Consider the following 56,017-nt stretch of genomic DNA (forward strand, 5'->3'; position numbering starts at 1 on the left):
GCCCGCCGTCGCGGGGTTCGGGACCTTCCCGGTGCGGGCGTTCGCGGAGGTGCGCGCCTGACGCGGGGTCGCCTGTCGATCGGACCATAGGCTGAGCGCATGGTTCAGAGCAGCGTCGCTCCACAGGATCCTGCCGCGGCACGCGGCATCTCGCGCCGTGCGCAGTCCGAGATCTACCGCGCCGGCATCAGCGGCACGAAACCGCGCGTGCCGGTCGATGCGGACGCCCTCGAGCGTGCCGCACGCAAGGCCCTGAGCGCCGAGGCGTTCGCGTACATCGCGGGCGGCGCCGGCGCCGAACGGACAGTCGTGGCGAACCGGGCCGCGTTCGACCGGTGGCAGGTCTGGCCGCGGCCGCTGCGCGACGTGTCGACGCGCGACCTGTCCATCGACTTCCTCGGCCGTCAGCGGCCGACACCCTTCCTGCTCGCACCGCTCGGCGTCATGGAGATGGCGCACGCCGACGCCGACCTCGCCGTCGCACGGGCCGCGGCATCCATCGGCATCCCGTACACGCTCAGCAACCAGGCATCCGTCGCGATGGAGCAGGTGCGGGATGCCGCACCCGGCGGATCCCGGCTGTTCCAGCTCTACTGGTCGGCGTCGGACGAGCTCAACGCGTCGCTGCTCGGCCGGGCCGAGGCATCCGGCTGCGAAGCCGTCGTCGTGACGCTCGACACGCACCTCCTCGGCTGGCGCACGCGCGACCTCGACCTGGCCTATCTGCCGTTCACGCGCGGCATGGGCATCGCGCAGTACACGAGCGACCCGGTCTTCGCGGAACTCGTGCGCGAGCGGGTGAGCGGCCTGTCGACGGACGCACGGCTGGTCGAGTCCGCGCCGCCGGTCAGGCTCACGCCGAAGGCCGTCGCCGCGGGCATCACGATCGCGCGCAAGGGGGCCGCACTCACCGGCGCGGGAGTGCGCGAGAGCCTGCGCTCGCCGCTGCCGCGTGCGGCCGTCGAGACGTTCCTCGACGTGTTCTCCACTCCGGCGCTCACGTGGGGCGATCTGGCCAAGGCCCGGGAGTGGACGAGTCTCCCGATCATCCTCAAGGGCATCGTGCATCCCGACGACGCGTCTCGCGCGCTCGACGCCGGAGCGGACGGGGTATGGGTCTCGAATCACGGCGGCCGGCAGATAGACCAGTCGGTCCCGACGCTGGCGGTGCTGCCCGAGATCGTCGACCGCGTCGGCGGGCGGGTGCCGGTCGTGTTCGACTCGGGGGTGCGGCAGGGGGTGGATGCCGCCATCGCCCTGGCACTCGGGGCCACCGCCGTCGCGATCGGCCGGCCATACGCCTACGGTCTCGCCGTCGCCGGCGAGGTCGGCGTGGCAGAGGTCATCCGCAACCTGCTCGCCGAACTCGACATCACCCTCGGGCTAGCCGGCTGCACGTCGATCCGAGAGCTGGGCCCCGAGGCGCTGCGCGAGGCGTGACGATGGCCGAGCGCGAGCTATGGTCGTGCCCGCGCTGCGGTCGCACGTTCGCCAACCGCAACCAGACCCACACGTGCGCGGCCGTCGGAGGCCCGGACGCGCTCGACGGGCGCTTCGTGCGGTGCGACCCTGTGGTCCGCCAGATCTTCGACGCGCTCGTGCATCACGTCGAGCCCGTCGACGTCCTGGTCGAGAAGTCCCGCATCGCGCTGCACATCCGCATGAGCTTCGCCGCGATGATGCCGCGGACGCATTGGCTGGACGGCCACCTGGTGCTCGCGCGCACGGCCGCGCATCCCTCGTTCCGTCGCATCGAGGTGTACTCGGCGCACAACGTGCTGCACGCGTTCCGTCTCACCGAGGCGCCGGATGCCGAGTTCCTGGCCCTCCTCGCCGAAGCCCGGGATGTCGGCGAGCAGCGCCACCTCGGCCGTTCCTGAGGCCATTGCGTCGTGTACGCAACGGCCCCGGACTTACGCTGTAACCATGGGACCTCGCCCGCGACGTCGCGCGCCTCTCGCGCCCGCGCCTCATCCTGCCCGCCCAGCATTCCGACGTCGCAGGATCGCCGCGGTCGGCGCGCTCGTGTTCGCCGCCTCGATCGCCCTCACAGGCTGCTTCGGACCGGGTCCCGATCAGGCGAAGGGCGGTGAGGGCGACTTCGCCGACGACGGCTGCACGCACATCGCGGTGGCGACGTCATCCGAGAAGGTGAACATGCTCGACGCCCTCGCGGCGGCGTTCAAGGACTCGCCCGAGGCCAAGGCGCTGGACACGTGTGCAACGGTTCGCCCGGTCAACGTCTCGTCGGGCGACGCCACCCGATTCCTCACCGCCGGAGGGGACTGGCCGAACGAGAATCGCGAACTCTGGCCGACGCTGTGGTCACCGGCGTCGACGGTCTGGACCGAGCGCGTCGCGGCAGCCGCCTCGCCTTCGCTCGTCGGGGAGCCGCGGTCGTTCACCCGCACGCCGGTGGTCTTCGGGATGCCGGAGCCCATGGCACGCGCACTCGGCTGGCCCGGCAAGCCCATCAGCATCACGGATCTCAAGGGGCTCTGCTCCGACCCCGACGGCTGGGGGAGCGTCGGCAAATCGGTGTGGGGTTCGTTCAAGATCTCCAAGACCAACCCGAACACGTCGACCACCGGGCTCTCGGCCATACTGATGCAGTCCTATGAAGCCGCCGGCAAGACCGAGGGGCTCACCGCCGCCGACGTCGCCGCCGCGGAGGACTTCTCGCGCGTGTTCGAGGAGTGCGTCATCCACTACGGCGACACGACCGGCAAGGTGCTCACAACGCTGTACCACGAGACGCAGAACGGCGCGAGCGGCTCGGGGTACGTCTCGGCCGTCGCGCTCGAAGAGACCTCGCTGCTCAACTACAACCAGGGCAACCCCGACTCGCACACGGTGCAGCCGGGGGAGAAGCTCACGCCGCCGAAGCAGAAGCTCGTCGCGGTCTACCCCGAGGGCGGGTCGATGTGGTCGGACAACCCGGTCACCGTGCTCGGCGCCGACTGGGTGACCCCGGTGCAGCGCGACGCCGGCCAAGCCTTCGCCGCATTCCTGCAGACCGAGGCCGCGCAGCGGATCCTGCCGGAGTACGGATTCCGGCCGCTCGACGAAACCGTGCCGCTCGGCAAGCTGTTCACCGAGGAGTACGGCGTCGATCCCGCGAAGCCCGTGGTGACGCTTCCGCGCCCCGAGGTCGACGTCGTCTCGGCCGCGATCGACCAGTGGACGCAGATCCGCAAACCGTCGTCCGTGCTCGAGCTCATCGACATCTCGGGCTCGATGGACGAGGCCATCGGCGACGGCCGGTCCAAGCTCGACGGCGCGATCGAGGGTGCGCAGGCCACGCTCAGCCACTTCCGCACAACCGATCAGGTCGGGGTCTGGGCGTTCACCACCGGGCTCGATTCCGAGGCGGGGCACAACATCGCGCTGCTCCGCCCGGTCCAGCCGCTGGGCGCGGATCGCGAATCCCTCGGCTCCTCGCTCGACGACCTGCGCTTCTCGGACCGCCAGGGCACACCGCTGTACGACGCCATCGCGGCGGCGTACGACGAGATGCGGGCGCGTGCCGAGCCCGGACGCATCAACGCGATCGTCGTGCTGTCGGACGGCCAGGACACCGATTCGTCGATGTCGCTCGACTCACTCGTCGCCAAGATCGGCACCGCCAAGCGTGAGGGCGGCGACGCGGCGCCGGTGCGCATCTTCCCGATCGCCTACGGCGATGGCGCCGACACCTCCGTGCTGCAGCGGATCGCCGAGGCGACCGGCGGCCAGTGGTTCGACGCGTCCGACCCCGCGAAGATCGATCTCGTCTTCGCCTCGGTCATCAACAACTTCTAGCCGGCAGGACGACGGATGCTGATCGTGCTCGCCGACGCCGGAGGGTACGTCGATGATGCCGTGGACGGGCTCAGCTCGAGCTCCGTCTACGTGTCGCCGGAGGTCCACGACGCCGCCGCCCTGACCCAGGCGATCGAGGCGCAGATCGGCGACGCCTCGGTGGGCGTCGCGGTCTTCTCCTCCAACGCGGCGCTCGAGGCATCCGGACCTGACATCGTCGTACAGCTCGGACAGCGGACCGGGTACGACACGATCGTCGTGGCCGTCGGCGACGACCTCTCAGCCGGTTCGCACGTGCTCGAGCAGGGCGAGGCGATGTCGATCGCCAACCAGGCCGAGTCGTCCGCCGGGTCGCTCGAGGGCGCTCTCACCGAGACGGTGCAGGGGGTCGTCGCGGCGGCCGACTCGCCGGCGCCGACCTCGTCGGGCGGGGCGGACGGTCTCGGAATCGGCCTCGCGATCGGGGCCGCGGTGATCGTCGCCGCGATCGTCGGCGTCGTCGCCGCCATCCGGATCCGGCGGCGTCGGCCCGCCACCGAGCAGCCGCTGCCGGCGTCACTCGGCCTGCAGGTGCAGGCGCTGCACACCCTGAGCGTCGAGTACGCGGCGGCCGGCGTCGCGGGTCACCCGATCGCGGGCCAGACCGCGCAGGACATCGAGGCCATCGCCGACAACGTCACGCAGCTGTTCGAGCGGCTCGCAGGCAAGGCTGCCGAAGACCAGCGCCGGCTGGCCGAGATCGAATACGGCGACAAGCTCGCCAAATTGACGACCGCCCTCGACCGTCACTATCTGCTCGACATCCTGATGCATCCCAACCTCTGGGATGACCCGGACGAGCGCGTGAGCGAAGTCCGGGACGCGGTCGTGGGAGTGTCGGAGCAGCTCGTCGAGAACATCAAGCAGGTCAACGCCCAGCGTGCCCTGCAGTTCCAGGTCTCGCTCGACACCCTGATCGGGCGCCGCAAGGAGCTCCGGGACTGGGACCGCGAGTTCCGGCGCGCGACGGATGACGGGCAGGCTCCCTCTGCGTGACGACATCCGGCTAAGGTGTCGCTCGTGACGAAAGCTGCTCGGACGGCTTCCCCGCCCTCGACCGGGGAAGAGCTGATCGCGTACATCGTGAGCTCGATCGTGAGCGTCGTGGCAGTCGTCGTGGTCGCGGTCTCGCTGGTCGTCTTCGTCCTGGCCGCTGTCACGGCCGTGAAGCTGCCCTGGGGGGATTGGGAGGAGTACCGGGACTGGATTCGGTCGCTGCGCTGATCGCGTGGGCGACAGGGCATGTGGACCGCTGGGTGCGGCTGAGCCCTCACCCTGTTGTCGCGCGGCCCTCCGAGGAGGATGATCGCCCGCGGAGGTCGGTCTCATGCCTGGTCACTTCACTCACGTCTACACCGCTCGACTCCTCGCCGACTGGCTCGGTGAGAGCAAGTCATTCAACCCCCTGGACGTGGGTGAGGGAGTCCAGCCGCTGCTGGGCGGCTTGCAGGGACTCGATCCCGGGCGATGCAGCCTCATCATGAAGAAATGGCCGATCTTCACGAACATCGGCGCCGTCGGCCCCGATCTGTTCTTCTTCAGCCAGGACTATGCGAGCGGGCCCCTCGCGGAGTTCGAGTTCGAGGACGACATCCTCATGCTGGGCATGGCCGTCTACTACTGGATCGACAAGGCGAAGGACGAAGAATGGGAGCCGCTGCTCCTGATCCTCGCCGAGGTGGATGCCACGTTCGCCCGCATCGTGCGCATCCTGATCAAGCTCAAGAAGATCTGGGACGATTTCGTCGCGGCATGGGACGCCACGGTGGGTCCCATCGTGGATGCCGCGACGCAGGTGCTCGACGACCTCACGGGCGGACTGCTCAGCGCCTTCGGCGACGCCCTCACCGAGCTCGTCACCGCCATCAAGCAGGTGGCCGAGGAGGAGCTCATCACCTTCACGGACATCTTCTCGTGGTTCTCGCTGAAGATGCGCGGCGGGTTCGACGAGCAGTCGTTCCTGTGGAGCGACATGCTGCATTACCGCAAGACGACCACGATGGCGCGGAACCTCTTCCTCGAGGCCGAGCGGCAGTTCGCCGAGGATGGCGACACCGACAAGCTGGAGCAGTTCCAGGCGTTCGCGCTCGGCTGGGTCGCGCACCTCGGCACCGACACCATCGACCACTCCTTCGTCAACGAGCAGTGCGGTGGCCCGTTCCGCACGCACTGGCAGCGCCACCACCTGATCGAGAACCACATCGACGCCTGGAACTATCGCGAGGCCGGTGTCGGCGGCGCCCTTCCCACGGACGATCTCGCGGCCACCGAGCTGTACCCCGATCTGTCGCGGAGCGCTTTCGTGTACGCGGTGGCCCTGGATGACGAGCACCCGAACGGGTTCGAGCGACCGACATCCCTCCCCGACGACCGTGCCAAGGCCAAGGATGCGGTCGACGTCGACGGCTTCATGCCGGACTGGCTGGCCGAGGGCATCGTCCGCGCGCTCATCGCCACGTACCACGTGGACGGCGAGCCGCAGCCGGCAAACCTCGGCGGCGGCGTGTTCCAGAGCGGGATCGGAGGGTTCAAGGGCGCCCTTCAGGCCATCCTCGACACTGCCGGCATCCATCTCGACCGCCCGATCGACGACGTGATCAAGGCCGTCGCGCCGGATCCCGGATTCGACGTGCCGTACGGCTACCCGCTGCCGTGGGAGGTGCAGACGTCGTACCGGTTCATGACGAGCTTCTACCGGCTGTCGTTCTGGGGTGGGTTCGACCTCGACAAGCCGAAAGAGCCCGAGATCATCATCTGGCCGCCCGCCAGCGACTTCACCGATATCGCGAGCGCGCCGGACTTCTCCGGACCCTCCAGCGGAGACCCGCTGCAGGACGTGTGCTCGGCGATCAAGTCGTTCCTCGACTGGCTGGTGCACGAAGCCGAGGCGATCGCGAAGCTGATCGGCGACCTCGTGAAGGCACTCGTCTCGCCAGGCACGTATCCCATCCGCTGGGCGCTCTACCAGCTCGCGATGTGGGCGTGGGACATCGTCACGACCACCCACGAGATCATGGCGCACACCGGGTTCGTGATCCCGCACGGCGAGCTGGTGAAGGATGGCGAACTGGCTCAGCCCAACGAGATCGACCACGCGCTGATCACGCTCGGCAGCACCGTCGATGGGGCGTTCCTGCAGGCGCTCGGCGACGCGACCGACCCGTTCGGCAACCTCGACCGCGATCCGGGGCTCATCGTCGAGCCGACGAATCCGCGCAACCTGCTCACGCCGTTCCTGCCGGTGCGCCCGGCGCAGAACAAGGACAGCGACCCGAACGAGTATCAGCGGCCGTGGGCGTATCCGCTGATCTCGCGGCGGGACGACAAGTCGCTCTACGTCACGCCGACCGAGCTCTCGGATGTCGAGGAGGAGCTGAGGCGGCTGGGGCTCTGGGAGCGGTACGGCGAGTGGGTCAAGAAGGCGGTGGGCGATGCGAAGGGCCGGGCGCTCACCGGGCCCTATCCGACCGGGGCGAGGCCCGACGGGGTGTTCTTCCGCACCGACCGGCAGATCGCGCCGGGGGCGCGGAGCGCGTACGAGGTCGCGCTCTCGCCTGCGATGACGGATGCCGTCAACGAACTGCTCATCGGTCGTGACGGTGCCACCGATCACAGTCCGCTGGGCGACGCGATCCCGTTCGCGGCGTACCTGATCGGGCGAGTTCTCGACAAGGACGAACGGCCCGTGCCCGACTTCAACCTCGACGCCGATCGAGGGTACGGCTACCGCTGCTGGGACTGGATCCGCGGCGACGTGCAGGGCGAGAACTTCCGCCACCAGAGCTACCTCAAGCCGGAGCGCGAGAGCGAGGGCGGTGACGACTGGCACGGCGCCGTCGAGCGGCCGCTGAGCTCCGCCATCGTGGCCGACGATCCGACACAGTGGAAGCTGCTGCTGCACTACACCGAGGTGCAGACCGGAGGCGAGGCCGGCGGGCCAGTGAATCACGGTCCGCTCGACCACGGTGCCTTCGACCACGGTCCGCTCGATGGCGGGATCGGGCTGGCGAAGGTCCACGGCATCGCCGCCGAGCCCGTGATGCTGCCGCAGGCCGCCGAGCAGCCGGCAGCGGGCGCCAAGGCCGCGCCGAGGCGCCGGCGCGTGAGCCGGAAGGAGGTCGGCTGATGGGCGAGTATGAGCACCGGCGGGACCACGGCCACGACGACCACCACGACCATGGCCACGAGCACCACGAGCACGAGCACGAGCACCACGAAGAGTGGCACGGGCGTGCCGACCGCGTGGAGGCGCTGAAGGATCTCGTCGACGCGGTGAGCCGACTCGCGTGCGACTGCGGCTGCGCAGACTGCCACCGCGGGCATCACGGCCACCACGATCACGGTCACGATCACGGTCACGGGGGTCACGGGGGTCACGGGGGGCACGGCGGCCACGGCGGGCACGGCGACGGTGGCAGCCACGACGGTGGCCGTCCGACCCGTACTCCCGGGACGGACGACGGCGATCTCGGCACTCCGCTCACGCCCGGCGACATCCATCACCCGCCGAAGCCGGGGCATTGGCCGGGCCCGCGCAAGGACATGCACCTGCCGTTCCTGTTCATGCGCGCGTTCCCGGGCGACACCGGCACCCGTCCGACGACGCAGCCGTTCTGGGAGAGCCCGGATGTCTACATCCTGGGCGGAGTGCATCCGTCGGTCGCGCCGGACCAGCCGGCGCAGCTCGGGCAGACCGCGCTCGCGGGCCAGGACAACACCGTCTACGCGCATGTCTGGAACCTCGGGCACGCTCCAGCTCGCGCCGTTGTCGTGCAGTTCTACTGGTGCGACCCCTCCCTCGGCTTCAACCCGACGGGTGCCCACCTGATCGGCTCGACGATGACCTGGCTGGGCTCGCGCAGCGACCCGGACTGCCACAAGGTCGTGAAGTGCCCCGAGAGCTGGCGCGCGACCTACACGAACGGCGGCCACGAGTGCCTGCTCGTGCGGGCGTTCGACGTCGCGGCAGATCCGATGACCACGCCGGAGTGGGATGCCTCGCAGAACCGCCACCTCGGACAGCGCAACATCCACGTGATCCCGGCCGGGATGGACGCCGACAGCCCCCTGACGCTGTCGGTCGGCCAGCTCTTCGGCGGCACGGCGACGGTCACGGTCGCGCGGCACGCTCCGGCCACGATGCCCTGGCTGCAGCTGCACACCATGCAGCGCGGCGTGTTCCCCGGCCAGGCGGTCGGCACCGGCGGGCTGATCCTCGGACGCCCAGGTACGGCGGGCGGCACCGGGCCCGTCGTCGCGACCGGCGATGGCGACCAGGTGCAGTTCGCGACGGGCGACGCCCCGCCGCCTCCCGGGCAGGCGCATGTGTACCGCGTGACGGCTCAGCAGGACGGCGCGGTCGTCGGAGGCTACACGGTGGTGCGGCTCGGCAGCTGACAGCGGCCGCGACCGGGGGAGGCATGCGGGACCCCGATAGAATCGACGGATGCCGCGATCCGCGGCATCCGCGATCTCCGCACCCCCCTCTTCCCATCCCGACCATTGGAGCCACCGTGGCCGAGCAGTCCCGCCTCGACAAAGTGATCGCCCTCGCCCGCCACCGCGGATTCGTCTTCCAGGCGGGCGAGATCTATGGCGGCTCCCGGTCGGCATGGGACTACGGACCGCTGGGCACCGAGCTCAAAGAGAACATCCGCCGGCAGTGGTGGCAGACGTTCGTGCGCGGCCGGGGCGACATGGTGGGCCTCGACTCGTCCGTGATCCTGCCCAAGCGCGTGTGGGAGGCATCCGGTCACGTCGCCACGTTCACCGATCCGCTGGTGGAGTGTCTCAGCTGCCACAAGCGGTTCCGCGCCGACAACCTCATCGAGGACTTCGAGGCGCGCAAGGGCCGCCCCGCCGAGAGCGGGCTGGCGGATGTCCCATGCCCGAACTGCGGCGTCAAGGGCCAGTACACCGAGCCGAAGGCGTTCTCGGGCCTCGTGAAGACCTACCTCGGCGTCGTCGACGACGAGTCGGGCCTGTACTACCTCCGCCCCGAGACCGCGCAGGGCATCTTCGTGAACTTCTCGAACGTGCTCACGGCCTCACGCAAGAAGCCGCCGTTCGGCATCGGCCAGGTCGGCAAGGCGTTCCGCAACGAGATCACGCCCGGCAACTTCATCTTCCGCACGCGCGAGTTCGAGCAGATGGAGATCGAGTACTTCGTACCGCCTGCGGAGGCGCAGGAGTGGTTCGAGCACTGGGTCGAGGCATGCTGGGACTGGTTCGTCGACCTCGGCATCGATCCCGCGAACATCCGGCGCTTCGACGTGCCGGCAGAGGACCGCGCGCATTACTCCGCCGGCACGATCGACGTCGAGTACCGCTTCGGCTTCCCGGGCAAGGAGTGGGGCGAGCTCATGGGCATCGCCAACCGCACCGACTACGACCTGCACAGCCACACCGAGGCGTCAGGGCAGAGCCTCACCTACTTCGACCAGGCATCCGGCGAGAAGTACATCCCGTACGTCATCGAGCCCTCGTTCGGCCTGACCCGCGCCATGATGGCGTTCCTCGTGGACGCGTACCACGAGGAGGAGGTGCCGAACGCGAAGGGCGGCACCGACTCGCGCACCGTCCTCAAGCTCGACCCGCGCCTGGCTCCCGTCAAGGTCGCCGTGCTGCCGCTGTCGCGCAACGAGAACCTGTCGCCGCTCGCGCGACAGGTCGCCGCGGACCTCCGCGGCAGGTGGAACGTCGATTTCGACGACGCGGGCGCCATCGGCAGGCGCTACCGTCGTCAGGACGAGATCGGCACGCCGTTCTGCGTCACGGTCGACTTCGACTCACTGGACGACGGCGCGGTGACCGTGCGCGATCGCGACACGATGGGTCAGGAGCGCATCCCCCTCGGCGCGCTGCAGGCTCACCTCACCGAACGTCTCGTCGGCGCCTGACTTCCGGGGGACTGACCACCCGCGGCCTAAAGGAACCGCCGATCTGATCCCGGGTACGCCGCCGGGGCCTCAGCCGGTGACCACGATCTCCGCGCCGGGCGTCTCGCCCGCGGTGACGCGACGCAGGTCGTCGGCGATGACGTCGCGCAGCACATCGAGGTCGACGGCCTCGAGGTCCTTGATGTAGAGGCAGCTGACGCCGGTCTCGTGAGGCCCGAGATCTGCGAGCTGCTCACCGTGCGAGGCGGTGCTGAGCAGGTACACGGTGGTGGCCTGGCGGCGGGGCGCGAAGCCCGCCAACGGCATGTCGCCCTCCGTCCCGGTCGGATAGGCGTAGTGGCAGGATCCGAACCCCACGATCGTGCCCCACAGCGCGGGCTCGCGTCCGGTGAGCTCGCGCAGCAGCTCGACCATGGTCGCGGCATCCCGCTGCCGCTTCGCCGGCGTCACCGCCGCGACGAACTCGGCGACGTTCCCGCCGGTCGGGCGCATGTCAGGCCTTCGCCGCGGACTTCATCGCGCGCTTGTGCTCGCGCACTTTGGCGAGCGAGTCGGCCGACGTGATGTCGGCGACGGAGCGGTAGCAGTCGGCATCGCCGTAGTGTCCGGATGCCTCGCGCCAGCCGTCTCCGTCGAACCCGGTCTGCTTGCCGAGCAGTGCGAGGAAGATCTTCGCCTTCTGCACGCCGAAGCCCGGCAGTGCCTGCAGCCGCCGGAGCACCTCGTCGCCCGAGGGGGAGTCCCGCGTCCAGATCGCCGCGGCGTCTCCGTCCCAGTCCTGCTCGACCGCGGCGCACAGCGCCTGCACTCGGGCCGCCATCGAACCCGGGAATCGGTGCACGGCGGGCGTCTTGCGGAAGATCTCGACGAATTCGTCGGGGTCGTAGCCGGCGAGCGTCGCGGCATCCACGGATCCGACCCGTTCCTGGATCTTGAGGGGTCCGGCGAATGCAGTCTCCATCGGCACCTGCTGGTCGAGGAGCATCCCGATCAGCAGCGCCAGCGGATTGTCGGTGAGGAGTTCGTCGGCGTCGGCGTCGCCCGTGATGTGGAGCGTCATCAGGCCAGTCTCGCACTCCATGGCGAGCGGGGCCACGCCGCACAGCCCTCGCGTCGGCGGGTGGGAGGATGAAGGGATGGTCGACGATCCGCAACAGCTCGAAGATCTCGCGGCTCACGCCCATGAGGCGCACGTCGTGGTCGTAGGCGGTGGGATCGCCGGGCTCGTCGCAGCCCTGGAATGCGCGAAGGTCGGCGTCCGCGTCACGGTGCTGGAAGCCTCGGATCGCCTGGGCGGCCTGGTGCGCGCCGCCGATCTCGCCGGCCTCACCCTCGACGTCGGCGCCGAGAGCTTCGCCACCCGCGGCGGTCACGTGCGCGCCCTCGTCGAGGAGGTGAGGCTCGGCGACGACATCGTCACGCCGGCGCCCGCGGGCGCGTGGATCGCCGGGCTGCCTGGCGCGGCGCCGCTCCCGAAAGGCGGGGTGCTCGGCATCCCCGCCAGTCCGTTCGCAGAGGACGTGCGCGCGGTCATCGGCTGGAACGGAGCGTGGCGCGCGTACCTCGACCGGCTTCGACCGGTGCTGACGATCGGTCAGGAGCGCAGCCTCGGCCGGCTCGTGCGGGGCCGCATGGGCGAGCGGGTGCTGGAACGGCTGGTCGCCCCGGTGACCTCGGGTGTCTACTCGGCGGATCCTGACGACATCGACGTCGAGCTGGCCGCGCCAGGTCTGAGCGCCGCACTCACCCGCGCCGGATCGCTCTCTGGCGCCGTCCTGCAGCTCGCGCGGGCCCGCACCGAAGCGCCCGGCAGCGCGGTCGAGGGGGTCAGGGGCGGGATGTCGCGGCTCGTGGATGCCCTCGCCGCACGCCTGGCCGACTTCGGCGTCGAGATCCGCCTCGACACCCCGGTCGAGGCGATCGAGGGGGTGTCGGATGCCGCGAAGGACTCCCCCCGCTGGAGGATCCGCACTGCCGAGGGCGACCTCTCGAGCGACCAGGTCGTCGTCGCCGCTTCCGAGTCGGCCGCCCGCGCGCTGCTGCGTCCGCTGATCGGCCTCGCGGACCGGCCAGGCCCGGCTCCGCGGGTCCACATCGTCACTCTCGTCCTCGATTCCCCCGAACTGGATGCCGCGCCTCGCGGCTCGGGGGTGCTGACCGTTCCCGGTACCCATCGGGCCAAGGCGCTGACCCACGCCACCGCGAAGTGGGCGTGGCTCTCCGAGATCGTCCGCGCGCAGCATCCGCACCGCCACGTCGTCCGTGTCTCGTTCGGAAGCCAGGCCGAGCCGCCGGCCACCGATGGTCTCGACCTCGAGGCCGCGACCGCGATGGCGGTCACCGAGGCCGCAACGCTGCTGGGCGTCGCGCTCGACGGTTCGCAGGTCGTGGGCAGCGACATCGCGCGGTACGAGCAGACGCTGCCGGGAGCCGCGATCGGGCAGCGGGATGCCGCGGCAGCTGTGCGGGCACGGCTCGCGGAGCTCACCGGGATCGTCGCGGTGGGCGCCTGGCTCAGCGGCACCGGCCTCGCGCAGGTGGTGCCCGACGCCCGCGCGCAGGCCCTCGCAGTGCGCCGGGCTGCGTTGTTCGGCGCGCCGCCGACCGCGGATTGACACGGCAGCGGCAGCCGCGGCACCCTGACGCCCCCCTCCGTTGTCAAGGTGGATGCCGGAATCGGCATACGGGTCTACCCTGGGACGAGACCACCCAGCTCCCTGAGCGTGAGGAGACCCTATGAAGGGCAAAGCAGGACTCGTCATCGGACTCGCCGTCGGCTACGTCCTCGGTTCCCGTGCCGGCCGAGAGCGGTATGAGCAGATCAAAGAGCAGGCCATGAAGGTCTGGAACATGGATCCCGTGCAGGAGCAGGTCGACAAGGTCAAGGACTTCGCGAAGTCCAGCGCCATGGCGCTGCCGAGCACGCTGTGGGACTCCGCGGTCAAGGTCACCCGCGCCGCCGGATCGAAGGGCACCCCGGGCCAGAAGCTGGACGCGGCGATCAAGGTCGGCGAAGACCAGGCCGACGATGTCGCGAGCGCCGCGAAGGAATCCGCCTCCGCCGCGAAGGACGCGGCGTCGGACGTGATCGACGACGTCGAGGGCGCCGAGCAGCCCGACGAGGCGTGACGTGACGACCCCGCGTGGGTTCCGCGACCGCGCCGACGACAGCCTCCTCACGCTTCTCGGCGACGTCCCCGAGCTGATCCGCAACCTCGTCATCGCCGAGATCGACGCGGCGAAGGCGTGGCTGCAGAAGACCGCGAAGGACGCCGGCGTCGGAACCGGCTGGATCGTCGGCGCACTTTTCGTGCTCTTCTGGTCGGTGCCGGTGCTCGGGACCTTCATCATCGCCGGCCTGTCCTCGTGGTGGCCCGTGTGGCTGTCGGCCCTTGTCGTGTTCATCGTGATGCTGCTGATCACGGCCCTCCTCGCACTGCTCGGCGTGCTGCGATTCCGCAGACTCGCTCGTGCACAGAACCCGGTTCAATCGATCGTCCAGGACGTGAAGGAAGTGCGCGATGAGCTCTGATGCCTCGGCGGTCGTCCCGGCCTCGACGCCGGCACCGGTTCCCGTGCCGCACACGGCGGTACCGCTCGGAATAGCCGATCCGGTCGAGAAGGCCCGCGCCGAGCTCAAGGCGGCGCTGGCAGCCATCGAAGTCAAGGCGAATGTGCCGCGGCGTGTGTCGCGCACCGTCGACGAGAACGTCGCGAAGGCGCGCGCGTTCGCGAAGAAGGAGCCCGCCCTCGCGGCCGTGGCCGTGATCGCCGGTGCCACCGCCATCGGCGCGCTGGTGTGGGGTCTGGTGCGCCTCTACACCCGCTGACGCCTCCGACCGTCGCGAATCGCAACTGCCGTCTCACCGAACCGGACACTGCGCCGTGGGAGCGGTATGCTCTCGGGTGAGGCAGTGCAATGGTGCGGATGCTGCCGACTGCGCGAACCCGATTCGAACGCGCGGCGGCTGCTCGAACATCTTGAGCGGCCGACTCAAGTACCACTGAGAGTCGACTCCATGAACCCAGCACCCCGGCATCCGATTGCCAAGCCCCTCGCAGGATGGCGCGTCCTGGTGCCCCGCGGGGGTCCATGGGGAGACTCCGTGGCTGCCACGCTGCGGACGCAGGGCGCGGTGCCGGTGATCGCGCCTCTCATCAACTTCGCGCCGACGAACGATCAGGCGACGCTCGAGCAGGCGCTCGCCGATCTCGCGGGCGGTGCCTTCGACTGGCTCACCGTCACGAGCGCGACGACGGTCGACGTTCTCTACGCGTATCGGGCCACGATTCCCGCGAAGACCAGGATCGCCGCGGTCGGCGAGACCACGGCGGCGGCCCTCCTCGCCGTCGGCTACCGAGTCGATCTGGTGCCCGATCGCGACAACTCGGCGGCCGGGATGGCGGAGCAGTTGATCGGTCTGGAACCGGACCCGCGCGACATCCTGACCCTGCGGAGCGAGATCGCGAAGCCGGTGCTCACCCGCATGCTCTCGGAGGCCGGTCACCGCGTGCGCAGCGTGGTCGCGTACCGCACGGTCGGCGTTCCGGTGACGGATCGCATCGCGGAGGACGTGCGTTCGGGGCGCATCAACGCGATCCTTGTGACGAGCGGCTCGGTGGCGGAGCAGGTCAGCGCGCAGTTCCCCTACGTCCCGTCCACGACGCTGATCGCCGCGATCGGTCCGCGAACCGCGAAGGATGCACGCCGTTCCGGCCTCTCGGTCGATGTGGTCGCCGACACCCAGACCGTCGACGCGCTGATCGATGCCGTCGCCCGCTTTCCACTCCCTCACGCCGCGGACGAATTCGCCCCGTAGTCTCGACGCTCTAGCCTGGAGGGATGCCGGTTCCTCGCGTCGTCGTCCTCGCCGGAGGAGTCGGCGGCTCCCGCTTCGTGCTGGGTGCCCGTGCCGCACTGCGGCGTCGCGGCATCTTCCCGACCGAGCACGCGCTCACCGTCATCGTCAACACGGGAGATGACCTCTGGCTCTCGGGCGTCCGCCTGCAGCCCGATGTCGACTCGATCATGTACGCCCTGGCCGGAGTGAACGACACCGTGCGCGGCTGGGGCCGCTCCGGCGACAGCGAGCGTGTCAACCACGAGCTGCAGGAGTGGGGGGCGGGCTGGCCGTGGTTCACGCTCGGCGACCTCGACCTCGGCACGCACCTCGCCCGCACCGGCTGGCTGCGCGACGGGCTCACACCGACGGCCGTGATCGAGCGGATGTCGCGCCGCTGGCTGCTGGGAGCCCGGCTGCTTCCGATGACCGACGACGAGGTCGACACCGTCGTCGTGCTCCGCGACGGGTCGCGCATGCACTTCCAGGAGTGGTGGACCCGCCATCGGGCGGCACTCGAGCCACAGCGCTTCGAGAATCCCGGCATCGCGTCGGCCACGCCGGCGCCAGGCGTCGTCGCCGCCATCGCCTCGGCGGACCTGGTGCTGATCGCCCCGTCGAATCCTGTCGTGTCGATCGGGCCGATCCTCGCGGTGCCGGGCATCCGCGAGGCGCTGGCCGCGACATCCGGCCCTGTCGTCGGAGTCTCTCCGATCATCGGGGGTCGGGTCGTGCGGGGGATGGCGGATGTCTGTCTCGCCGCGATCGGCGTGGAGACCTCTGCGGCTGCCGTGGCCGCGCACTACGGCGCTCGCCCCGGCGGTGGGCTGCTGGACGCGTGGCTGCTCGCCGAGGAGGACGCCGCATCGGCGGCAGCGGTCGCCGGGGGCGGCATCCGGCCTGTCGTGACCCCGCTGTGGATGAAGGACGAACCGCATTCGATGGCCCTCGCCGAGGCTGCGCTGGCAGCGGCGGGGGTCTGACGTGCCGGAACTCGCCTGGTGGGCGTGGGCGCTGCTGGCCGTCGCGGCGGTGACGGTCGGGGTCTCCAAGACCGCCGTACCCGGCGCGAACACGATCGCGGTGGCGATCTTCGCCGCGATCCTGCCGGCGAGGCAGTCGACAGGGGCGCTGCTCGTGCTGCTGATCGTCGCCGACGTCTTCGCGATCGCGGCCTATCGCCGGCATGTCAACTGGCGAGTGCTCCTGCGGCTGGCGCCTGCGGTGCTCATCGGACTGACGCTCGGCGTGCTGTTCCTCGCCGTCGCCGACGACGAGTGGGTGCGCAAGGTCATCGGAGTCATCCTGCTCGCGGTGATCGCCGTCACCCTCGTGCGACGCAGGATGGGCCGTCGGGTCGCGGGCGGCGGGTCGCATCGCGTTGCGGCGGCCTCCTATGGCACGCTCGGCGGGTTCACGACGATGGTGGCCAACGCCGGCGGGCCGGTGATGTCGATGTACTTCCTCGCGTCGCGGTTCTCGGTGAACGAGTTCCTCGGGACAGCGGCTTGGTTCTTCGCGCTGATCAATCTCACGAAGGTGCCGTTCTCTGTCGGACTCGGCCTGATCACGGTGCCGGGACTCCTGCTGGATCTCGTGCTCGTGCCGGCAGTGGTGGGTGGAGCCCTCTTCGGTCTCTGGTTCGCGCGACGCCTCGACCAGATGCTCTTCGAGCGGCTGGTGATCGTGTTCACCGTCGTCGGCGCGGGGTACCTGCTGCTCAGCTGAGGGACGGGGTGCGCAGGGCGTGTTGCGCTCCTCACGGGTGCCTCATACCTGCGTCGGAAGCGATCATAAGTTCGTATGATCGGTGACAGTCTCCCCAGAATGCCGGATAACATTCGTATCAATGTCTGAGGTTGATGCGATGATGACCGCATGTCCACCAAGGTGATCCCTGACTCGGAGCCCGACGAGTTCGAAGCGTGGTTGTGGGCCGAGCGTGTTGCAATCGCCGAATCGTGGGGGTTCGAACCCGAGCCGGGGCCCGAGACAGGTGACATCGTCGATCCAGCGGCCGACGCGATCGATCGACCGCCTGCCGTGGCGCGATTCATCGGTGCTCAGCTGCATCGTGAACAACTTCTTGGCCAGTGGGAGCAAGCCGCGACGGAGGTCGCGCGGTGGCAGGCGGTACAGGCTCGGATTCTCGCGGAGAGTCTCGACCTCTGTCTTGCCGACGGGGACTCACGGCCGGGTACCACGCTGTCGGTGCGGTCGTTCGCGGCCGAGTTGGCGTGTGCGGTGCGGATGAGTGACCGCACCGTCGAGCAGCACATGAACGATGCCCAGGTCCTGCGCGATCGGTTCGGCGCGACATTCGGCGCCCTGCGCGACGGCATCCTTCCCCGCGCACACGCACAGGTGATCGCAGACGAGGGCATCCGCCTGAGCGACGACACCGGGCGCGCCGAATACGAGCGGATCGTGCTGGACCTTGCGGCCCAACTGACGACGGGCCGCCTTCGCGCGGTCGCGAAGGCGGTCGCCGAACAGCTCATGGCCACGACCCTCGACGATCGGCACGCGGATGCCCGCACACGACGGCGGGTTCACCTGCGCGACGTCGATGACGGAATGACAGAGCTGTGGGCCCTACTGCCTACGGCGCTGGCGCGTGGCATCGAGGACCGGCTCACCCGATTCGCCCACGCCGTCCGTGATGCCGAGCGTGAAGCGATCAGCGATGATGCGCACCTCCGCTCCGGTGTCGAGAGCAAGTCTCAGCCTGAGTCCGCCGACCCGACTGGGCCGGACGCAAGCCCGCAGGCGAATCGGACCCTGGATCAGCTGCGCGTGGACGCGTTCTGCGACCTGTTGCTTACCGGACATGCCAGCACAGCGGCGATCGATCGCGACGGTGGCGCCCGGGTGGACGCCATCCGGGGGGTCGTTCAGATCACAGTCCCGGTGCAGACGCTGACCGAGGGCACCTGTCCTGCTGCGTACCTCGCCGATCGGTGTCCGATCGATTCGGAGTCGGCGCGGCGGATCGCCGCCGCTGCTTCCATCTGGCACCACGTGATCACCGATCCGCTCAGCGGCGATGTCGTCGCCGTGCATCGGCGGTTTCCGAGCGAAGCACAACGCAGGCACTTGAGGGCTCGTGATGAGCACTGCCGGTTTCCCGGATGCCGGATACCGGTGTGGCGCTGTGATGTGGACCATACGGTCGATCACCAGCATGGTGGTGCGACCAGCGTCTGCAATCTCGCGCACCTCTGCCGGCGCCACCACACGATGAAGCACAACACTGCGTGGCGGGTCGAGCAGCACGAAGCCGGTGTTTTGGTCTGGACCAGTCCGCTGGGCCGGATCTATGCCGACCGGCCTTCGCCCACGCTGCGATTCATGCCCACGCGGGCGTGAAATCGCGGCTGTCCTCCGCCTGCGCTCTCACCCCACCCGCGCATTGAGCAGCGCCGCCGTGCGCGGCCCCAGCCCGAGGGCCGCGGCCTCGGCCAGCTGCTCCGCCGTGTCGACGTCCCGGCGCAGGGGGGAGGCATCCGGAATCGCCAGCGGTGCGCAGCCCATCTCGAGATGCCGCGCGAACGAGCCGTCGCCGAACGACGACTGCCAGGCCACCCCTTCGCGGGCGGTGACGAGCGTCGAACCCGTGCCTTCCGCGTCGGCGACGACGCCGCGATCCACGGCGGCGCCCGCATCCAGGGCCGCCGCGAGGTCGGTCGGGGTCAGGGCCGGGAGGTCTCCGAGAAGGGCGGCGCGCGGCCTCCCTTCCGCCGTCTTCGCACCCAGTGCGACCGCCTCATCGAGGCCGATGGCCTCCTCGTCCGACACGAACCTCAGGCCGGGGATGTCCGCTGCCTGGATCACGAGGCCCCCGTCCTGCGTCACGACGACGACCCGCTCGACGGACTCGCAGGCCGCGGCCGCGGCGACGGTGTCGAGCGCGATCGCTCGTGCGAGGGCGATCCGGTCGATGCCCGCGACGTCGAGGCGCGACTTTCCGTGGGCGGACGGCTTCACCGGGATGACGACCGTCCAGGCGCGCGCCGTCACACGCCGTACCGGGCCCGAAGCCGCGGCAGGATCTCCTTGCCGTAGCGGCGCAGGAAGGCGGCCTGGTCTTGACCCGGATCGTGGAACACGAGGTGGCGGAACCCGAGGTCGATGTACCAGCCGATGCGCTCGACGTGCTCGTCGGGGTCGTCCGACACGATGAACCGCGATGCCGCCCGCTCGATCGGAAGCTGCTCACCGAGGCGCTGCATCTCGATCGGGTCGTCGACGCCCATCTTCTCTTCGGGCGACAGCGCCAGGGGCGCCCAGAACCGCGTCTTCTCGCGTGCCGCCTCTTTGGTGAGGTCGAGCGAGACCTTGATCTCGATGAGGGTGTCGATGTCTTCGGGACCGCGACCCGCCTTGTGCAGCCCGTCCTTCAGCGCGGGCAGCAGCGTCTCGGTGTACAGCTCGGGCTTCTTCCCGCTCGTCGTGATGAACCCTTCGGCGATCCGCCCCGCGAGCCGCGTCGCGGCCGGACCCGCGGCGCCGATGTAGATCGGCACCGGGTGGACGTCGTGCTTGTCGTAGATCGTGATGTTGCGCGCCGTGTAGTACGTGCCCTCGTACGTGACGCGCTCATCCCGCCACAGCAGGCGGATCAGCTCGATCGCCTCTTTGAGGCGCTGGAACCGCTCCGGCGGATCCGGCCAGGAGATGCCGAGGTTCGCCTCGTTGAGCGCCTCGCCGGTGCCGACGCCCAGGATCACGCGCTTCGGGTACATCACGCCGAGCGTCGCGAAGTCCTGCGCCACGACCGTCGGGTTGTAGCGGAACGTCGGAGTCAGCACCGACGTTCCGATCAGCACCTTCGATGTACGTGCCCCCAGCGCACCGAGCCACGGCACCGAGGCGGGCGCGTGGCCGCCCTCGTGCAGCCATGGCTGCAGGTGGTCGGAGATGAAGACCGAGTCGAACCCGACCTCCTCGGCGAGGATCGCGAAGTCGAGCAGTTCGCTCGGCCCGAACTGCTCCGCCGATGCCTTGTACCCGAAACGCAGCGGGACCGTCATGCCGTTCCTCTCCGGGCGCCCCTGACGGGCGCGTCGGGCGACCCGAACTCCGAGCCGTCCGCACGCGCCAGCCGCTCGTGGAATGCGCCCACCGTGCCCGGCCACAGGAGTGTGAGACGGCCCGAGCGCTCGTCGACGTACCAGTTGCGGCATCCGCCGGTCATCCATGGCGTGGATGCCGCGGCCACCGCGATCTCGTCGGTGTATGCGGCCTCGGCGACCGGGTCGACGCGCAGCGCGCCGATGCTGTCGCGACGGTCGAGGCAGCGGATCACGTAGGCGACCTGCTCCTCGATCATCAGCACGGATGACGAGTGCCCGAGTGCCGCATTCGGCCCGTCGAGCACGAACATGCTCGGAAAGCCGGTCACCACGGTCGACGCGAACGAGGTCATGCCCTTGGCCCAGTGCTGCGCGAGCGTCGTCTGCTCGCCGACGACCAGGTCGGCGTAGGGCTGACGCGTCGACGCGAAGCCCGTCGCCAGCACCAGCACGTCGACGTCATGGCGGGCGCCGCTCGCTGCGATGAGCGTCGAGCCCTCGACGGCTCGCAGCGCGGAGGCCTCGAGCGTCACCGTCCCCGAGGCGAGGGCCGGGTAGAAGTCGTCCGAGAGCAGCACGCGCTTGCATCCGAACGCGTAGTCGGGCGTGAGGGCTGCGCGCAGCGCAGGCTGAGCGACCTGGGCCTCGAGATGGGCGAGCGCGACGCCCCGCGCCTCGCGGGATGCCGCGGCATCCCCGGATCGCGACGCGAAACGCGCCTCGCCTTCGGCGTAGAGCGCCGTGCGCAGTCGCACGAGCTCGTCGGGGTGCGTGGCGAACCTTCGGCGTTCCGCCGCCGTGTAGGCCGCGCCGCCCCGGGGCACGATCCACGCGGGTGTGCGCTGGAACAGCGTGACCTCGGCGGTCCCTGCCAGCTGCGGTACCAGCTGCACCGCGCTCGCGCCGGTTCCGACCACGGCGATCCGCGCGCCGGAGAGCTCGGTCGAATGGTCCCACCGAGCCGAATGGAACATCGGTCCCGGGAAGGTCTCGAGACCGGGGATGTCGGGGATCGCAGGCTCGGTGAGCCGCCCGCACGCGAGGACGAGCGCGTCCGCGATCACCGCGCCGTCCGGGCTGTCGAGATGCCAGACCTCGGCGTCGGCATTCCACTGCGCCGTCAGCATGGCGGTTCCGAGACGCAGGCGAGGCTGCAGGTTCTCGGCCTCGACGATGCGCTCGAGGTAGGCGCGGATCTCGGCGCCGGTCGCATACGTGCCCGACCAGTCGGGGTTCGGATGATCGGCGAAACCGTAGAGGTGGGACGGCACGTCGCATGCGACGCCCGGGTACGTGTTGTCACGCCAGGTGCCGCCGACGGATGCCGCGCGCTCGAGCACCACGAAGTCCCGACCCAGCCGCTTCAGCGCCATCGCCATGCCCAGGCCCGCGAACCCTGCGCCGACGATCGCGACTTCGACCCGGGTCATCGCGTCGCCGCCCACCGGTCGACGGGCGGCTCGCGGTAGTCCGTCGTCCGCTGCCGGAACGGCCGGAACAGGCGCGCCGCGATGGCTGCGGCATCCGCCACCGGCAGTTCGAGGCCGTGCTCGATGCCCGCCTCGGGCTTGACCCTGCCGTCGAGGAGCGTGCCGCCGAGGTCGTCGCCCCCCGCTCGCAGCAGCTCGGCGGCGCCGCCGAGGCCGACGCGGGTCCAGGGGATCTGGATGTGCGGAATGCTGCCGCTCAGAGCCAGCCGCGAGACGGCCACCATCGCGCGCTGCTCGTCGAGAGGAGCACGGCCCGGCACGAGCGGGACGCCGCCGGACGGCCCCGGGAGCGGAATCGGAACGAACTCGGTGAAACCGCGGGTGGAGTCCTGGATCTCGCGCAGCCGCCGCAGGTGCGAAATGCGCTCGGCAGCGGTCTCGACGTGACCGTAGAACAGCACCGAGGTCGACCGGAAGCCCGCCCGGTGGGCGGCGGTGATCCCGACGATCCACCGATCGATCTCGAGATCGCCCGGTGCGACGAGGCCGCGCACACGCTCACTCAGCACTTTGACGCCCGTGCCCGGGACGGTGTCCACGCCCGCCTCGCGCAGCGCCACCAGCGCGCCTTCGAGCCCGAGGCCCCCGCGGTCGGCGAGATCCCACACATCCTGCGGGCGATATGCGTGCAGGTGGATGCCGGGAGCGGCCGCCTTCGCAGTACGAGCGATCGCCAGGTAGGCCTCTGGATCCTCGGCGGCGGGAATCAGACCCTGGACGCACAGCTCGGTCGCACCGAGGTCCCACGAATCGGCCGCGACCGCGGCGACATCCTCGAGCGTGAAAGTCGCGGGATCGCCGGATGCCGCCGAACGGAATCCGCTCGAAGTCAGGTTGCGGTTGACGACGAGGCTGACGGCTTCGCCGACGGTGTAGCGGCGGACGTCATCCGCCGTCGCCGCGAGCGCATCGAGGTCGTCACCGGTCGCCTCGAGCAGGGCGACCCACTCGACATCGTCGAGCGACAGGGGATCGGATGCCGCGGCCTCCGCGAGTTGCTTCACCCGGTCGTTGGGCGAGGACGCGTCGACTCGCCGGCGCTCGCTCGATGACCGGGGATCCGCCGATCGGCGGACGGCCGCCAGGCCGGTCTGGGGGTCCGCGAGCGACGCGACCGCGGCATGCAGCGCCGGGTCGATCCACTCGTCACGGTCCTGCACGAACTCGGGCTGCGCGGTCAGGCGCTCCCGCAGCGCGAAGCCCAGCTCGGCGGTGCGGGCCGCGAGGTCCTCGAGGTGCGGCCACGGGCGTTCCGGGTTCACGTGGTCGGCGGTGAGCGGTGAGACCCCGCCCCAGTCGTCGGCTCCTGCCCGGACGAGCAGGTCGAACTCGGCGGAGTCGGAGAGATTCGGGGGCACCTGGATCCGCATTCGCGGTCCCATGACGATCCGGGCGACGGCGACCGCGGCGACATACTCCAGGAGCGCGGCATCCGCGACCCCCTGCATCGCCGTCCGGGGCTTCGCCCGGAAGTTCTGGACGATGACCTCCTGCACATGGGCGTGCCGCTCATGGGCGTCGCGGAGCGCGATGAGCGACTCGGCGCGGTCGCGCGCCGTTTCGCCGATGCCGACGAGGATGCCTGTCGTGAACGGGATGCGGGTCTGCCCGGCATCGTCGATCACTGCGAGGCGCACTGCGGGATCCTTGTCGGGCGAGCCGTAGTGGGCCTGCCCCCGCACCTCGTAGAGGTCCCGGGAGGTCGTCTCGAGCATCATTCCCATCGAGGGTGCGGTGGGACGCAGCATCCGCAGTTCGTCCGCGCTCATCACACCCGGGTTCAGGTGCACGAGCATCCCGGTCTCGGCGGTGATGAGTCGTGCCACGTGCCCGACGTAGTCCAGCGTCGATTCGAAGCCGTGCTCGTCGAGCCATGCGCGTGCCTCGGGCCAGCGGTCCTCCGGTCGATCGCCGAGCGTGAGGAGAGCCTCTTTGCAGCCCAGCGCCTGACCCTGACGCACCACGGCGAGCACCTGCTCGGGCGACATGTAGGCGGGCTTGTGCAGCCTGAGCAGCCGGCCGGGGGTGTCGACGAAGATGCAGTAGTGGCAGCGGTCGCGGCACAGGGTCGTCAGTGGCACGAACACCTTGCGCGAGTAGGTGATGACGCCCGGGCGACCGGATGCCGCGAGCCCCGCATCGCGCACGGCTCCCGCGATCTCGAGCAGACGCTCGAAGTCTGCGCCGGCAGCACTGAGCAGCACCTCCGCGTCGGCGGCGTCGAGGCGGCCGCCGGACGCTGCGAGGTCGAGCGCCCGGCTGACGCGAACGAGGGTCGCGGGGTCCTGCGGGGGAGCCGACTCGAGCAGGGTCACCGAACCAGTCTTGCACCGCCTGCGACCACGGGCGTCGCGGATCGTTGCCGTCCTGTGAGCAAAGGACCGGCGCGAGGCCGCGACCGCTGGCACACTAGAGACATGGTCACGCTCCTTCTCGACGCGGCGCAGCTGGAGGTCGTGCTGTCGGGTGCCGAGCGGGCCATGGCATTCCACAAGGGGAATGTGGTGATCGACCGTTCGACCATCGCGAAGGTGCAGCTCACGGATGACGCCTGGACGTGGCTGCGCGGCGTGCCGAGTCCGGGCACGCACCTGCGCGGCGTCGTCGCGATGGGCACCTGGAAGTCGGCCGGAGGTCAGGATTTCGCGATCATCCGCCGCCATCGGCCGAGCGTGGTGATCGACCTCGACGGTCACCCCCTGTTCCAGCGGGTGATCCTGACGACGCGTCACGGTCTCGCGCTCATCCAGGCACTGCGTCTGGACGTCGCAGACGAAGCGGCGGATGTCGTCGACATCGCCGCCGAGACAGGTGCTATTCCGGTGGCGAACCCCGCCAAGAAAGCGCGCAACACTCCGAGTCCTGCTCCCGCCCCGGCCTCGTGAGCCCGGGACCGGTGCTCGTCAGCTGACGTCGCGCCGCCAGCTCACCAGGTGCCCCAGGACGACGAACAGAACGGCGTAGCCGAGCAGGACGAGTCCGCCGGCCCACCACTGGAGAGGCTCCGCCGCGGATGCCGTCGCCGGCACGGCGTTGAAGACACTCGACCCCACCAGCGCGTCGCTCGCCGCGCCCGGCAGGAAGCGGATCACGCCCGAGAGCTGATCCACGAATGCCGCGACGGCGCGGCCCACGGGCTCGATGAACTGGGTGAACACGAGCACGCCGACGATCGCGCCGACCTGGTTGCGCACGAGCGCGCCGACGCCGATCCCGATCAGCACCCAGAGCACGAACGCGAGGATCATGCGACCGAAGAGCGCCCAGGAATCCGACGAACCGAGCTCCGTGTCGATGCCGTATCCGGCCAGGAAGCCCGCTGACGGCGCCACGGCGAAGATCACGCCGACCACGCCGAACAGGACGCCGAACACGACGCCGACGAACAGCTTGGCCCAGAGCACCAGTCCGCGTCTCGGGGTCGCGAGGAACGTCGGCGTGAGGGTCTTGTGGCGGAACTCGGCCGTCACCATCAGGGTGCCGATCAACAGGGGGAAGACGTACCCGACCGCGGTGGCGACGCTGTACAGCACCGGCGCGAGCCCTGCGGTGGGCAGCTGCGGAGAGTTGGCGCCGGGGAGCGCACCCGAGGCCGACGCAGTGAAGACGAAGCCCAGCACCGCCGCGGTGAACGCGACGTAGGCCGCAAGCACGATCGCCAGGACCCACCAGATCGACGTCGTGAACTGCTTGGTGGTCTCGGAGCGGGTCGCTGCCGTCAGGCTCATCGCTGCTCACCTCCGTGGTCGCGACCGTGGCGCTGTTCTTCCTCGACCCACTCGGACGAAAGGTCGGACAGCGCGGGCTCGGGATCGAGTTCGGGCTCGGGATCGCGTTCGTCGTGCGATTCGGCTTCGCGGACCGGCACGGCCTCGGGCGGTGCGGCGCCCGCCGCCTGCGACGCGTCGAACGACGCGAAGAACGCGTCGGCCTCGAGATCGGAATCGGTCTTCACGTACTCCTCCCACGGCCGGTCCGACTCGGGCGACACCGCCGACGCGACTTCGTCGAGCGGCTCGTCATCGGATCCGACCAGGTCGGGATCATCCACGGCCTCGTCGGGATCCCCCCTCGCGTCTTCGGCACCCACGGTCCCGTCTTCGGCATCCCCGGTCGCGTCTTCGGCGGCCACGGTCGTCTCTTCGGCATCCGGGCCAGGCGCTTCTTCGGCCTCGGGTGGGATGAACGCCTCGGTGCGGGGCTCCGCCTCGGACGAGCCGACGTCGATCACACCCGTGCTCGCCACGATGAAGGCAGGGTGAGCGGCGGGCGGGGACTCCGCCTCGGGGGCGGCATCCATCTGCTCGTCGGCCCCGGCTCCGGCATCCGCCTGCTCCTCGGGGGCGGCGTCCGCCCCGGTGATCACAGCCTCGGCGGCGCCTACCGGGCCCGGATGCACGCGCGTGCCGTTGACGAGATCGAGGAAGACCTCTTCGAGTGCGGGTCCCCGACGGTGCAGCGACGACAGCGCGACGCCTGCGGATGCCGCCAGGGCGCCGACATCCGCTGGTTCGAGTCCGCGGACGGTGAGACCCGAGCGCAGCACCTCGAACGGCACGTCGGCGTCGGTGAGCGCGGCGATGAGCGCGTTCCGGTCGGGGGAGTCGACGACGGTCGCGTATTCGGACGGGTCGGTGAGCTCATCGAGCCCACCCTCGAACACGAGCCGGCCGTGCGAGATGATCAGCAGGGAGTCGACCGTCTGCTGCACCTCGGCGAGCAGGTGGGATGACGTCAGCACGGTGCGGCCTTCGCGGGCCAGTTGACGCAGGAGGCCCCGCATCCACTTGATACCCTCGGGATCCAGGCCGTTGGCCGGCTCGTCGAGGACCAGGATGCCGGGATCCCCGAGCAGGGCATAGGCGAGGCCGAGGCGCTGCCGCATGCCGAGCGAGAAACCCCCGACCTTGCGACCCGCAGCGTCGGCGAGCCCCACCAGCCCGAGCACGTCGTCCACGCGCGTCCGCGGAATGCCGGCTGCCTGCGCGTACACGACGAGGTGATTCGCCGCTGTGCGGCCGGGATGGAAGCTGGATGCCTCGAGCACCGCTCCGACGGTCTGCAGCGGGCGGTCGAGCTGGGCGTACGGGACGCCGCCGATGGTCGCGGAACCTTCGGTCGCGCGGACGAGGCCGAGCAGGATCCGCAGCGATGTGGTCTTGCCGGCGCCGTTCGGTCCGAGGAAGCCGGTCACGCGGCCCGGCTCGATTCGCGCCGAGAAGTCCGAGACCGCCGTTATCGCACCGAACCGCTTCGTCACCCCGGAGAATTCCAGCGCCAAGCCCTCGGGCATCCCGAACCCTCTCGTCGTCGTGAGTCGTTCCACACATCTTTGCGGAAACTGCGCTCGCTGTGCGGGAATGTCGGGGTGATATCCGTCCGAGACACACGCCCTCGCCGATCGGCGGACGCGCGGTAACGTTGCGAGAGTGACCGACGTCCCGGAGCCCCGCGTCCTCGTCCGCGCATACGGTGGACTCGGACACCTCACGCTGAATCGCCCGCGCGCCATCAACGCGCTCGACCTCGGCATGATCGAGGATCTCTCCGCCGCGCTCGATGCGTGGCGGGACGACACCGACGTGGACATCGTGCTGCTGGACGGCGCGGGCGAGCGCGGCCTGTGCGCGGGGGGCGACGTCCGCGGCCTCGCGGAGCAGATCTCCGGCGGACGCCCCGAAGACACCGGCATCTTCTTCCGCGCCGAATACGCGCTGAACGCCCGCATCGCGGAGTACCCGACCCCTGTCGTCGCGATCGCGGACGGCATCACGATGGGCGGCGGCATCGGCCTCGCAGGTCACGCCGCGATCCGCATCGTGACGGAGCGGTCCGAGCTCGCGATGCCCGAGACCCGTATCGGATTCACTCCGGATGTCGGCGGCACCTGGCTGCTCGCCCACGCACCGGGCCGCCTCGGCGAATACCTCGGTCTGACCGGGGCGGTGATGAACGGCTCGGACGCGGTCTACGCCGGATTCGCCGATCACTACGTGCCCGCCGATCGCCTGGAGGCCTTGCGCGACGCGCTCGAGACCCGCGCCGATCCGTCGAGTCCGACCGAGCTCGTGCTGCTGTTCGACGAGACTCCCGAACCGCCGCGGCTTCGCGACGCGCGCAGCTGGATCGACGGCGCATTCGCCGCGGACACCGTCGCCGAGATCGTCGAACGCCTCCGGGCGCGCCCAGAGCCCGAGGCATCCGCCACCGCCGAGCTGCTCGGCGAACTTGCTCCGACCGCTCTCGCGGTGACCCTCGAGGCCGTCCGTCGCGCCCGCGAGCTTCCCGACCTGCGCGCCGCGCTGGCACAGGAATACGGCCTCGTGCTCTGGTTCGCCGCGACGCAGCCCGACCTCGTCGAGGGCATCCGGGCGCAGGTGATCGACAAGGACCGTTCTCCGCGGTGGAGCCCTGCGACCATCGCCGAGCTGTCACCGGATGCCGCGGCATCCGCCTTCTCGTACACACCCGCGACGCCGCTCTGGGGATGACGAGGCGCCGACCGTGCACGACGAGGAGCCCCGACGCAGCTACTCGATCGGCATCGCGATCGACTGGTTCTTCTTCGTCTTCGCCGGCCTCTCGGCGATCTGGCTCGCGTACCTGAGCTTCACCGAGACCTTCCAGCTCGGCTGGTGGGGGATCCTGTGGGTCATCGTCTTCTGGGGCCTGCTGGCGTATCTCGTGCTGCCGCGGCTGCATCGGATCCTCACGGCGATCTACGTCCCCGACTACTTCATCGGCCGTGCCCGCACGAGCGACGGTCTGCTGGGCGATCCGGTCAACCTGGCGTTCCTCGGCGATGCGCCGCAGATCCACCGGGCAATGGCCGCCGCAGGCTGGACCATGGCGGATCCCGTGACGCCGGCCTCGTCCTGGCGCATCATCGCCTCGACCGTGGGGCGCCGCACGTATGACGAGGCGCCGGTAAGTCCGCTGTTCCTCTTCGGGCGGCAGCAGGACTTCGCGTACCAGCAGGAGGTCGACGGCAATCCGGCACAGCGACACCACGTGCGGTTCTGGCGGTGTCCCGACGACTGGCTGCTGCCGGGCGGGCGACGCGTGGACTGGGTCGCCGCCGGCACCTTCGACACGAGCGTCGGCCTGTCGCTGTTCACACTCCAGATCACCCACAAGATCGACGCCGACACCGACGTCGAACGAGACCACATCGTGGCGACCGTGACCGCAGACCCCCGGGTCGCACTGGATGTCATCGAGGACTTCTCGACGGGCTACCACGCCCGAAACGGCGGCGGCGACTCGATCACCACGGATGGCGACCTGCCGATCGTGGATGTGCGCGCCGTCACGGAGCAGACGAGATGACCACGCCGTCCCCGCAGAAGCGCCCCGCGTTCGAGCCTGCGGCGCGCCTGCTTCAGCCGACCGGCTACAACCCCAGCATGCCGCGGCCGTCCTCGACGACGGCAGGGGTCGTGCTGGTGCTGCTGCGCGTGGTCGCGGGTCTTGTGGTGCTGATCGGCATCGCAGCCGGCTGGGACGCGCTGCTCCACACCGCCGACGTCAGGATCCAAGGGTTCGAATCGTCGCCCAAGGCGGCGCAGCTGGCGCTGTGGGTCGTGCTGGCGGTGGGCGCGGTGTTCCTCGCGATCGATGCGCTGCTTGCGATCCTGATCTTCCGCGGGCACAACTGGCCGCGCATCGTCGTCATGCTCGTGTCGGTCGTCTCCATCAGCTCCGCCTTCGCGGCCTGGTGGGCCGTCGGAGAGGAGATCACGCTGCGGGGGACCTTGCTGTCGTTGAGCCTCGACATCCTGGTCCTGCTCGCCCTGTCGAGCCGCAGCGCGTCGGCATACGCTCGCCGGAACGAGCGTCGCGGCGGCTGACCGTGCCTGCCCCGCGCCGGCGCGACCCCGAGTCGGTGCCGGGTGGATTAGCCTGAAACCCGCCGCCGGCGCCGCGGCGGCGACCGACCGGGAGGGCGCGCGTGTTCGACAGTCCGCTCTCGTCCTCGGCGTACGAGGTGCTCGGGGTGGAGCCGACCGCCGACGAGGAGATGCTGCGCAAGGCTTTCCGCCTGCGCCTGCGACAGACCCATCCCGACACCGGAGGGGATGCCGCGACCTTCGTCCAGGTGCAGCGGGCGTGGGAGCTCGTCGGCACGCCCGCCGCCCGCGCCGCCTACGACCGCGGGCACGGGTTCGGCGCACAGCCGGCCGAGCAGTGGTCCGGATGGCGCGCCCCCGCGCCGCGCGCCGACACGAGGCCGAGGGCCCGATCCTTCGGACAGCCGGGCGGATGGCGCCGCGAGCGCTACCTCACGCTCATCCGGGAGTGGGCGGGCCGCGGCGTGACGCTCGACGATCCGTACGACCCCGCGCTCGTCCGCTCTGCGCCGCACCACCTTCGCCGACTGCTCGCGGACGCGCTCGCCGAAGAGGCGACCGCCCGGGTGGTGGCCGACCTGGGGATGGGGTACACCGTCTGGCACGACGTGATGGCGGCCGGTCGCGACGCGGACCCCGACGCGAAGATCGACCACATCGTGCTCGGACCAAGCGGGCTCTACGGCATCCTGTCCGAGGACTTCGGCGGACCCGTGCGCATCCGCCGCAGCGAACTGATCGGTGACGGAGTGGCGGGCGCCCCGATCGCGGGCTTGATCGCCCGCATGCGGGTGACGGCCCGGGCAGCGGGAGTGCGCTTCGGCGGCGCCATCGTGGTGCTGCCCGACGACGACGTGATGGATCCGATCACCGAGCTCAGCAAAGTGCGGGGCACCCCGGTGGTGGTCGTCTCACGCAGCGCGTTGTCGACGGTGCTCCGCCGCGGGGTCGCCGGCGCCCGGGCGATCGGCGGCAACGAGGTGTTCGATGTGCGGACGCGCCTGCAGCAGACGGTGCGCTTCGCCTGACGCGCCGGTCAGCCGTTGACGCCGAAGAGGTCCAGCGGATGCGTGAGCCGCCACCACGCGGTCGGACCCTCGACATCGTGGGCCAGCCGCAGGTCGACCGTGGCGGCATTCAGCGGGCCGTGCACCGAGAGGGAGCCGACGACGTCCCCCTTCTCGCGGTGGTCTCCGAGCGAGTACGAGGTGGACACCGTGCCGGCGCCGCCGTTCCACAGGATCACCGAGGCGTCCGAAGTCGTGACGACGTCCACCGGCTCACCCCAGGCGGTCTCGACGATGCCGGTCGTCGTGCCGGCCGTCACCGAAGGCTTCGGCTGCAGCTCCGCCTCGAGCTCCTTGTACAAGGCGCGCGAGGCGGCGATGCGCGAGGCATCGCTCGGCTGATCGAGCACCGACGCGTAAAGTCGGACGGTCGTGTCGCCGATCTTCACGTCCTTGGCCGACAGCAGGTTCCATGCCACGAGGGTGCCGGTCTTGATGCCGACCACACCCGGGTCGGCGAGGAGGCCGTTGGTGTTGACCACGTGGCCGGCGCCCGGCAGGTCCACCGACTTCTGAGCGACGATCTCGGCGATGACCGGATTCGCCAGCGCCTTCTTCGCGAGGGCGATGAGCGCGTCCGGGCTCGCGAGGTTGCCGCGGTCCATGCCGGTCGGCTCCACGACCGTGACGCCGTCGACACCGTGTGCGCGCAGCCAGGCGTTCGCGGCGCTCGCGTAGACGGCATCCGACGGCCAGAGATCGCCGGCCAGCCGCTCGGCGTAATTGCCCGCGGACCCGATGAGCATCCCCTGCAGCAGCTGGTACTCGGACAGGGTTCCGCCCACGGGCACGTCGAGCGCGGACTCGCCGCCGGAGAGGGCGTTCCAGTACGCCAGCTCGTCCGCGTAGCGGAACCGGAACTGCGGGCCCTGCTCGCCGACGGCGAGCGGCATCTGGTCGAGCACCACCAGCGCGGTGACGAGCTTGGTGATGCTCGCGATCGAGCTCATGGCGGGAGTGGATGCCGCGTCCCCGGCGATGCCCGCGACCGATACCGCCGCGCTGCCGGCGGCGGGCCAGGCGAGCTTCGCCGCCAGCGCCGCGGCCGGCTGCACCTGGAGCGCAGTGATCGTGGGGGTGACGGCGGTCAACGGCCAGAGCAGGGTCGTCGCGGAGTAGGCACCGACGAGTCCCGCCAGGACCAGGGTCGGGACGATGACGCCTGCTCGCAGCGGCGAGCGTCGCGGCGCGTCTGCGAGGAGGCCGACCCCCACCGGGACGAACGGCGTGGCGGCGGTGGAGAGATCCTCGACCGCTCCGGGCGATCGGGCGATGGACGCCTCGTCGACCCACGAGAGGGCGATGCGCTGACGTGACTCGGGGGACTGCTCGGCAGCGGGTTCCGCCGCCGGTGCCGGGGATTCCGGCTCAGGCTCCAGGGTCAGGACGTTGTCCGATGCGGGGATGCCGCCCGCGGCATCCATCGACTCCTGCGGGCGTTGGCGCAGGGCGCGCCGCGTCTGCGCAGGCCCGTCGTCCAAGTTCACCCGCTAAAGGTACAACGCCGTCGCCGCGCTATACTCATCGGCATAACCACGGGAGTCCGGTGAGCCGGGCTGAGAGGAAGCGATCCACGCTTCGACCGTCGAACCTGATCTGGGTCATGCCAGCGCAGGGAGGAGCCATCATGGGCGTTTCCGCGTCGGAAACCGCGTCCCCTTCGCGATCGGCAGCCCCGATCTCGCGCAGCTTCCGCTGGCGGGTCGTGGACATCGTCGTCGCCAGCGTCATCGGCGTCGCGTCGGGGTTGATCTTCCTGTTGTGGAACATCGCGTACCTCGGGCCGAGCACCTTCCTCAGTTCGCTGCTGCCCGGTGTGCAGGGTCTGTTCGACGGCCCGTGGCTGTTCGCCGGCGTGCTCGGCGCCCTGATCATCCGCAAGCCCGGCGCCGCCCTCTACACCGAGCTCATCGCGGCGGCCGTGTCGGCGCTCACGCTCGTCGGCAACACGTGGGGCGCGTTCCTCACCCTCGAGGCGGGGCTCGTGCAGGGCATCGGGGCCGAGCTCGTCTTCCTGCTCTTCTTCTACCGTCGCTGGTCGCTGCCCGTGGCGATCCTCGCCGGCGTCGGCGCTGCGATCGCGGGCGGGATCAACAACAGGGTGGTCTGGTACGTCGGCGCAGACATTCCGTTCATGATCGTCTACTTCATCACCACCTCGCTCTCGGGTGCGGTCATCGCCGGTGGGCTGTCGTGGCTGCTGGTGCGCGGTCTTGCGGCGACCGGGGCGCTCGACCGGTTCGCCTCGGGACGCGAAGCCCGCGCGCGCGTCTGATCCGATGACTGCCGTGATGTCGAGGCCGGCGTCGGTCGAGGCGCGAGGCTGGGGATGGCGTCACGCGTCTCGGCATGCGTGGGCGATCCGGGATGCCTCGTTCCGCATCGAGCCGGGGGAACGGGTGCTGCTGCTCGGGGCGTCGGGTTCGGGCAAGTCGACCCTGCTCCACGGCCTCGCGGGCGTGCTCGGCGGCGAGGACGAGGGCGAGCACGCCGGGTCGCTGCTGATCGACGGCGTTCCGGCCGCGCAGGCGCGGGGCCGTGCGGGGCTCGTCCTGCAGGACCCGGACGCGCAGACGATCCTCGCCCGCGTGGGCGACGACGTCGCGTTCGGCTGCGAGAACCTCGGCGTCCCTCGAGCCGAGATCTGGCCGCGCGTGACGCGCGCGCTCGACGCGGTCGGACTCGGCATCCCGCTCGATCGGCAGACCAAGGCCCTGTCGGGCGGCCAGAGGCAGCGCCTCGCGCTCGCCGGGGTGCTCGCCATGAAGCCCGGCCTGATCCTGCTCGACGAGCCCACTGCGAACCTCGATCCCACGGGCGTGGACGAAGTGCGGGATGCCGTTCGCGGACTCCTCGACGCGCAGCCCGCGACGTTCGTGGTCGTCGAGCACCGGGTCGAGGTGTGGCTGCCGATCATCTCGCGCGTGATCGTGCTGGGCGACGGCGGCGTGGTCGCCGACGGCCCGCCGGAGTCGGTGCTGGGCCGCGAAGGCGCGGCGCTCGCCGCGCGAGGCGTCTGGGTTCCCGGCATCCCGCCCGTCCGTCCACCGGCGCCCGTCCGGGCGCCCGGCGGGACGCTGCTCTCGGCCGAGACGATGTCGGTGCAGCGCGTGGCCGGGCACCCCGTCGCCACCGGCATCGACCTGGGGGTGCGTGCCGGTGCGGCGCTGGCGATCACCGGGCCCAACGGAGCCGGCAAGTCCACGCTCGGCCTGACGCTCGCGGGGCTCCTGGCTCCGGCATCCGGCACCCTCACCGCCGCTCCCGAGCTCGCCGGGGATGCCGGCTCCCGGCCGATCCGGTGGGCCTCGCGCCAGCTGCTGACCCGCATCGGGACGGTGTTCCAGGATCCCGAGCATCAGCTGCTCGCCAAGACGGTGCGGGAGGAGCTCGAGGTCGGGCCGCGTGCGCTGGGACTCGGCGGCGCCGAGACCTCGCGGCGCGTGGCCGAGCTGCTGGACCGGCTGCGGCTCGAGCCGCTCGCGCGCGCGAATCCGTACACACTGTCCGGGGGCGAGAAGCGCCGGCTCACCGTCGCGGCCGCCCTCGCCACGGCTCCGCGGGTGCTCGTCCTGGACGAGCCGACGTTCGGCCAGGACGCCCGCACCTGGTCCGAGCTCGTGGCGATGCTCGCGCGCCTGCGCGATGACGGCTCGGCGATCGTCGTGATCACGCACGATCAGCACGTCGTCGAGGCGCTGCACGCCGACCGTTTCGCACTGGGCCCCGCCGAGCTGCCGCAGGACGTGCGATGACCCTCCTCGACAGCCATGCGCGCACGGGACGGATGTCGCGGATCAACCCCGTCGCGAAGCTCGGCGCGGCGACCGTCATCACGATCCCGCTCGTGCTGACGCTCGACGTGGTCTCGGCGTCGGTCGCCCTGGCCCTCGAACTGCTGCTCATGCCGTTGGCGGGGCTCGGCTGGCGCGAGTTCTGGGCGCGCACCTGGATCGTCTGGGCGCTCGCGCCGCTCACCGGCCTGACGATCGCGCTCTACGGCCGCACGAGCGGGCAGGTCTACCTGGAGTGGCTGTTCGTGGAGGTCAGTGAGGGCTCGCTCGTGCTCGCGCTCGCGACGACGCTTCGCGTGCTCGCGATCGCGCTGCCGTCGGTCGTGCTGTTCGCGACGGTCGATCCCACCGATCTCGCCGACGGACTCGGGCAGGTGCTGCGGCTCCCGGCCCGGTTCGTGCTCGGGGCGCTCGCCGGACTGAGGATGGTGGGGCTCTTCCTCGACGACTGGCGCGCACTGGAGCTCGCGCGCCGGGCGCGGGGCATCGCCGATCGCGGCCGGCTGCGGCGCTTCCTCGGGATGGCGTTCGCGCTGCTGGTGCTCTCGATCCGCCGTGGATCGAAGCTCGCCACGGCGATGGAGGCGCGCGGGTTCGGCGCGCCGGGCGACCGCACGTGGGCGCGCGAATCGCGCTTCGGCGGCGCCGAGTGGGCGCTGATGGCGGTGGGTCTCGCGATCGCCGTGGTCGCGTCCGCTGCGGCGCTCGTCGCCGGCACGTGGAACTTCATCCTCGGCCCGGGCTGATCCGCGGTTCGGTCATCGCCGCCGGCAGGCCGCGCGCCCCCCCGTCACTCGGGGAGCGCGCGCTCCTCACCGGCCCGGCGGGCTTCCGCGAGCAGCACCTCTTGGGCCCGGCCGTACAGCTGCATCGCCTGCGCAGCCGTATCGCCGACCGCCGTCATCCCCACCCGACCGTGCTCGGTTATCGAGCTGATCATGTGGAACACGATGCCCACCTGCCTGGACTGGTCGAAGTGCAGACCGTGTCGTGCCACCACATCGAACAGGTCGCCGACCGAGATCGCCCGCAGCGCGTCGGCCTCGAGGTGATCGGTGGCCGCGAGGTGCTTGACGGCCCCGTCCGGGGTGAGGAATCGGCCCGTCTCGGGGTCGTACCTGCCGTCGGTCAGGAATTGCAGGGTCAGGAACGGATGGGTCGTGCCGCCCTTGCGCAGGTTCAATTCGATCGCGTACTCGGACCACGCGCCGGCGCTGTCCCGCACCACGATGAAGTCGACCGCGAAGCGGCCGAGGACTCCCTGCGTGGCCAGTCGCTCGCCGATCGCCATCGCCGGCTCGCTGATGAGTCGCGAGTATGCCGGATCGGCGGGAAAGGTGCAGCCCAGATAGCTCTGCCCGGTGGCGCCGCCGAGCAGCTGATCGTGGGTCGACAGGAGTTCGACACTGCCGTCCGGGCGGATGCGCATCTGCACGCTCGGACTGAGCACCTCCTCGCCGACGATGCGCTCCTCGACGATGCCGCCGTCCGACTGAAGTTTGGCGACGTATTCATCGAACGGCACCTTCGGCGACTCCAGCCGCATCCGCAGCACCCGTTGCAGAATCTCGGCGGGCCGTTCGGACTCCGGCAGAGACGTGATGCTGCCGAGGTCGACCAGGGCGTTGCCCGACCCGGAGACCCCCTCATTGAGCTTGACGATGACCTGTCGGACGGTGGGGCGGGTAAGGAGGATGTCGCCTGCCGCGCTGGCCACCTCTTCGAGTGTGTGCAGGTTCTCGAACCCGAGCGGATGGCGCACTCCGACCTCACTGAAAAGGCGACGGCAGCCGGTCTTGCTGCCGAGCTCGGCGAGGCGAGGATCGGCGCCGTACATGGGGATGCCCAGGGTCAAGGCGATGTCTCGTTCGAGCTCGGTGGTGTTGTAGTGGATGAGGTGGCTTCGCGCCCGGTTCGGGATCATCCCGGCGATCTTCGCCAGCAGCCGAGGGCGTTCCAGCAGCTTCTGGCTCAACGGCCGCGGTGAGATGTCACCCACCGAGAGCGTCGACAGCCTCGCGAGCGCGTGGCTCGGGATGACACCCGGCAGGAGCGCCAGGTAGTACTCGATGATCCGGGGATCGATCGGCATGGAGGTGACATAGATCATCCGCAGCCGCGGCTGGCGGAGCAGGAGCAGGAGGAAGAGGAACCGCTCCTCCATGGCCTGCATCATGCTGCCGCTGCCCGCCGTCGTGAGGTTCAGGCTGACCGAGGGGATCACCACCACGGACTCGTCATCGAGGTCCAGCTTCATCGAGTCCCAGACCGCACCCATCCGCTTCTGCAGCCGCTGGAACCTGAGGTTGCGGGCGTCCTCGTCGAGGTCTGCGAGCGTTTCCACTGCGCCAGGCGCTCCCCTGGTCTCGAGTGTGGTCATGCCTTCACCCTCCCGTTCGACTGATCATTCCGGTGACGTCGAAGGCGCGGATCGGCCGGCTGAAACCGCGCAGCTCGAGTTCTCCGACGGAGCGGCCGACCGCCAGGCCCTCGGCCGCCGAGAAGACACGCTGCGCCACGAGGATCTGCCACGATCCGGCGGCGGCGCACAGTCGCGCGGCGAGATTCGTGACGCTGCCGATCGCGGCATAGTCGAATCGGCCTTCGAATCCGATGCGGCCGAGCGTCGCGAAACCCTGCGCGATGCCGATGCCGAATCCGAGGTCGTTGCCGCGCCGACTCCACTCCGCCGCGAGTTCGATCACGCGATCGCGCATCGCCACCGCCATCGAGACGGCTCGTTCGGCGGCGTCGTCGCACGGCAGCGGGTCGTTGAAGAACACCATGAGCCCATCGCCGGTGAAGCGCTCGAGCGTTCCCTCGAAGCGGTAGATCAGCTCGCCGAGGGCGGCGTGATACTCCGCGAGCACGCCCATCACCTCTTCGGGCTCGCTCGCCTCGGCGAACGAGGTGAAGCCGCGCAGATCGCAGAACACGACCACGATCTCGCGCCGATGGCTGCGCAGGAAGCCTTCGTCGCCCGAATCGATGACGAGGTCCACGAGCTGTGGTGAGAGGAATCGGCGGAGCCTGTTGACCTGCTGGAGTTCCGCGACCTGGGCCTCGACGCGAGCCTCGAGGTCGAGATTCCACTGCGCCAGTTCCGCCCGCTGCCGCTCGATGGTGTCCTGGTAGCGCTTGACCCGCGCGAGGGAGGCCACGCGAGCGAGCAGTTCGCCCTGGTTGAACGGCTTCGTCACGAAGTCGTCGGCCCCCGCCTCGATGGCGCGGAGCTTCTCCTGCTCGCCGCTCGCGGTGATCATCACGACCGGCAGGAACTCGAAGCCCGGGGTGGCCCGGATGCGCCGGCACACCTCATACCCGTCGATCCCCGGCATCACGACGTCGAGCAGCACGAGATCCGCCCCCGAGGTCGGCAGCATCCGGATCGCCTCCTCGCCGGAAGCGGCCGTCAGCACGCGATACCCCCGCGCACCGAGCACGGCGTCGAGGAGCCGCAGATTCTGGGGCAGATCATCCACGGCGAGGATCGTCACGGTCTCAGCTGACATCGGCGCCCCGGCCGCTCAGGAACTCATCGACCTGTGACGGCAGCGCCGACACGCTGATCGGCTTGCCCAGATATCCGTCGAACCCCTCTCGGGTGGCGCGCTCCCGGTCCTCGGGCATCGCGAAGGCGGTGACGGCGACCACCGGAAGGCCGGCGAGCTGGGGCATCTGTCGCAGCAGACGCAGGGCCTCATAGCCGTCGATGCCGGGCAGCTGGATGTCCATCAGGATCAGGTCGGGTGCCTCGGCTGCGGCGAGACGCACGCCCTCCTCGCCGGTTCCGGCCACCAGCACCTGGTATCCGCTCGCGGTCAGCACATCGCGGACGAGCTTCTGGTTGAGCGGGTTGTCCTCCACGACGAGGATCCGCCGGCCGGTCATCAGCCGACTCCGTGCGGCTGATCGATTTCGTGCGGGGACGCGGAGACCGACTGCGAGCGCACCGCGCCCACCTTTCGCAGTGCATCGAGAAGCGCTTCGCGCCCGATGGGCTTGATGAGGTACTCGGCCGCCCCGAGCGAGAGCCCGCGCGAGCGCTCGTCGAGGATCGACGCGATGATCACCGGCACCCCCCGTGTTGCCGTCTCGGTGCGGATGGTCGTCAGCACCTCCCAGCCGTCCACTTCCGGCAGACGGATGTCGAGCACGACCGCCGCGGGTGTCAGCGCGCGGATGAGGGCGAGTCCCTCGCGGCCGTCCTTCGCGAGCACCACCTGGATGCCGAGCCCGTCGAGGTACGCCGTCATGAGGTCGAGCGAAGCCCGGTCGTCGTCGACGACGACGATGATCGGGAGGCTGGCGGCGGCATCCATCCTCGACGGAAGGTCGTCGACGGCGCCGCCCATCGGCACGGTGAAGCCGAACGTGCTGCCCGCACCCACTTCGGTCTCGAGCCACATCGTGCCGCCGAGCAGCGCCACGATCCGCCGGCACAGGGTCAGCCCGAGACCGGTGCCCTCCTCGCTCTGGGTGCCGCGACGACCCTGCTGAAAGGACTCGAAGATGCGCTCCCGGTCCTCGAGCGGTATCCCGATCCCGTTGTCGGTAACGGTCACCGCCAGGTCATCGCCGTGTCTCCGGGCCGTCACGGATACCCGCCCGCCGTCCGGTGTGAACTTCACCGCGTTGCTGAGCAGGTTGAGGAGGACCTGCCGGAACCGGAGCTCGTCGGACTCGAGGGTCTCCAGCCCGGGCTCGACCTCGAGGGTGACCTCTATCCGGTGATCGATCGCGCGCTCGCGCACCATCGAGATCGCGTACTCGAGTGCGCTGCGCAGGTCGAAGCTCGACGGCTCCAGCTGCATGCGACCGGCCTCGACCTTGGAGAGATCGAGGATGTCGTTCAGCAGCTGCAGCAGGTGCTTGCCGGAGCTGAGGATGTCGCGCAGGTACTCGTCCTGCCGCTCGTTCAGCTCTCCGAACATCCGCTGCAGCAGCACCTCCGAGAAGCCGATGACGGCGTTGAGCGGCGTGCGGAGCTCGTGCGACATGCTCGCGAGGAACTCCGACTTGTGCTGGCTCGCCACCTGCAGCTCGGCGGTCTTCGTCTCGAGTTCGCGGAACAGCCGAGCGTTCCATACGGCCAGCGCCGACTGGCTCGCGAAGGTCTCGAGGAAGTCGATGGTCTCCTGCGAGAATTCGCCCGGCGTCCTGCGCCTGACGACGAGCGCGCCGATGATCCGTTCACCGCGCAGCACGGGGACGGCGAGCACCGACCGCCAGCCGTCGTCGCGGAGCAGCCGCAGGTGCGGGTCGAGGTCGACGGTGTCGAGGTCGGACACGGCGATCGGATGGCCCTCCAACGCCGATCGACCCACCAGCGTGCTCTCGAGCTCGACCTTGATCTGCCGCAGACGTGCGAGCAGGGCGGCGCTGCTGGCGTACGCGCTCCTCACCGAGAAGGAACGCTCCTCCTCGACGTACTCCATGATGGATCCGCCGTCGCAGCCCGAGAAGCGCACGGCGTTCATGATGATGTGCGAGAGGACTTCGTCGAGGACCAGGCTCGAGCTGATGACCCCGCCGACCTCGCTCAGGGCCTCGAGCTGCTCCACCCGTCGAGCGAGCTCCACACCGCGCTCTTCGAGGGCCCGCACGAGGTGCACGTTTCGGACCACGACCGCGGCCTGCGCGGCGAACCCTCCCACGAGCGAGATGACCCTGTCGTCGAACGGGTCCACCGCGGTGCGGACCAGCGAGAGCACGCCGACGACCTCGCCGTCCAGCAGCATCGGGGCCGCCAGCGAGGTTCTGAACCCCAGGATCCTCTGGACGTCGTGCCGCCCGTACTCGGGATCGGCGAGGACGTCGGGAACCTGCTGGATGAGCCCGTCCTGTGCGACGCGTCCCACCATCGACGCGCGGTCGAGCTGGAACGGGTGCTGGCCCACATGGCTCAAGTACTCGGCCGAGAAGCCGACCGAGGACGACATGACAAGGTGGTCGCCATCGATGAGGAAGATGCCGGACGCCTCACAGCGGCAGAGCCGCCGGACGCTCTCCACGATCGTGTCGAGGACGGCATCGGGGTCGGACGAGGATCTGCCCAGCGCGACGAGCACCTCATTCATCGCCGCGAACTGCTCGGTGGCGTCCGCGTGGTCGCGCTGGAGGCGTTCGAACTCCTCCTCGCTGACTCGCTGGCCGCGCCCGCTGATGATGGCCCCCTCTCCGGAGACCGTGCCTCCGGCCTGCGACTCCCAGGGGTCATTGTCCTCGCGGCATTTTGGCTCCGCAATAGCGCCCCCGGCGGCGCCGAGCGCGGATCAGCCCCCGGCGACGAGCCGCTCGTACGCGGGCTGCATCGCGGGGAAGTAGTCGTCCCACGCGATCGCCGCGACATCCTTCCCGAGGTGCGCGGCGACCAGCCGGTCGAGGTAGTACTCCCAGCCGGGGCCGATCGAGCCGACATCCTCTCCGGGGTTCAGCCGCTGCCCGAACATGAGCGTCGTCACTTCGCCCTTCGGCACGAGTTCGAACCAGAGGTGCCACCCGCCGCCGGCGGCCGACGTGTCGCCCGCGAACTTCCGGGGCGGGTCGCATTCCACGATCGTGTACTCCTCGGCGGGTGCCTCGGCATCCTCTGCGGTCATGTAGAACGCGACATGCCCGCTCTTCGGGTCGCCCTCCCACCGCCCGATCCAGCGTGCCAGGCGGGCGGACTCGGTCAGTTCGCGCCAGACCTCGGGTGCGGGCGCAGCGAAGGTGCGCGTGAGCACGAGATTGGGCGTGCCGCCGATGTCGGTCACAGTGCCGGTGATGTCGGTTCGATCGGTCATGTCGCGTTCCAGAGCTCCCGGTAATACGAGAGGCGCTCGCGATCCGGCTCGACGCCGTACGCCTCGATGAGAGCATCCTCCCATCCGGGTCCGTAGTTCCACTCGGTGCTCATGGACGCGACCGCGATGTCGGCCCACCGGTCGCCGGTTCCGAGCAGACCCAGATCCACATGGGCGGTCCATCGACCGTCGTCGTCCAGCAGCGTGTTGGGGCAGCAGGCATCCGCATGGCAGACGACGAACCGGTCGATCGGAGGCGGCTCACGCAGCGCGTCGGCGACCCGGATGTCGCGTCGCGCGGCGCTCGCGATCCGCGACGCGACGCCCCAGTCGAAGGGGCAGTCCGTGACGGGGAGCGCGTCGTGGAGCGCCCGAAGGCCCTCGCCCACCGCGCGTACGGCGGTCGACGGTGCGGCGATCCACCGCGGTGCCACAGCGCTCTCACCCGGCAGTGCCTTCGTCACGAGCCACTCGTGGGTGTCATCACCGCCCACCTCGAGCACCGGCGGCACCCGCACGTATCGGCCGGCCCACTGCAGGCGGGTCGCCTCGCCGGCGAACGTCGACTCCTCGTTGCGCGGCGCGAACTTGATGTACCTCGAGTCGCCGGTGCGGAAGGTGAGCCCGCCGTAGTCGTTTCGCCACACCGGCTCGAGGCCCGCTCCGCCGGCGAGCGCGACAACGCGATCCGGCACGGCGACGGGGTCGACGGGGATCGACACCTCAGCCCTCGAGCGCTTCCCTCAGCACGACGACGTGGTTGCGCGCGGGATCGTGCGCGGCGAACACCAGCGTGACGAGCGGATGACGGGACAGCTCGTCGCGCAGTTCCGCCAGCGCCGCGGCCGAAGGCCCGGCGAGCTCCGCGCGGTAGTCGTCGGCGTAGGCGTCCCATGCCGCGGGCTCGGCCGTGTGCCAGGCCTTGCGGAGCTCCGCCGAGGGGGCGACCTCCTTCGCCCATTCGTCGAGCGCCGCGCGTTGCCGGGTGAGCCCGCGCGGCCACAGCCGGTCGACCAGCACCCGCCAGCCGTCATCGGCGGAGGGGTCGTCGTAGACCCGCTTGAGGCGCAGCTCCATGCCCCCATCCAACACCTCACCCGCCCTCGCGAGCGTCTAGCCTGAGTGAGGACACCTGCCCGCGTGGGTGGTGCCCTCGACCGTTCGAAGGAGAACCATGGAGCTCACGGGTGCCTCTGCGCTGGTCACGGGCGGCGCGAGCGGCCTCGGACTGGCTACGGTCCGCCGGCTCACGGCGGCGGGCGCTGCGGTCACGATCGTCGACCTGCCCGGATCCGCGGGCGCCGACATCGCGGCAGAGGTCGGCGGCAGCTTCGCGCCGGCCGATGTCACCGATCCCCAGCAGGTCGCGGCGGCCGTCGGCACGGCCGCGGCATCCGGACCCCTCCGCGTCGTGGTGAATTGCGCGGGGATCGCACCTCCGGCCAAGGTGCTCGACCGCGACGGCACCCCGACCCCGCTCGACGGCTTCGAGAGGATCATCAGGGTCAACCTCATCGGCACCTACAATGTCATCGGCCAGGCTTCGGCCGTGATGGCCCGCACCGATCAGACCGACGACGGCGATCGCGGAGTGATCGTCAACACGGCCAGTGTGGCCGCTTTCGACGGGCAGATCGGCCAGCCCGCGTACTCCGCGAGCAAGGGCGGCGTGCACGCCATGACCCTTCCGATCGCCCGCGAGCTCGCCCGTTACGGCATCCGGGTGCTGACGATCGCCCCGGGGATCATGGAGACGCCGATGCTGATGGGCCTCCCGCAGGCGGCGCAGGACTCCCTCGGCCAGCAGGTGCCCTACCCGCAGCGCCTCGGGCGGCCCGACGAATACGCGCGACTCGTGATGGCGATCATCGACAACGGCTATCTCAACGGCGAGACGATCCGGCTCGACGGTGCCATCCGGATGGCACCGAAGTGAGCCGCAACCGGGCGATCCGGCCGGCATAGAAGGAAGGAACCCGATGAGCAGCGACTCGATCCTCGTCACCGTGGAGGGCGGCCTCGCCCGCGTCACGTTCAACCGGCCTGCGTTCCTCAACGCCATGGACTTCGAGATGGGCGGGCGCTGGCGCGATGTGGCGCACGAGATCACGAGCGACCCGACGGTGGGCGCCGTGATCCTGGATGCCGCCGGCCCGGCGTTCTGCGCCGGCGGCGACGTCATCGCGATGGCGACATCGCAGGCGACCGGCGCCGACGTCACGGGTGCCGCGCACACCATCCACGACGGCATCCGCACGTTCGCCCTGTCGGACAAGCCGATCGTCGCCGCGGTGCAGGGCGCCGTGGCGGGCGGCGGCCTCGGCCTCATGCTGACCGCGGACTACATCGTCGCCGCCGACACCGCCAAGTTCGTCAGCAGGTACGCCAACATCGGCCTCACGCCCGATCTCGGCGTCACGACGCTGCTGCCGGCGGCGATCGGACAGCGCCGGGCACTGCAGCTGCTGCTGCAGGATCGCACGCTCTCGGCCGAGGAGGCCCTGGACTGGGGGCTCGTCGCCGAGGTGCTGCCGCGCGACGAGGTCGCCGGGCGCGCCGAGGAGGTGGCACGCTTCTGGCTCGACAACGCGACCGCGGCGTTCGGCCAGGCCAAGCGACTCGTGCGCGTCGGGGCAGGTCGGACGCTCCCCGAGAACCTCGACGACGAGGCGGCCACGATCGGCGCCCGCTTCGACACCGATGAGGCGAGGATGCGCGTGGCGGCCTTCGCCGCGGCATCCCGCAAGCAGACATCCGCGAAGGAGAACGCATGACGAGCTCGGGCACCCACGGCTCGCTCGAGGGCAGGACGATCCTCATGTCGGGCGGCAGCCGCGGCATCGGCCTGGCCATCGCGCTGCGCGCGGCGCGGGATGGCGCGAACATCGCGCTGCTGGCCAAGACCGACACCCCGCATCCCAAACTCGAGGGCACCGTGCACTCTGCGGCCGAGCAGATCCGCGCGGCCGGCGGCAACGCCCTGCCGATCGTCGGAGACGTGCGCAACGACGACGACGTCACCGAGGCGGTCCTCAAGACCGAGGGCGAGTTCGGCGGCATCGACATCGTCGTGAACAACGCGAGCGTCATCGACCTGTCGCGCTCGCTCGACCTGCAGGCGAAGAAGTACGACCTCATGCAGGACGTGAACGTCCGCGGCACCTTCATGCTGAGCCGGGCCGCGGTGCCGATCCTGCGGGATGCCGACAACCCTCACATCCTGTCCCTCTCGCCGCCGCTCAACCTCTCGCCCAAGTGGCTCGGCGCGCATACCGGGTACACGCTCGCCAAGTACGGCATGACGATGGCGACGCTGGGCCTCGCCGCCGAATTCAGGAAGGCGGGGATCGCCGCGAACACGCTGTGGCCGCGGACGACCATCGCGACGGCGGCGGTGCAGTTCGCGCTCGGCGGCGACGCCATGATGAAGGTCAGCCGCACGCCCGAGATCTACGCCGACGCCGCGTACCAGGTGCTCATCCAGCCGGCGGGCGAATACACGGGGCAGACGCTCATCGTCGAGGACGTGCTGGCGGATGCCGGCATCACCGACTTCTCGGGCTATGCGGCCGTGCCGGGCACCCCCGACGAGGAGCTGTTCCCCGACATCTTCCTGGAGTGACGCCCCTCAGTGCTTGTTGCCGGTGAGCAGCAGGATGCCGCCGAGCCCGATCATGAGGCCGCCGCCGGTCGCCGTCAGCCGCTCGATGCGCTTCGGCGACCTGCCGAACCACGAGCGGGCTCCCGCGGCGATGAGCGCCCACGTGCCGTCGGACAGCAGCGCGATGACGAAGAAGACGAGCCCCAGCTGGATCATCTGAAGGGGCACGGCTCCGGCATCCAGGTCCACGAACTGGGGCAGCACTGCGACGAAGAACGCGATGGTCTTCGGGTTGGTGATTCCGACGATGAAGCCCTCGCCGAGCTGGCGCCACGCCGATCGCGGCGCCGCGGCGGACGTGGCGGCCTCGGCCGACTGCCGGCGGTGGCGGATCGCCTGAATGCCGAGGTACATCAGGTACAGCGCGCCCGCGATCTTCACCATCGTGAAGAGCACGATCGAGTTCGCGACGATCCCCCCGACGCCCAGCGCCACGAGCGCGATCACGGGCAGCAGGCCGAGTGCGTTGCCGAGGACGCTCAGGAGGCCCCCGATGCGGCCGAGCGCGAGCGCCCGCCCGATCGTGAACAGCACGCTCGGTCCGGGGATGACGATCAGCACGAGCGCGGCAAGCGTGAAGGCGAGGAGGTTGTCGATCGGAACCACATCGAAACCATAGTGCCCAGCCGGCGGGCCTCCGCGCTCACCCGGATTCGAACCTGCCCAGGACGGCCTCCACCCGGTTCTGCTCGAGCCACCAGAAGCCGATGCTCTCACTGGCGGACATCTCTCCAGGGCGCTCGTTCGGGTCGATGTCGGCGGCAGTGAGCGACACGCTGAGCGTGCCCTGCACTCGATCGGCGGCCTTCACACATCGAGTGCGAACGTCGGCGGCGCGCTCGATGAGGATGCAGAACTGGTCTTGCGCTCCCTCGTACCCCTGCGCCACCCAGACATGCCACCCGTAGTACGTGCCGATATCCGTCGCCCACCGGATGGTCGTCGTCTGCGGAAACGCCGGTCGCCCGCCGCCGTCGACGGGCCAGTCGGTGTGCGAAGCAGAGGATCCACTCAGCGAGAAGGTCCTGAGCGTGGTGGCGTCGGGGTCTCCGCCGTAGGCGTAGCCCGCTGCTGCGGTCACGGTGGGCGTGGCGTCTGCGGAGGGCTCGGCACGCGGCGTCGTGAGCGCGATCGTGATCACGATCGCCACACCGGCCGTCACGGCCGCGATGACCGAGCCGCGCAACGCCGTCGAGCGGTGCCGCGGACTCGGGGCGGCGGTGTTGGGCGGCTCCGGGCGGGCTATGCTCGGCGGCTCCGGATCGGCGGCGGGTGGGGCGGGGACTGCGCGCGAGTCTTCGGCGAGCGCGAGATCCTCGAGTTCCACGAGGCGCGCGAGCGCGGGCGGGTCCTCGTGGATGTCTGCGCCGGGGCCGTAAGCCCGTCGGCGCAGTGCGCTCAGCTCGGCCCGGGTCGCGGCATCCATCTCCTCACCCTCCGGCCATCACGCTACGCCTCGCCAAGTGGCGTCGGGGTGGTCTGCGCCGCGGAGGCTACCCTGAAGTCATGACCACGCCTCCTGACGCTCCGCGCGTCCGCCAGGTGCGGCCCGCGACCGAGGGATGGAAGCAGAAGAAGGATGCCGAGGGGCGACCGCTCCTGCAGTTCGCGAGTCCGAAGCGCGGCAAGCCGCCCGTGCACCTCGCCGACCTCACACCTGACGAGCGGGTCGCCCGCATCAAGGAGCTCGGGCTTCCCGGGTTCCGGGCGAAGCAGCTCGAGAACCACTACTTCACGCACTGGACCCACGATCCGGCGCAGATGACGGACCTTCCGGCCGAGGGCCGCGAAGAGCTGGTCCACGGCATGCTCCCGCCGCTGCTGACCGAGGTGCGCCGCCTCGAGACAGACCGCGGCGACACCATCAAGTTCCTGTGGAAGCTGCATGACGGCGCACTCGTGGAGTCCGTCCTGATGCGCTACCCGGGCCGGATCACGCTGTGCGTGTCGTCGCAGGCGGGATGCGGCATGAACTGCCCGTTCTGCGCCACCGGGCAGGCCGGACTCACCCGGAACATGTCGGCGGCCGAGATCATCGAGCAGATCGTCCGCGCGAACCGCCTCATCGCCGACGGCGGCCTGGGTGGCAGGACGCTGCGCCGAGCGCATGAGCCCGGTCTGTCCGCCGAGCGGGTCTCGAACATCGTCTTCATGGGCATGGGGGAGCCGCTCGCCAACTACGCGCGGGTCATGCAGGCCGTGCGGGTGATGACCGACAAGGAGCACGGCCTCGGCATGAGCGCCCGCGGCATCACGGTCTCGACCGTCGGTCTGGTGCCGGCGATCACCAAGCTCGCCGGAGAGGACATCCCGGTCACCTTCGCGCTCTCGCTGCACGCGCCCGACGACCAGCTGCGCGATGAGCTCATCCCCGTCAATTCCCGCTGGAAGGTCGACGAGGCACTCGATGCCGCCCGGGGCTACTTCGACAGGACCGGCCGACGCGTCTCCATCGAGTACGCGCTCATCAAGGACATGAACGATCACGCCTGGCGTGCCGACCTGCTGGCAGACAAGCTCAACGCACGCGGCCGCGGCTGGGTGCACGTGAACCCGATCCCGCTGAACCCGACGCCGGGCTCGATCTGGACGGCCTCCGAGGTGCCGGTGCAGAACGAGTTCGTGCGCAGGCTCAACGCCGCCGGCATCCCGACCACCCTCCGCGATACCCGCGGCAAGGAGATCGACGGCGCCTGCGGCCAGCTCGCCACGACAGCAGAGGACGAGGCGGTCGCCGCTTCCACACCGCTCGAGTCCTGACCCCCTGCGCCGGGGCTTCCCGTCGCCCCGCTAGCGTTGAGGGATGGTCAACTATCGATTTCTCGGCAACAGCGGTCTCAAGGTCTCGGAGATCACCTACGGCAACTGGGTGACGCACGGCTCGCAGGTGGACGACTCGGCGGCGATCGCCACGGTCCATGCGGCGCTGGATGCCGGCATCACCACCTTCGACACCGCGGACGTCTACGCGAACACGGCGGCCGAGGCCGTGCTCGGCAAGGCGCTGTCGGGGCAGCGGCGCGAGTCGCTCGAGATCTTCACGAAGGTGTACTGGCCGACCGGGCCGCGCGGCGCCAACGACACCGGTCTCAGCCGCAAGCACATCATGGAGTCCATCAACGGATCGCTGAGCCGGCTCGGCACCGACTACGTAGACCTCTACCAGGCGCACCGGTACGACCACGAGACTCCCATCGAGGAGACCTTCCAGGCCTTCAGCGACATCGTCCGGCAGGGCAAGGCGCTCTACATCGGCGTCTCCGAGTGGACGGCAGAGCAGCTGCGCGAGGGCCACGCGCTCGCCAAGAGCTACGGCATCCAGCTCATCTCGAACCAGCCGCAGTACTCGATGCTGTGGCGCGTCATCGAGGGCAAGGTGGTTCCGGCCTCGCAGGAGCTCGGCATCTCGCAGATCGTCTGGTCGCCGATGGCCCAGGGCGTGCTGTCGGGCAAGTACCTTCCCGGCCAGCCGGTGCCGGAGGGCTCCCGCGCGACCGACGAGAAGAGCGGCGCGAACTTCATCAAGGGCTTCCTGCGCGACGACGTGCTCGAAGCGGTCCAGCGGCTGAAGCCGATCGCAGAGCAGGCCGGGCTCACGATGCCGCAGCTCGCCATCGCGTGGGTGCTGCAGAACCCGAACGTCGCCTCCGCCCTCGTGGGCGCCTCGCGGCCCGAGCAGCTCGCCGACACGGTGAAGGCATCCGGCGTCAAGCTCGACGCCGACACCATGACGGCGATCGACGAGGCGCTGGGGGACGTCCCGAACACCGACGCCGAGGACACCTACACCGTCTCGCCCGCGCAGCGCGTGGTCTAGAGCGGTCCTCGAGCGAGCGAGACGAAGCATGACCACGAGCGCCGGCATCCTGCTCTACCGACTCGACCCCGAGCCGGAGGTGCTGATCGCCCATATGGGCGGTCCGTACTGGGCGGCCAAGGATGCCGGCGCCTGGTCGATCCCGAAGGGGGAGTTCGACGAAGCCGACGAGTCGGCGCTGGATGCCGCGCACCGCGAGTTCGAGGAGGAGCTCGGCGTCGCGCCGCCCGCGGTCGCGTACGCGGAGCTCGGCACTTTCGCCTACTCGTCGGGCAAGCGGGTCACGGTGTTCGTGGCCGACGGAGCCGGATTCCAGGCGCCGACCGAGGGCTTCGGCGAGTTCGAGCTCGAGTGGCCGCCGCGCTCGGGCAGGACGGCATCGTTCCCCGAGGTCGATCGTGCGGAGTGGGTGGGTCTGGATGCCGCGCGCGAGCGTCTCGTCAAAGGTCAGCGGCCGGCCATCCACGCCCTCGAGGAGCATCTGGCCGCGGCATCCTGACCCCCTTGTCGGACCCCGGGATCAGACTGACACTGGCAGGAGCAGATCCGGACGAGAGGACAGGACCATGGCCCACGGCGACATCACTCACATCGACATCCCGGTCAGCGACCTCGATGCTGCGAAGACCTTCTACTCGAGGCTGTTCGGGTGGCAGATCGCCGCGCCTCCCGGATTCGAGGAGTACCCGATGTGGCAGGCGCCCAACAAGATCAGCGGCGGCGGCCTGGCGCCGCGCGGCGAAGGGTTCACGCACCCGCGCTCGTACGTCGAGGTCGATTCGATCGATGACACCATCGCGACCGCGGTCGATGCCGGCGCCACTGTCTCGAAACAGAAGGAGGAGATCTCGCCGACCAGCTGGTGGGCGGTGATCGTCGATCCCGACGGGAACGAGATCGGGCTCTACGAGGGCACGACGGACGTCCCGGAGGCCTGATCGGATCCGGATTTCACGCGGCGCTCCGCGTCCCATTCGTCGAGGAATGCCGGCATCCGCTCCGCGAAGAAGCGGAAGAACGCGGACATCTCCCTGGCGCGCTCCGTGGACTGGGGTGCGTCGGCATTCTCGTCGGCGACAGCGTCGATGAGGTCGGCGAGCATCGCGTACAGCGGCGCATTGGCGGTCAGCACCGAGTGCCAGCCGTCGTCGATGAGGTCGTACCGGTCGCGGCGGTCGCCCGCCCGTGAGAGCCGGTGGACGATGTGGATCGTCTGCAGGTACCGCACGGCACCCGACACGGCCGCTGCCGAGACGCCCAGCCGGTCCGCGAGCTCCGCGGCCGAGTAGCCCTCGTCGGGTGAGCCGACGAGGGCCATCATGACGCGCGCCGCCATGCGCGGCATCCCGGCCGCGGTGAGCATCGCGGCGGCGCGCTCGGCGGCGTCGGCGCCGGGGAAAGTCGTCGGCTCGCTCACGTGCGACGCCTATCCGCCGGTGGCCAGTTCGCGGCGACGCATGAGCGAGATCGAGGCCGCGCCGCCGAGCACGACGGCGAGGATGAGCCACCACATCCCCCGGACGTCGACACCATCCGGAGTCACCTCGGGCGCCACGGCCAGCGGTGACAGGTGCACGAGCCAGTCGGGGAAGCCGAAGAGGGGCCCGAACAGGCCCAGCATCGAGCCGATGCCGATGAGGGTCCACCCTGCGGCGATCGTCGCCCGCGGCGCGAGGACGAACACGAGCGCCGTGAGGACGAGGAAGACGGATGCCGCGATCAGCTGCCCGAGGGCGGTGATCGTGATCGTCTCCATGAGGCTCCAGTCGCCGTCAGCGGACGCCAGTCCGAGCATGGCCCCGACGACGCCGGCCGCCGCCACGCCGAGCACGGCGGCGAACGCGATCACGAGGTAGTCGACGAGCCAGCGCACTCGGCCGACCGCCGCCGACAGGACGGGCTCGGCCGTGCCGTGCGCCTCCTCCTGACGCGCGCGGGAGATGATCTGGACGCTGGCGCAGGCCGCGAAGATCCCGAGCAACACGAAGAAGACCGAGACCGTCGCCTGGGCGAGGGTGCCGGTTCCCCCCGCGATGTTCGACAGGATCTGCGCGACCGCGGGGTTCTGATTGCCCATCTTGTCGATCACCGACGCCAGTGACGTCGACAGCATCCCCGTCAAGAGGCCTCCGACGACCCAGCCCAGGATGGCGCCCCATGTCAGCCGCCACACCAATCCCGTCGGGGTGGAGAGCAGTGGGCTCGCTTCGGCGCGGCCGAGGCGCTCAGGGATGAGGCTCGCGCCGAGGTCACGTGCGGCCTGCAGGGCGATGGCCAGCCCGGCGAGCGCCAGACCGAACAGCAGCGCGAGCACGGCAGGCCAGAGGTTGTTGTCAGCGTAGGCTCGGACGTTCTCGCCCCAGCCGAAGGGCGAGAGCCACGTCAGCCAGGAGCTCTCCAGCCGCTGCAGGTCATCACTCGGGGTGCCGAGGGCGTTCCCGATGCCGCAGAACAGGAACGTGATCACGAGGATCCACGTTGCGAGCGAGTTCGCGCCGCGTGACGTGCGCATGAGCTGGCCGGCGACGAGTCCGATGCCCAGGAACGCGACGCCGACGCAGCCGACCGCGAAACCCGCCACCTTCGCCCCGGTCGCATCGAGCCCCGTGCCGATGAACGAAAGCGTCGTCAGCGCGGCCAGCACGAAGTTCGCGATGAGGCCGTGGATCACGGTCGCGACCACGGGCGTCGTCCGCCCCGCGGGTGTCGCCGAGACCAGCTCCGCGCGTCCCTGTTCCTCGTCCATCCGGGTATGGCGCACGGCGAGGAACGTGCTCATGAAGGCTGCCAGCATGGCCAGCCACGGGAAGATCAGGAACACCATGAACGCGCCCTGCTCCGCTCCCGACGGAAGTCCTCGGAAGAGCAGGATGACGGGGTTCGCCATCACGGTCACGAGAAGCTCCTGGCGATCCTGCAGGCTGCCGTATGACTGTGCCACCCCGGTGAACGACAGGTACGCCAGCAGGGCGGTGCCGATGATCCACATCAGCAGCTGACGCCAGTCGCGGCGCATCCGCTGTCGAAGAAGCGGCGCGAGCCCGCTCATCACTTCACCTCGGCATCCTCGAGCGCCGCCAGATCGTCGCCGTAGTGGCGCAGGAACAGCTCCTCGAGCGAGGGCGGCTCGATCCGCAGCCCCTGGACGTCGCGCTGGGCGAGCAGTGGGAGGACGCCGGCGACGGCGTCGCTGTCGATCGTGAATCGTGCGCGTCCCTCCGAGACGGTCACATCGTGGGCGCCCGGGATCGCCTCCGGTGAAGCGGCGGCGTCGAACGACACCTCGGTGCGGGTGAGGTGGCGAAGCTCTGCGAGCGTGCCCGACTCGGCGATCCTGCCCGCGCGGATGATGCTCACGCGATCGCACAGCTGCTCGACCTCGGAAAGGATGTGGCTCGACAGCAGCATCGTCGATCCTGCGGCGCGGATGCGGTCCACCTCCTGCCGGAACACCACCTCCATCAGCGGGTCGAGACCGCTGGTCGGCTCGTCGAAGATGTAGAGCTCGGCCGGGACGGCCAGCGCGGCGATGAGTGCCACCTTCTGCCGATTGCCCTTGGAGTAGGCCCTCCCCTTCTTGCGGGGGTCGAGCTGGAACTCGTGCATGAGCCGCTCCTTCTCGGCGCGGTAGGCGGCATCCCCGCGCCGCGTGCCGCGAAGACGGGCGAGCAGGTCGATCGCCTCGCCGCCCGACAGGTTCGGCCAGAGGCTGACGTCGCCCGGAACGGATGCGATTCGCCGATGCAGGGGGACGGTGTCGCGCCAGGGATCTGCCGCGAATACCGTCGCTTCGCCCGACGTGGCACGCGCGAGCCCGAGGAGGATGCGGATAGTGGTGGTCTTGCCTGCGCCGTTGGGGCCGAGGAAGCCGTGGATCTGCCCGGCCTCGACCTCGAGGTCGAGACCGTCCAATGCGCGGACCTTTCCGTAGCGCTTGACGAGACCCTTTGTGTGGATGACTGCAACCATGCGCGTGAGTGTACGCCGATTTCATGAATTTTTGAATACTTCTACAGGGGCAACATCGATGTATACGGAGAGCAGGAATTATCGGCATCCATCGGCAGTTCCGGTCACTTATGTATACAATGGCCCGGGCGGCAGAAGGGAGTGCGGATGCGGGCCAGTGATCGCGCCTATGCGACCCTTCTCGACGAGATCCAGCGGGGTCTGCTCGCACCGGGCGCCGTGCTTGCCGAGGTGGAGCAGGCCACACGGCTGGGAGTGAGCCGCACCCCCCTGCGTGAGGCGCTCGGCCGCCTCGCCTCCGACGGCCTGGTGGCGCAGCAGTCCGCTCGGGTGACCGTCGTGACCGCTGTGGATGCCGGCGACATCCGCGAGCTGTTCGAGGTCCGTCGCGCGCTCGAGGAGACCGCGGCGCGGCTCGCCGCCGAGCGCGGTGACCCCAGGGCCTTCGCCGACCTGGCCGACGCGTTCGCGCACGCCACGATCGACGGCCAGGACGCCCTCGACGACTACTACGCCCTGATCGCGAGATTCGACCGCCAACTCGACGCCGCGGTGGCGAACGACTACCTCACCGCGGCGCTGCGGACCGTCCGCACGCACCTCGTGCGGGTGCGCCGGCTCGCCCGCGACAATCCCGGTCGGCTCGCAGCATCCGTCGCGGAACATCGGCTGATCGCGTCGGCGATCGGGGCGCACGATGCGGAGCTCGCCGCCCACGCCACCCACGTCCACCTGCACAACGCGCTGGCGAACATCCTCGCCGCCGTCGACGAGCCCGCGGAATCCGCGACGACCCTCGCGCCCTTCGGGAACGCGCACACTCGAAAGGGAGCAGCATGACCGTCATCCACCACCTGCGCGTCCACCGAAGCGACGAGAACCTCGAGCGCGAGGGACAGCTCGCCTGGCACATCGCCGAAGTGGCGGCCGACCCGGTCGACGTCGACTCCGACGTCGTCGAGATGATCATCAACCGCGTGATCGACAACGCGGCGGTGGCGGCGGCATCCCTCACCCGCGCCCCCGTGAGTGCGGCGCGCCAACAGGCGCTCGACCACGCCGTCTCGATCGGGGGCGTCGGCGCGACGGTGTTCGGCTGCGCGCTCGACCGGCGCACCAGCCCGGAATGGGCGGCGTGGGCGAACGGGGTCGCGGTGCGCGAGCTCGATTATCACGACACCTTCCTGGCCGCGGAGTACTCGCATCCGGGCGACAACATCCCGCCGATCCTGGCGGTCGCGCAGCACGTCGGCGCCGACGGGCACGCGCTCGTGCGCGGCATCGCGACCGGCTACGAGATCCAGATCGACCTGGTGCGCGCGATCTGCCTGCACAAGCACAAGATCGACCACGTCGCGCACCTGGGGCCTTCCGCTGCCGCCGGCATCGGCACGCTGCTGGGGCTGGATGTCGAGACGATCTACCAGGCCGTCGGTCAGGCGCTGCACACCACAACGGCGACCCGGCAGTCTCGCAAGGGCGAGATCTCGTCCTGGAAGGCGCACGCGCCGGCGTTCGCGGGAAAGATGGCGGTCGAGGCCGTGGATCGCGCGATGCGCGGCGAAACCTCACCGAGCCCGATCTACGAGGGCGAGGACGGGATCATCGCGTGGATGCTCGATGGGCCGGACGCGTCGTACGACGTCCCGCTGCCGGGGGACGGCGAGTCCAAGCGCGGCATCCTCGACTCGTACACGAAGGAGCACTCGGCCGAGTACCAGGCGCAGGCGTGGATCGACCTTGCCCGCAGGCTCCACGGCGCGCACCCCGAACTCGCCGACCCGGCGAACGTCGAGTCGATCGTGCTGCACACCAGCCACCACACGCACTACGTGATCGGCTCCGGCGCGGGCGACCCGCAGAAGTACGACCCCACGGCATCCCGCGAGACGCTCGACCACTCGATCCCGTACATCTTCGCGGTCGCGCTGCAGGACGGCGGCTGGCACCACGTGGATTCGTACGCCCCCGAGCGCGCGGCCCGGGCCGACACGGTCGAGCTCTGGAACAAGATCACCACCGCCGAGGACGAGGAGTGGACGCGCCGGTACCACTCCGAGGACCCGAACGAGAAGGCGTTCGGCGGCCGCGTCGACATCCGGCTCGCCGATGGCGAGACCATCACCGACGAGATCGCCGTCGCCGACGCGCACCCGCTCGGGGAACGGCCCTTCGCGCGCGAGGACTACATCCGCAAGTTCCGGATCCTCGCCGAGCCGGTGCTCTCGGAGGCCGAGATCGAGCGCTTCCTCGATCTCGCGCAGCGCCTGCCCGACCTGACGCCCGAAGAGGTGCAGCGGCTGACGATCGTCGCCGAGCTCGGCGTGCTCGCCGGTGCTCCGGCGCCGAAGGGACTCTTCTGATGCTGTACTCCACCACCCCCGCCGCTGAGAAGCGGCGCCTCTTCCGCGAGCGCCTCGCAACCGGCGAGCTGCTGCGTTTCCCGGGTGCCTTCAACCCGCTGTCCGCCCGGCTCATCGAGCGGAAGGGCTTCGAAGGCGTCTACATCTCGGGGGCGGTGCTCGCCGCCGACCTCGGCCTGCCCGACATCGGGCTGACGACCCTCACCGAGGTCGCCGAGCGTGGGCAGCAGATCGCGCGGATGACGGAACTGCCCGCGATCATCGACGCCGACACCGGGTTCGGCGAGCCCATGAACGTCGCCCGGACGATCCAGACGCTCGAAGATGCGGGACTCGCCGGCACCCACATCGAGGACCAGGTGAACCCCAAGCGCTGCGGCCACCTCGACGGCAAGGCCGTGGTCGACGAGGACACCGCGATCAAGCGCATCCGCGCCGCGGCCGATGCGCGTCGCGACCCGAACTTCCTCGTCATGGCTCGGACCGACATCCGGGCCGTCGAAGGACTGGATGCCGCCATCGACCGCGCGAAGGCTCTCGTGGATGCCGGAGCCGACGCGATC

At 70.0% G+C, this 56,017-nt stretch carries 56 protein-coding genes and 1 riboswitch (2 of these 57 only partly in view); of the genes, 35 read left to right on the top strand and 21 right to left on the bottom strand.

Annotated features, from left to right (window positions below; all coding sequences use genetic code 11):
* From ABD212_RS09185 to ABD212_RS09225, 9 genes are all read left to right on the top strand, one after another.
* A protein-coding gene (locus ABD212_RS09185) for a cyclase family protein (protein ID WP_344093639.1) crosses the window boundary here: on the top strand, nt 1-61 show its final stretch. 860 nt of this gene lie to the left of the window's left edge; only the last 61 of its 921 coding nucleotides appear in the window; its start codon lies beyond the left edge, outside the window; it ends in the stop codon at nt 59-61.
* A 38-nt stretch (nt 62-99) separates the two neighbouring features.
* The gene (locus ABD212_RS09190; protein WP_344093641.1) at nt 100-1,440 is read left to right on the top strand and encodes an alpha-hydroxy-acid oxidizing protein; all 1,341 of its coding nucleotides are present in this window, start codon (nt 100-102) and stop codon (nt 1,438-1,440) included.
* 2 nt (nt 1,441-1,442) lie between these two features.
* Nucleotides 1,443-1,880, top strand: coding sequence for a hypothetical protein (locus tag ABD212_RS09195; RefSeq protein ID WP_344093643.1), 438 nt, complete (start codon nt 1,443-1,445; stop codon nt 1,878-1,880).
* 46 nt (nt 1,881-1,926) lie between these two features.
* Nucleotides 1,927-3,801, top strand: a complete 1,875-nt coding sequence (locus ABD212_RS09200) for a substrate-binding and vWA domain-containing protein (RefSeq protein ID WP_344093645.1) — start codon at nt 1,927-1,929, stop codon at nt 3,799-3,801.
* 15 nt (nt 3,802-3,816) lie between these two features.
* Nucleotides 3,817-4,836, top strand: a complete 1,020-nt coding sequence (locus ABD212_RS09205) for a hypothetical protein (RefSeq protein ID WP_344093647.1) — start codon at nt 3,817-3,819, stop codon at nt 4,834-4,836.
* Nucleotides 4,837-4,860: 24 nt separating this feature from the next.
* Entirely contained in the window at nt 4,861-5,064 is a 204-nt protein-coding gene (locus ABD212_RS09210; RefSeq protein WP_344093649.1) for a hypothetical protein, read from the top strand.
* A gap of 103 nt (nt 5,065-5,167) precedes the next feature.
* Entirely contained in the window at nt 5,168-7,966 is a 2,799-nt protein-coding gene (locus tag ABD212_RS09215; protein ID WP_344093651.1) for a hypothetical protein, read from the top strand.
* The gene (locus tag ABD212_RS09220; protein WP_344093653.1) at nt 7,966-9,237 is read left to right on the top strand and encodes a hypothetical protein; all 1,272 of its coding nucleotides are present in this window, start codon (nt 7,966-7,968) and stop codon (nt 9,235-9,237) included. The genes ABD212_RS09215 and ABD212_RS09220 overlap by 1 nt, the downstream gene beginning before the upstream one ends.
* Before the next feature lie 116 nt (nt 9,238-9,353).
* On the top strand, nt 9,354-10,739 hold the full coding sequence (locus ABD212_RS09225) for a glycine--tRNA ligase (RefSeq protein ID WP_344093655.1): 1,386 nt from the start codon (nt 9,354-9,356) through the stop codon (nt 10,737-10,739).
* 69 nt (nt 10,740-10,808) lie between these two features.
* On the opposite strand, the gene ABD212_RS09230 is transcribed toward ABD212_RS09225, so the two are convergent.
* Both ABD212_RS09230 and ABD212_RS09235 read right to left on the bottom strand, forming a co-directional pair.
* Entirely contained in the window at nt 10,809-11,231 is a 423-nt protein-coding gene (locus tag ABD212_RS09230; protein WP_344093657.1) for a DUF1801 domain-containing protein, read from the bottom strand.
* Nucleotide 11,232: 1 nt separating this feature from the next.
* Complete coding sequence (locus ABD212_RS09235; protein WP_344093659.1) at nt 11,233-11,799, bottom strand: HhH-GPD-type base excision DNA repair protein; 567 nt, start codon at nt 11,797-11,799, stop codon at nt 11,233-11,235.
* Between the two features lie 76 nt (nt 11,800-11,875).
* Here ABD212_RS09235 and hemG point away from each other — a divergent pair, with 76 nt between their 5' ends.
* The 8 genes from hemG to ABD212_RS09275 all read left to right on the top strand — a co-directional run bounded on the left by hemG (nt 11,876) and on the right by ABD212_RS09275 (nt 18,949).
* Nucleotides 11,876-13,354 (top strand): protoporphyrinogen oxidase, encoded by a 1,479-nt coding sequence (gene hemG, locus ABD212_RS09240; protein WP_425561255.1) that lies wholly within the window; start codon nt 11,876-11,878, stop codon nt 13,352-13,354.
* Nucleotides 13,355-13,475: 121 nt separating this feature from the next.
* Nucleotides 13,476-13,868: a YtxH domain-containing protein gene (locus ABD212_RS09245; RefSeq protein WP_344093664.1), complete on the top strand. Its 393-nt coding sequence runs from the start codon at nt 13,476-13,478 to the stop codon at nt 13,866-13,868.
* A gap of 1 nt (nt 13,869) precedes the next feature.
* The gene (locus ABD212_RS09250) at nt 13,870-14,271 is read left to right on the top strand and encodes a phage holin family protein (RefSeq protein WP_344093666.1); all 402 of its coding nucleotides are present in this window, start codon (nt 13,870-13,872) and stop codon (nt 14,269-14,271) included.
* A complete protein-coding gene (locus ABD212_RS09255) occupies nt 14,261-14,569 on the top strand; it encodes a hypothetical protein (protein ID WP_344093668.1) in 309 nt (102 codons plus the stop codon). The genes ABD212_RS09250 and ABD212_RS09255 overlap by 11 nt, the downstream gene beginning before the upstream one ends.
* Before the next feature lie 189 nt (nt 14,570-14,758).
* Nucleotides 14,759-15,559: a uroporphyrinogen-III synthase gene (locus tag ABD212_RS09260; RefSeq protein WP_344093670.1), complete on the top strand. Its 801-nt coding sequence runs from the start codon at nt 14,759-14,761 to the stop codon at nt 15,557-15,559.
* 23 nt (nt 15,560-15,582) lie between these two features.
* Nucleotides 15,583-16,563, top strand: a complete 981-nt coding sequence (cofD, locus tag ABD212_RS09265; RefSeq protein WP_344093672.1) for a 2-phospho-L-lactate transferase — start codon at nt 15,583-15,585, stop codon at nt 16,561-16,563.
* 1 nt (nt 16,564) lies between these two features.
* Nucleotides 16,565-17,308: a sulfite exporter TauE/SafE family protein gene (locus ABD212_RS09270; protein ID WP_344093674.1), complete on the top strand. Its 744-nt coding sequence runs from the start codon at nt 16,565-16,567 to the stop codon at nt 17,306-17,308.
* Nucleotides 17,309-17,458: 150 nt separating this feature from the next.
* Nucleotides 17,459-18,949, top strand: a complete 1,491-nt coding sequence (locus ABD212_RS09275) for an HNH endonuclease signature motif containing protein (RefSeq protein WP_344093676.1) — start codon at nt 17,459-17,461, stop codon at nt 18,947-18,949.
* A 27-nt stretch (nt 18,950-18,976) separates the two neighbouring features.
* Here ABD212_RS09275 and cofC read toward each other — a convergent pair whose 3' ends face one another.
* The 4 genes from cofC to cofG are packed head-to-tail and all read right to left on the bottom strand — an operon-like array spanning nt 18,977 to nt 24,454.
* Nucleotides 18,977-19,600, bottom strand: coding sequence for a 2-phospho-L-lactate guanylyltransferase (cofC, locus tag ABD212_RS09280; protein ID WP_344093678.1), 624 nt, complete (start codon nt 19,598-19,600; stop codon nt 18,977-18,979).
* Complete coding sequence (gene fgd, locus ABD212_RS09285) at nt 19,597-20,613, bottom strand: glucose-6-phosphate dehydrogenase (coenzyme-F420) (RefSeq protein ID WP_344093680.1); 1,017 nt, start codon at nt 20,611-20,613, stop codon at nt 19,597-19,599. Before fgd ends, cofC begins: the two co-directional genes overlap by 4 nt.
* On the bottom strand, nt 20,610-22,085 hold the full coding sequence (locus ABD212_RS09290; RefSeq protein ID WP_344093682.1) for a flavin-containing monooxygenase: 1,476 nt from the start codon (nt 22,083-22,085) through the stop codon (nt 20,610-20,612). Before ABD212_RS09290 ends, fgd begins: the two co-directional genes overlap by 4 nt.
* The gene (cofG, locus tag ABD212_RS09295) at nt 22,082-24,454 is read right to left on the bottom strand and encodes a 7,8-didemethyl-8-hydroxy-5-deazariboflavin synthase CofG (protein ID WP_425561259.1); all 2,373 of its coding nucleotides are present in this window, start codon (nt 24,452-24,454) and stop codon (nt 22,082-22,084) included. Before cofG ends, ABD212_RS09290 begins: the two co-directional genes overlap by 4 nt.
* A gap of 108 nt (nt 24,455-24,562) precedes the next feature.
* Here cofG and ABD212_RS09300 point away from each other — a divergent pair, with 108 nt between their 5' ends.
* The gene (locus ABD212_RS09300) at nt 24,563-25,030 is read left to right on the top strand and encodes a hypothetical protein (RefSeq protein ID WP_344093686.1); all 468 of its coding nucleotides are present in this window, start codon (nt 24,563-24,565) and stop codon (nt 25,028-25,030) included.
* An 18-nt stretch (nt 25,031-25,048) separates the two neighbouring features.
* Here ABD212_RS09300 and ABD212_RS09305 read toward each other — a convergent pair whose 3' ends face one another.
* Complete coding sequence (locus ABD212_RS09305; RefSeq protein ID WP_344093689.1) at nt 25,049-25,873, bottom strand: ABC transporter permease; 825 nt, start codon at nt 25,871-25,873, stop codon at nt 25,049-25,051.
* Complete coding sequence (locus tag ABD212_RS09310; protein WP_344093691.1) at nt 25,870-27,438, bottom strand: ABC transporter ATP-binding protein; 1,569 nt, start codon at nt 27,436-27,438, stop codon at nt 25,870-25,872. Before ABD212_RS09310 ends, ABD212_RS09305 begins: the two co-directional genes overlap by 4 nt.
* A gap of 136 nt (nt 27,439-27,574) precedes the next feature.
* On the opposite strand from ABD212_RS09310, the gene ABD212_RS09315 reads away from it, so the two are divergent.
* From ABD212_RS09315 to ABD212_RS09330, 4 genes are all read left to right on the top strand, one after another.
* A complete protein-coding gene (locus tag ABD212_RS09315; RefSeq protein WP_344093693.1) occupies nt 27,575-28,636 on the top strand; it encodes an enoyl-CoA hydratase/isomerase family protein in 1,062 nt (353 codons plus the stop codon).
* A gap of 13 nt (nt 28,637-28,649) precedes the next feature.
* The gene (locus tag ABD212_RS09320) at nt 28,650-29,474 is read left to right on the top strand and encodes an LssY C-terminal domain-containing protein (protein ID WP_344093695.1); all 825 of its coding nucleotides are present in this window, start codon (nt 28,650-28,652) and stop codon (nt 29,472-29,474) included.
* Entirely contained in the window at nt 29,471-29,995 is a 525-nt protein-coding gene (locus ABD212_RS09325; RefSeq protein WP_344093697.1) for a hypothetical protein, read from the top strand. Before ABD212_RS09320 ends, ABD212_RS09325 begins: the two co-directional genes overlap by 4 nt.
* Nucleotides 29,996-30,096: 101 nt before the next feature.
* The gene (locus ABD212_RS09330) at nt 30,097-31,023 is read left to right on the top strand and encodes a J domain-containing protein (protein ID WP_344093700.1); all 927 of its coding nucleotides are present in this window, start codon (nt 30,097-30,099) and stop codon (nt 31,021-31,023) included.
* Between the two features lie 8 nt (nt 31,024-31,031).
* On the opposite strand, the gene ABD212_RS09335 is transcribed toward ABD212_RS09330, so the two are convergent.
* Nucleotides 31,032-32,549, bottom strand: coding sequence for a D-alanyl-D-alanine carboxypeptidase family protein (locus ABD212_RS09335; protein ID WP_344093703.1), 1,518 nt, complete (start codon nt 32,547-32,549; stop codon nt 31,032-31,034).
* 38 nt (nt 32,550-32,587) lie between these two features.
* Nucleotides 32,588-32,697: riboswitch (TPP riboswitch) on the top strand.
* Here ABD212_RS09335 and ABD212_RS09340 point away from each other — a divergent pair.
* The 3 genes from ABD212_RS09340 to ABD212_RS09350 all read left to right on the top strand — a co-directional run bounded on the left by ABD212_RS09340 (nt 32,690) and on the right by ABD212_RS09350 (nt 35,602).
* Nucleotides 32,690-33,337: an ECF transporter S component gene (locus ABD212_RS09340; RefSeq protein ID WP_344093705.1), complete on the top strand. Its 648-nt coding sequence runs from the start codon at nt 32,690-32,692 to the stop codon at nt 33,335-33,337. It overlaps the preceding riboswitch by 8 nt.
* 4 nt (nt 33,338-33,341) lie before the next feature.
* Nucleotides 33,342-34,817: an ABC transporter ATP-binding protein gene (locus ABD212_RS09345; protein ID WP_344093708.1), complete on the top strand. Its 1,476-nt coding sequence runs from the start codon at nt 33,342-33,344 to the stop codon at nt 34,815-34,817.
* Nucleotides 34,814-35,602 (top strand): energy-coupling factor transporter transmembrane component T family protein, encoded by a 789-nt coding sequence (locus tag ABD212_RS09350; RefSeq protein ID WP_344093711.1) that lies wholly within the window; start codon nt 34,814-34,816, stop codon nt 35,600-35,602. Before ABD212_RS09345 ends, ABD212_RS09350 begins: the two co-directional genes overlap by 4 nt.
* A 44-nt stretch (nt 35,603-35,646) precedes the next feature.
* Here the strand turns inward: ABD212_RS09350 and ABD212_RS09355 are convergent, their stop codons facing one another.
* The 7 genes from ABD212_RS09355 to ABD212_RS09385 form a co-directional block, all read right to left on the bottom strand.
* Nucleotides 35,647-37,236: a peptide ligase PGM1-related protein gene (locus tag ABD212_RS09355; protein ID WP_344093713.1), complete on the bottom strand. Its 1,590-nt coding sequence runs from the start codon at nt 37,234-37,236 to the stop codon at nt 35,647-35,649.
* A 4-nt stretch (nt 37,237-37,240) separates the two neighbouring features.
* A complete protein-coding gene (locus ABD212_RS09360; RefSeq protein WP_344093715.1) occupies nt 37,241-38,368 on the bottom strand; it encodes an adenylate/guanylate cyclase domain-containing protein in 1,128 nt (375 codons plus the stop codon).
* A complete protein-coding gene (locus ABD212_RS09365) occupies nt 38,358-38,747 on the bottom strand; it encodes a response regulator (RefSeq protein WP_344093717.1) in 390 nt (129 codons plus the stop codon). Before ABD212_RS09365 ends, ABD212_RS09360 begins: the two co-directional genes overlap by 11 nt.
* Nucleotides 38,747-40,936, bottom strand: a complete 2,190-nt coding sequence (locus tag ABD212_RS09370) for a GAF domain-containing protein (RefSeq protein ID WP_344093719.1) — start codon at nt 40,934-40,936, stop codon at nt 38,747-38,749. The genes ABD212_RS09365 and ABD212_RS09370 overlap by 1 nt, the downstream gene beginning before the upstream one ends.
* A gap of 195 nt (nt 40,937-41,131) precedes the next feature.
* Nucleotides 41,132-41,644 (bottom strand): SRPBCC domain-containing protein, encoded by a 513-nt coding sequence (locus ABD212_RS09375; protein ID WP_344093721.1) that lies wholly within the window; start codon nt 41,642-41,644, stop codon nt 41,132-41,134.
* Nucleotides 41,641-42,366 (bottom strand): phosphotransferase, encoded by a 726-nt coding sequence (locus tag ABD212_RS09380; RefSeq protein ID WP_344093723.1) that lies wholly within the window; start codon nt 42,364-42,366, stop codon nt 41,641-41,643. The genes ABD212_RS09375 and ABD212_RS09380 overlap by 4 nt, the downstream gene beginning before the upstream one ends.
* 1 nt (nt 42,367) lies before the next feature.
* Nucleotides 42,368-42,721, bottom strand: coding sequence for a DUF488 domain-containing protein (locus tag ABD212_RS09385; RefSeq protein WP_344093725.1), 354 nt, complete (start codon nt 42,719-42,721; stop codon nt 42,368-42,370).
* A gap of 97 nt (nt 42,722-42,818) precedes the next feature.
* Between ABD212_RS09385 and ABD212_RS09390 the strand changes: the two genes are divergently transcribed.
* From ABD212_RS09390 to ABD212_RS09400, 3 genes are read left to right on the top strand one after another with little or no spacing between them, the layout of a single operon-like run.
* The gene (locus ABD212_RS09390) at nt 42,819-43,580 is read left to right on the top strand and encodes an SDR family NAD(P)-dependent oxidoreductase (RefSeq protein ID WP_344093728.1); all 762 of its coding nucleotides are present in this window, start codon (nt 42,819-42,821) and stop codon (nt 43,578-43,580) included.
* Nucleotides 43,581-43,623: 43 nt separating this feature from the next.
* Complete coding sequence (locus ABD212_RS09395; RefSeq protein WP_344093731.1) at nt 43,624-44,418, top strand: enoyl-CoA hydratase/isomerase family protein; 795 nt, start codon at nt 43,624-43,626, stop codon at nt 44,416-44,418.
* Nucleotides 44,415-45,266, top strand: a complete 852-nt coding sequence (locus tag ABD212_RS09400) for an SDR family oxidoreductase (protein ID WP_344093733.1) — start codon at nt 44,415-44,417, stop codon at nt 45,264-45,266. The genes ABD212_RS09395 and ABD212_RS09400 overlap by 4 nt, the downstream gene beginning before the upstream one ends.
* 6 nt (nt 45,267-45,272) lie before the next feature.
* On the opposite strand, the gene ABD212_RS09405 is transcribed toward ABD212_RS09400, so the two are convergent.
* Entirely contained in the window at nt 45,273-45,911 is a 639-nt protein-coding gene (locus tag ABD212_RS09405) for a LysE family translocator (RefSeq protein ID WP_344093735.1), read from the bottom strand.
* A 37-nt stretch (nt 45,912-45,948) separates the two neighbouring features.
* Complete coding sequence (locus tag ABD212_RS09410; protein WP_344093737.1) at nt 45,949-46,731, bottom strand: hypothetical protein; 783 nt, start codon at nt 46,729-46,731, stop codon at nt 45,949-45,951.
* Nucleotides 46,732-46,811: 80 nt separating this feature from the next.
* On the opposite strand from ABD212_RS09410, the gene rlmN reads away from it, so the two are divergent.
* From rlmN to ABD212_RS09430, 4 genes are all read left to right on the top strand, one after another.
* Nucleotides 46,812-48,065 (top strand): dual-specificity RNA methyltransferase RlmN, encoded by a 1,254-nt coding sequence (rlmN, locus tag ABD212_RS09415; RefSeq protein WP_344093739.1) that lies wholly within the window; start codon nt 46,812-46,814, stop codon nt 48,063-48,065.
* A 43-nt stretch (nt 48,066-48,108) separates the two neighbouring features.
* Nucleotides 48,109-49,122, top strand: a complete 1,014-nt coding sequence (locus ABD212_RS09420) for an aldo/keto reductase family protein (protein ID WP_344093740.1) — start codon at nt 48,109-48,111, stop codon at nt 49,120-49,122.
* Between the two features lie 28 nt (nt 49,123-49,150).
* Nucleotides 49,151-49,621 carry an NUDIX hydrolase gene (locus tag ABD212_RS09425; RefSeq protein WP_344093742.1) on the top strand — a complete coding sequence of 157 codons (471 nt, stop codon included), beginning with the start codon at nt 49,151-49,153 and terminating at the stop codon, nt 49,619-49,621.
* 67 nt (nt 49,622-49,688) lie between these two features.
* Nucleotides 49,689-50,060, top strand: coding sequence for a VOC family protein (locus ABD212_RS09430; protein WP_344093745.1), 372 nt, complete (start codon nt 49,689-49,691; stop codon nt 50,058-50,060).
* On the opposite strand, the gene ABD212_RS09435 is transcribed toward ABD212_RS09430, so the two are convergent.
* Genes ABD212_RS09435 through ABD212_RS09445 form a run of 3 tightly spaced genes read right to left on the bottom strand, consistent with a single transcriptional unit; the run spans nt 50,027 to nt 53,091 of the window.
* On the bottom strand, nt 50,027-50,539 hold the full coding sequence (locus ABD212_RS09435) for a GbsR/MarR family transcriptional regulator (RefSeq protein WP_344093747.1): 513 nt from the start codon (nt 50,537-50,539) through the stop codon (nt 50,027-50,029). The two genes, ABD212_RS09430 and ABD212_RS09435, sit on opposite strands and share 34 nt — an antisense overlap.
* A gap of 9 nt (nt 50,540-50,548) precedes the next feature.
* Entirely contained in the window at nt 50,549-52,171 is a 1,623-nt protein-coding gene (locus ABD212_RS09440; protein ID WP_344093749.1) for an ABC transporter permease, read from the bottom strand.
* Nucleotides 52,171-53,091, bottom strand: coding sequence for an ABC transporter ATP-binding protein (locus tag ABD212_RS09445; protein WP_344093751.1), 921 nt, complete (start codon nt 53,089-53,091; stop codon nt 52,171-52,173). Before ABD212_RS09445 ends, ABD212_RS09440 begins: the two co-directional genes overlap by 1 nt.
* 147 nt (nt 53,092-53,238) lie before the next feature.
* On the opposite strand from ABD212_RS09445, the gene ABD212_RS09450 reads away from it, so the two are divergent.
* The 3 genes in view from ABD212_RS09450 to prpB are tightly spaced (each overlapping or abutting the next) and all read left to right on the top strand, a layout consistent with a single transcriptional unit that may run on beyond the window.
* Nucleotides 53,239-53,931 (top strand): GntR family transcriptional regulator, encoded by a 693-nt coding sequence (locus ABD212_RS09450; RefSeq protein WP_344093754.1) that lies wholly within the window; start codon nt 53,239-53,241, stop codon nt 53,929-53,931.
* The gene (locus ABD212_RS09455; protein ID WP_344093756.1) at nt 53,928-55,454 is read left to right on the top strand and encodes an MmgE/PrpD family protein; all 1,527 of its coding nucleotides are present in this window, start codon (nt 53,928-53,930) and stop codon (nt 55,452-55,454) included. Before ABD212_RS09450 ends, ABD212_RS09455 begins: the two co-directional genes overlap by 4 nt.
* Nucleotides 55,454-56,017, top strand: the 5' portion of a protein-coding gene (gene prpB, locus ABD212_RS09460; protein ID WP_344093758.1) for a methylisocitrate lyase. The gene runs 336 nt beyond the window's last position; only the first 564 of its 900 coding nucleotides appear in the window; its start codon is at nt 55,454-55,456; its stop codon lies off the right edge, out of view. The genes ABD212_RS09455 and prpB overlap by 1 nt, the downstream gene beginning before the upstream one ends.

Source organism: Microbacterium deminutum, from assembly GCF_039530205.1.
Taxonomy (GTDB): domain Bacteria; phylum Actinomycetota; class Actinomycetes; order Actinomycetales; family Microbacteriaceae; genus Microbacterium; species Microbacterium deminutum.

Coding starts and splice junctions, on each gene's coding strand:
- ABD212_RS09190 (WP_344093641.1), top strand. CDS start 100: ATGGTTCAGAGCAGCGTCGCTCCACAGGATCCTGCCGCGGCACGCGGC.
- ABD212_RS09195 (WP_344093643.1), top strand. CDS start 1,443: ATGGCCGAGCGCGAGCTATGGTCGTGCCCGCGCTGCGGTCGCACGTTC.
- ABD212_RS09200 (WP_344093645.1), top strand. CDS start 1,927: ATGGGACCTCGCCCGCGACGTCGCGCGCCTCTCGCGCCCGCGCCTCAT.
- ABD212_RS09205 (WP_344093647.1), top strand. CDS start 3,817: ATGCTGATCGTGCTCGCCGACGCCGGAGGGTACGTCGATGATGCCGTG.
- ABD212_RS09215 (WP_344093651.1), top strand. CDS start 5,168: ATGCCTGGTCACTTCACTCACGTCTACACCGCTCGACTCCTCGCCGAC.
- ABD212_RS09220 (WP_344093653.1), top strand. CDS start 7,966: ATGGGCGAGTATGAGCACCGGCGGGACCACGGCCACGACGACCACCAC.
- ABD212_RS09230 (WP_344093657.1), bottom strand. CDS start 11,231: ATGCGCCCGACCGGCGGGAACGTCGCCGAGTTCGTCGCGGCGGTGACG.
- ABD212_RS09235 (WP_344093659.1), bottom strand. CDS start 11,799: ATGACGCTCCACATCACGGGCGACGCCGACGCCGACGAACTCCTCACC.
- hemG (WP_425561255.1), top strand. CDS start 11,876: ATGGTCGACGATCCGCAACAGCTCGAAGATCTCGCGGCTCACGCCCAT.
- ABD212_RS09245 (WP_344093664.1), top strand. CDS start 13,476: ATGAAGGGCAAAGCAGGACTCGTCATCGGACTCGCCGTCGGCTACGTC.
- ABD212_RS09255 (WP_344093668.1), top strand. CDS start 14,261: ATGAGCTCTGATGCCTCGGCGGTCGTCCCGGCCTCGACGCCGGCACCG.
- ABD212_RS09260 (WP_344093670.1), top strand. CDS start 14,759: ATGAACCCAGCACCCCGGCATCCGATTGCCAAGCCCCTCGCAGGATGG.
- cofD (WP_344093672.1), top strand. CDS start 15,583: ATGCCGGTTCCTCGCGTCGTCGTCCTCGCCGGAGGAGTCGGCGGCTCC.
- ABD212_RS09275 (WP_344093676.1), top strand. CDS start 17,459: ATGTCCACCAAGGTGATCCCTGACTCGGAGCCCGACGAGTTCGAAGCG.
- fgd (WP_344093680.1), bottom strand. CDS start 20,613: ATGACGGTCCCGCTGCGTTTCGGGTACAAGGCATCGGCGGAGCAGTTC.
- ABD212_RS09290 (WP_344093682.1), bottom strand. CDS start 22,085: ATGACCCGGGTCGAAGTCGCGATCGTCGGCGCAGGGTTCGCGGGCCTG.
- ABD212_RS09300 (WP_344093686.1), top strand. CDS start 24,563: ATGGTCACGCTCCTTCTCGACGCGGCGCAGCTGGAGGTCGTGCTGTCG.
- ABD212_RS09305 (WP_344093689.1), bottom strand. CDS start 25,873: ATGAGCCTGACGGCAGCGACCCGCTCCGAGACCACCAAGCAGTTCACG.
- ABD212_RS09310 (WP_344093691.1), bottom strand. CDS start 27,438: ATGCCCGAGGGCTTGGCGCTGGAATTCTCCGGGGTGACGAAGCGGTTC.
- ABD212_RS09325 (WP_344093697.1), top strand. CDS start 29,471: ATGACCACGCCGTCCCCGCAGAAGCGCCCCGCGTTCGAGCCTGCGGCG.
- ABD212_RS09340 (WP_344093705.1), top strand. CDS start 32,690: ATGGGCGTTTCCGCGTCGGAAACCGCGTCCCCTTCGCGATCGGCAGCC.
- ABD212_RS09345 (WP_344093708.1), top strand. CDS start 33,342: ATGACTGCCGTGATGTCGAGGCCGGCGTCGGTCGAGGCGCGAGGCTGG.
- ABD212_RS09350 (WP_344093711.1), top strand. CDS start 34,814: ATGACCCTCCTCGACAGCCATGCGCGCACGGGACGGATGTCGCGGATC.
- ABD212_RS09355 (WP_344093713.1), bottom strand. CDS start 37,236: ATGACCACACTCGAGACCAGGGGAGCGCCTGGCGCAGTGGAAACGCTC.
- ABD212_RS09360 (WP_344093715.1), bottom strand. CDS start 38,368: ATGTCAGCTGAGACCGTGACGATCCTCGCCGTGGATGATCTGCCCCAG.
- ABD212_RS09365 (WP_344093717.1), bottom strand. CDS start 38,747: ATGACCGGCCGGCGGATCCTCGTCGTGGAGGACAACCCGCTCAACCAG.
- ABD212_RS09370 (WP_344093719.1), bottom strand. CDS start 40,936: ATGAATGAGGTGCTCGTCGCGCTGGGCAGATCCTCGTCCGACCCCGAT.
- ABD212_RS09375 (WP_344093721.1), bottom strand. CDS start 41,644: ATGACCGATCGAACCGACATCACCGGCACTGTGACCGACATCGGCGGC.
- ABD212_RS09385 (WP_344093725.1), bottom strand. CDS start 42,721: ATGGAGCTGCGCCTCAAGCGGGTCTACGACGACCCCTCCGCCGATGAC.
- ABD212_RS09390 (WP_344093728.1), top strand. CDS start 42,819: ATGGAGCTCACGGGTGCCTCTGCGCTGGTCACGGGCGGCGCGAGCGGC.
- ABD212_RS09395 (WP_344093731.1), top strand. CDS start 43,624: ATGAGCAGCGACTCGATCCTCGTCACCGTGGAGGGCGGCCTCGCCCGC.
- ABD212_RS09400 (WP_344093733.1), top strand. CDS start 44,415: ATGACGAGCTCGGGCACCCACGGCTCGCTCGAGGGCAGGACGATCCTC.
- ABD212_RS09410 (WP_344093737.1), bottom strand. CDS start 46,731: ATGGATGCCGCGACCCGGGCCGAGCTGAGCGCACTGCGCCGACGGGCT.
- rlmN (WP_344093739.1), top strand. CDS start 46,812: ATGACCACGCCTCCTGACGCTCCGCGCGTCCGCCAGGTGCGGCCCGCG.
- ABD212_RS09420 (WP_344093740.1), top strand. CDS start 48,109: ATGGTCAACTATCGATTTCTCGGCAACAGCGGTCTCAAGGTCTCGGAG.
- ABD212_RS09425 (WP_344093742.1), top strand. CDS start 49,151: ATGACCACGAGCGCCGGCATCCTGCTCTACCGACTCGACCCCGAGCCG.
- ABD212_RS09430 (WP_344093745.1), top strand. CDS start 49,689: ATGGCCCACGGCGACATCACTCACATCGACATCCCGGTCAGCGACCTC.
- ABD212_RS09440 (WP_344093749.1), bottom strand. CDS start 52,171: ATGAGCGGGCTCGCGCCGCTTCTTCGACAGCGGATGCGCCGCGACTGG.
- ABD212_RS09445 (WP_344093751.1), bottom strand. CDS start 53,091: ATGGTTGCAGTCATCCACACAAAGGGTCTCGTCAAGCGCTACGGAAAG.
- ABD212_RS09450 (WP_344093754.1), top strand. CDS start 53,239: ATGCGGGCCAGTGATCGCGCCTATGCGACCCTTCTCGACGAGATCCAG.
- ABD212_RS09455 (WP_344093756.1), top strand. CDS start 53,928: ATGACCGTCATCCACCACCTGCGCGTCCACCGAAGCGACGAGAACCTC.